At 33.1% G+C, this 57169-nt stretch carries 68 protein-coding genes, 1 tRNA gene and 2 pseudogenes; 49 read left to right on the top strand and 22 right to left on the bottom strand.

The genetic code is table 11. The annotated features are described in order from the left end of the window. Positions 1-289: 289 nt before the first annotated feature. The 4 genes and pseudogenes from B6C84_RS02370 (at position 290) to B6C84_RS02355 (ending at position 7271) form a co-directional block, all read left to right on the top strand. Positions 290-766, top strand: a complete 477-nt coding sequence (locus tag B6C84_RS02370; protein ID WP_086320226.1) for a toxin-activating lysine-acyltransferase — start codon at positions 290-292, stop codon at positions 764-766. 19 nt (positions 767-785) lie between these two features. Continuing rightward, complete coding sequence (locus B6C84_RS02365) at positions 786-3983, top strand: autotransporter outer membrane beta-barrel domain-containing protein (protein WP_086354061.1); 3198 nt, start codon at positions 786-788, stop codon at positions 3981-3983. Positions 3984-4293: 310 nt separating this feature from the next. Continuing rightward, on the top strand, positions 4294-5877 hold the full coding sequence (gene guaA, locus B6C84_RS02360; protein WP_086320228.1) for a glutamine-hydrolyzing GMP synthase: 1584 nt from the start codon (positions 4294-4296) through the stop codon (positions 5875-5877). A gap of 200 nt (positions 5878-6077) precedes the next feature. After that, positions 6078-7271: pseudogene (locus B6C84_RS02355) on the top strand (tyrosine-type recombinase/integrase). A 13-nt stretch (positions 7272-7284) separates the two neighbouring features. Here the strand turns inward: B6C84_RS02355 and B6C84_RS02350 are convergent. The 7 genes from B6C84_RS02350 to B6C84_RS02315 form a co-directional block, all read right to left on the bottom strand. After that, on the bottom strand, positions 7285-7452 hold the full coding sequence (locus B6C84_RS02350) for a helix-turn-helix transcriptional regulator (RefSeq protein WP_086320229.1): 168 nt from the start codon (positions 7450-7452) through the stop codon (positions 7285-7287). 49 nt (positions 7453-7501) lie between these two features. Beyond that, complete coding sequence (locus tag B6C84_RS02345; RefSeq protein ID WP_086320230.1) at positions 7502-7747, bottom strand: hypothetical protein; 246 nt, start codon at positions 7745-7747, stop codon at positions 7502-7504. A gap of 156 nt (positions 7748-7903) precedes the next feature. Beyond that, positions 7904-8122 (bottom strand): hypothetical protein, encoded by a 219-nt coding sequence (locus tag B6C84_RS02340; RefSeq protein ID WP_086320231.1) that lies wholly within the window; start codon positions 8120-8122, stop codon positions 7904-7906. 708 nt (positions 8123-8830) lie between these two features. Continuing rightward, positions 8831-9415 carry a hypothetical protein gene (locus B6C84_RS02330; protein ID WP_086320233.1) on the bottom strand — a complete coding sequence of 195 codons (585 nt, stop codon included), beginning with the start codon at positions 9413-9415 and terminating at the stop codon, positions 8831-8833. Continuing rightward, positions 9408-10835 (bottom strand): AAA family ATPase, encoded by a 1428-nt coding sequence (locus tag B6C84_RS02325; protein ID WP_086320234.1) that lies wholly within the window; start codon positions 10833-10835, stop codon positions 9408-9410. The genes B6C84_RS02330 and B6C84_RS02325 overlap by 8 nt, the downstream gene beginning before the upstream one ends. A gap of 203 nt (positions 10836-11038) precedes the next feature. After that, positions 11039-12490, bottom strand: coding sequence for a DUF4236 domain-containing protein (locus B6C84_RS02320; RefSeq protein ID WP_086320235.1), 1452 nt, complete (start codon positions 12488-12490; stop codon positions 11039-11041). A 5-nt stretch (positions 12491-12495) separates the two neighbouring features. Next, positions 12496-13140, bottom strand: a complete 645-nt coding sequence (locus tag B6C84_RS02315; RefSeq protein ID WP_086320236.1) for a LexA family protein — start codon at positions 13138-13140, stop codon at positions 12496-12498. Between the two features lie 112 nt (positions 13141-13252). On the opposite strand from B6C84_RS02315, the gene B6C84_RS02310 reads away from it, so the two are divergent. The 22 genes and pseudogenes from B6C84_RS02310 (at position 13253) to B6C84_RS02220 (ending at position 28548) form a co-directional block, all read left to right on the top strand. Further along, positions 13253-13456, top strand: a complete 204-nt coding sequence (locus tag B6C84_RS02310; protein ID WP_086320237.1) for a helix-turn-helix domain-containing protein — start codon at positions 13253-13255, stop codon at positions 13454-13456. A gap of 41 nt (positions 13457-13497) precedes the next feature. Then, positions 13498-13695: a helix-turn-helix domain-containing protein gene (locus B6C84_RS02305; RefSeq protein WP_086320238.1), complete on the top strand. Its 198-nt coding sequence runs from the start codon at positions 13498-13500 to the stop codon at positions 13693-13695. Then, the gene (locus B6C84_RS02300; RefSeq protein ID WP_086320239.1) at positions 13695-14051 is read left to right on the top strand and encodes a replication protein; all 357 of its coding nucleotides are present in this window, start codon (positions 13695-13697) and stop codon (positions 14049-14051) included. The genes B6C84_RS02305 and B6C84_RS02300 overlap by 1 nt, the downstream gene beginning before the upstream one ends. A 38-nt stretch (positions 14052-14089) precedes the next feature. Continuing rightward, positions 14090-14335 carry a hypothetical protein gene (locus tag B6C84_RS02295; RefSeq protein WP_133052266.1) on the top strand — a complete coding sequence of 82 codons (246 nt, stop codon included), beginning with the start codon at positions 14090-14092 and terminating at the stop codon, positions 14333-14335. Then, positions 14335-15015: a replication protein P gene (locus B6C84_RS02290; protein ID WP_086320241.1), complete on the top strand. Its 681-nt coding sequence runs from the start codon at positions 14335-14337 to the stop codon at positions 15013-15015. The genes B6C84_RS02295 and B6C84_RS02290 overlap by 1 nt, the downstream gene beginning before the upstream one ends. Positions 15016-15040: 25 nt before the next feature. Then, complete coding sequence (locus B6C84_RS11535; protein WP_165754890.1) at positions 15041-15199, top strand: hypothetical protein; 159 nt, start codon at positions 15041-15043, stop codon at positions 15197-15199. Between the two features lie 240 nt (positions 15200-15439). Next, a complete protein-coding gene (locus B6C84_RS02285; RefSeq protein WP_086320242.1) occupies positions 15440-15787 on the top strand; it encodes a helix-turn-helix domain-containing protein in 348 nt (115 codons plus the stop codon). Beyond that, a complete protein-coding gene (locus B6C84_RS02280; protein ID WP_086320243.1) occupies positions 15780-16226 on the top strand; it encodes a recombination protein NinB in 447 nt (148 codons plus the stop codon). The genes B6C84_RS02285 and B6C84_RS02280 overlap by 8 nt, the downstream gene beginning before the upstream one ends. Further along, positions 16226-16390 carry a hypothetical protein gene (locus B6C84_RS11530; RefSeq protein WP_165754892.1) on the top strand — a complete coding sequence of 55 codons (165 nt, stop codon included), beginning with the start codon at positions 16226-16228 and terminating at the stop codon, positions 16388-16390. Before B6C84_RS02280 ends, B6C84_RS11530 begins: the two co-directional genes overlap by 1 nt. A 144-nt stretch (positions 16391-16534) precedes the next feature. Further along, entirely contained in the window at positions 16535-17083 is a 549-nt protein-coding gene (locus B6C84_RS02275; RefSeq protein WP_086320244.1) for a recombination protein NinG, read from the top strand. Continuing rightward, positions 17083-17436 carry an antiterminator Q family protein gene (locus B6C84_RS02270; protein WP_086320245.1) on the top strand — a complete coding sequence of 118 codons (354 nt, stop codon included), beginning with the start codon at positions 17083-17085 and terminating at the stop codon, positions 17434-17436. The genes B6C84_RS02275 and B6C84_RS02270 overlap by 1 nt, the downstream gene beginning before the upstream one ends. A gap of 167 nt (positions 17437-17603) precedes the next feature. Next, complete coding sequence (locus B6C84_RS02265) at positions 17604-18284, top strand: hypothetical protein (RefSeq protein ID WP_086320246.1); 681 nt, start codon at positions 17604-17606, stop codon at positions 18282-18284. Positions 18285-18738: 454 nt separating this feature from the next. Next, positions 18739-21021: a hypothetical protein gene (locus B6C84_RS02260; RefSeq protein ID WP_086320138.1), complete on the top strand. Its 2283-nt coding sequence runs from the start codon at positions 18739-18741 to the stop codon at positions 21019-21021. Between the two features lie 45 nt (positions 21022-21066). Then, a complete protein-coding gene (locus B6C84_RS02255; RefSeq protein WP_086320137.1) occupies positions 21067-22083 on the top strand; it encodes a hypothetical protein in 1017 nt (338 codons plus the stop codon). Between the two features lie 53 nt (positions 22084-22136). Then, positions 22137-22415 (top strand): hypothetical protein, encoded by a 279-nt coding sequence (locus B6C84_RS02250; RefSeq protein WP_086320136.1) that lies wholly within the window; start codon positions 22137-22139, stop codon positions 22413-22415. Positions 22416-22559: 144 nt separating this feature from the next. Next, complete coding sequence (locus B6C84_RS02245) at positions 22560-23162, top strand: hypothetical protein (RefSeq protein WP_086320135.1); 603 nt, start codon at positions 22560-22562, stop codon at positions 23160-23162. A gap of 11 nt (positions 23163-23173) precedes the next feature. Continuing rightward, a complete protein-coding gene (locus B6C84_RS02240; RefSeq protein ID WP_086320134.1) occupies positions 23174-23743 on the top strand; it encodes a hypothetical protein in 570 nt (189 codons plus the stop codon). Positions 23744-24092: 349 nt separating this feature from the next. Continuing rightward, positions 24093-24914 carry a phage antirepressor N-terminal domain-containing protein gene (locus B6C84_RS02235; RefSeq protein ID WP_086320133.1) on the top strand — a complete coding sequence of 274 codons (822 nt, stop codon included), beginning with the start codon at positions 24093-24095 and terminating at the stop codon, positions 24912-24914. A gap of 681 nt (positions 24915-25595) precedes the next feature. After that, positions 25596-25676 (top strand): annotated as a pseudogene (locus B6C84_RS11790) (hypothetical protein); the annotation flags it as partial. Positions 25677-25788: 112 nt separating this feature from the next. Further along, positions 25789-27042 (top strand): AAA family ATPase, encoded by a 1254-nt coding sequence (locus B6C84_RS02230; protein ID WP_217332151.1) that lies wholly within the window; start codon positions 25789-25791, stop codon positions 27040-27042. 3 nt (positions 27043-27045) lie between these two features. Then, a complete protein-coding gene (locus B6C84_RS02225) occupies positions 27046-27771 on the top strand; it encodes an HNH endonuclease family protein (RefSeq protein ID WP_086354063.1) in 726 nt (241 codons plus the stop codon). A gap of 225 nt (positions 27772-27996) precedes the next feature. Next, entirely contained in the window at positions 27997-28548 is a 552-nt protein-coding gene (locus B6C84_RS02220; protein ID WP_065578848.1) for a hypothetical protein, read from the top strand. A 32-nt stretch (positions 28549-28580) separates the two neighbouring features. Here the strand turns inward: B6C84_RS02220 and B6C84_RS02215 are convergent, their stop codons facing one another. After that, positions 28581-28829, bottom strand: coding sequence for a helix-turn-helix domain-containing protein (locus B6C84_RS02215; RefSeq protein ID WP_086320131.1), 249 nt, complete (start codon positions 28827-28829; stop codon positions 28581-28583). Positions 28830-28964: 135 nt separating this feature from the next. Between B6C84_RS02215 and B6C84_RS02210 the strand changes: the two genes are divergently transcribed. The 5 genes from B6C84_RS02210 to B6C84_RS02190 all read left to right on the top strand — a co-directional run bounded on the left by B6C84_RS02210 (position 28965) and on the right by B6C84_RS02190 (position 30806). Further along, entirely contained in the window at positions 28965-29258 is a 294-nt protein-coding gene (locus tag B6C84_RS02210; protein WP_065578846.1) for a type II toxin-antitoxin system RelE/ParE family toxin, read from the top strand. A gap of 2 nt (positions 29259-29260) precedes the next feature. Further along, positions 29261-29563, top strand: coding sequence for an addiction module antidote protein (locus B6C84_RS02205; RefSeq protein ID WP_065561131.1), 303 nt, complete (start codon positions 29261-29263; stop codon positions 29561-29563). An 88-nt stretch (positions 29564-29651) separates the two neighbouring features. Then, positions 29652-29981: a phage tail protein gene (locus B6C84_RS02200; RefSeq protein ID WP_086320130.1), complete on the top strand. Its 330-nt coding sequence runs from the start codon at positions 29652-29654 to the stop codon at positions 29979-29981. Next, entirely contained in the window at positions 29978-30457 is a 480-nt protein-coding gene (locus tag B6C84_RS02195; RefSeq protein ID WP_086320129.1) for a phage minor tail protein L, read from the top strand. Before B6C84_RS02200 ends, B6C84_RS02195 begins: the two co-directional genes overlap by 4 nt. Next, positions 30417-30806: a hypothetical protein gene (locus B6C84_RS02190; protein ID WP_086320128.1), complete on the top strand. Its 390-nt coding sequence runs from the start codon at positions 30417-30419 to the stop codon at positions 30804-30806. Before B6C84_RS02195 ends, B6C84_RS02190 begins: the two co-directional genes overlap by 41 nt. Here B6C84_RS02190 and B6C84_RS11525 read toward each other — a convergent pair. Further along, positions 30803-30967 (bottom strand): hypothetical protein, encoded by a 165-nt coding sequence (locus B6C84_RS11525; protein WP_165754881.1) that lies wholly within the window; start codon positions 30965-30967, stop codon positions 30803-30805. The two genes, B6C84_RS02190 and B6C84_RS11525, sit on opposite strands and share 4 nt — an antisense overlap. A gap of 108 nt (positions 30968-31075) precedes the next feature. Here B6C84_RS11525 and B6C84_RS02185 point away from each other — a divergent pair, with 108 nt between their 5' ends. The 3 genes from B6C84_RS02185 to B6C84_RS02175 all read left to right on the top strand — a co-directional run bounded on the left by B6C84_RS02185 (position 31076) and on the right by B6C84_RS02175 (position 32661). Next, positions 31076-31606, top strand: a complete 531-nt coding sequence (locus B6C84_RS02185) for a tail fiber assembly protein (RefSeq protein ID WP_086320127.1) — start codon at positions 31076-31078, stop codon at positions 31604-31606. Between the two features lie 172 nt (positions 31607-31778). Then, positions 31779-32231, top strand: a complete 453-nt coding sequence (locus tag B6C84_RS02180) for a Panacea domain-containing protein (protein WP_086320126.1) — start codon at positions 31779-31781, stop codon at positions 32229-32231. 10 nt (positions 32232-32241) lie between these two features. Next, positions 32242-32661 (top strand): hypothetical protein, encoded by a 420-nt coding sequence (locus tag B6C84_RS02175; protein ID WP_086320125.1) that lies wholly within the window; start codon positions 32242-32244, stop codon positions 32659-32661. 533 nt (positions 32662-33194) lie between these two features. Here the strand turns inward: B6C84_RS02175 and B6C84_RS02170 are convergent. Further along, positions 33195-33566 carry an EthD domain-containing protein gene (locus B6C84_RS02170; protein WP_086320124.1) on the bottom strand — a complete coding sequence of 124 codons (372 nt, stop codon included), beginning with the start codon at positions 33564-33566 and terminating at the stop codon, positions 33195-33197. Positions 33567-33638: 72 nt separating this feature from the next. On the opposite strand from B6C84_RS02170, the gene B6C84_RS02165 reads away from it, so the two are divergent. After that, positions 33639-33983, top strand: a complete 345-nt coding sequence (locus tag B6C84_RS02165; protein ID WP_086320123.1) for a MerR family transcriptional regulator — start codon at positions 33639-33641, stop codon at positions 33981-33983. Between the two features lie 346 nt (positions 33984-34329). Continuing rightward, the gene (locus B6C84_RS02160; RefSeq protein ID WP_086320122.1) at positions 34330-34854 is read left to right on the top strand and encodes a low molecular weight protein arginine phosphatase; all 525 of its coding nucleotides are present in this window, start codon (positions 34330-34332) and stop codon (positions 34852-34854) included. A gap of 72 nt (positions 34855-34926) precedes the next feature. Here B6C84_RS02160 and B6C84_RS02155 read toward each other — a convergent pair whose 3' ends face one another. Beyond that, positions 34927-35676, bottom strand: coding sequence for a glycosyltransferase family 25 protein (locus tag B6C84_RS02155; RefSeq protein ID WP_086320121.1), 750 nt, complete (start codon positions 35674-35676; stop codon positions 34927-34929). 202 nt (positions 35677-35878) lie between these two features. Here B6C84_RS02155 and B6C84_RS02150 point away from each other — a divergent pair, with 202 nt between their 5' ends. After that, the gene (locus B6C84_RS02150) at positions 35879-36349 is read left to right on the top strand and encodes a NanQ anomerase/TabA/YiaL family protein (protein WP_065578916.1); all 471 of its coding nucleotides are present in this window, start codon (positions 35879-35881) and stop codon (positions 36347-36349) included. A 26-nt stretch (positions 36350-36375) separates the two neighbouring features. After that, a complete protein-coding gene (gene kdgK / locus B6C84_RS02145) occupies positions 36376-37314 on the top strand; it encodes a 2-dehydro-3-deoxygluconokinase (RefSeq protein WP_086320120.1) in 939 nt (312 codons plus the stop codon). Positions 37315-37419: 105 nt separating this feature from the next. On the opposite strand, the gene B6C84_RS02140 is transcribed toward kdgK, so the two are convergent. Then, complete coding sequence (locus tag B6C84_RS02140) at positions 37420-38157, bottom strand: cyclase family protein (protein WP_086320119.1); 738 nt, start codon at positions 38155-38157, stop codon at positions 37420-37422. Positions 38158-38481: 324 nt separating this feature from the next. On the opposite strand from B6C84_RS02140, the gene uvrA reads away from it, so the two are divergent. From uvrA to B6C84_RS02100, 8 genes are all read left to right on the top strand, one after another. Continuing rightward, positions 38482-41322: an excinuclease ABC subunit UvrA gene (gene uvrA, locus B6C84_RS02135; protein ID WP_086320140.1), complete on the top strand. Its 2841-nt coding sequence runs from the start codon at positions 38482-38484 to the stop codon at positions 41320-41322. Between the two features lie 45 nt (positions 41323-41367). Next, the gene (gene plsY, locus B6C84_RS02130; protein WP_165754882.1) at positions 41368-41967 is read left to right on the top strand and encodes a glycerol-3-phosphate 1-O-acyltransferase PlsY; all 600 of its coding nucleotides are present in this window, start codon (positions 41368-41370) and stop codon (positions 41965-41967) included. Positions 41968-42168: 201 nt separating this feature from the next. Beyond that, positions 42169-42774 carry a recombination mediator RecR gene (gene recR / locus B6C84_RS02125; protein WP_086320118.1) on the top strand — a complete coding sequence of 202 codons (606 nt, stop codon included), beginning with the start codon at positions 42169-42171 and terminating at the stop codon, positions 42772-42774. Positions 42775-42861: 87 nt separating this feature from the next. After that, positions 42862-43680 carry a pyridoxal phosphatase gene (locus B6C84_RS02120; RefSeq protein WP_065578910.1) on the top strand — a complete coding sequence of 273 codons (819 nt, stop codon included), beginning with the start codon at positions 42862-42864 and terminating at the stop codon, positions 43678-43680. Positions 43681-43698: 18 nt separating this feature from the next. Further along, the gene (truC, locus tag B6C84_RS02115; RefSeq protein ID WP_086320117.1) at positions 43699-44409 is read left to right on the top strand and encodes a tRNA pseudouridine(65) synthase TruC; all 711 of its coding nucleotides are present in this window, start codon (positions 43699-43701) and stop codon (positions 44407-44409) included. 225 nt (positions 44410-44634) lie between these two features. Next, positions 44635-45048 (top strand): DUF4878 domain-containing protein, encoded by a 414-nt coding sequence (locus B6C84_RS02110; protein ID WP_065651230.1) that lies wholly within the window; start codon positions 44635-44637, stop codon positions 45046-45048. 123 nt (positions 45049-45171) lie between these two features. Next, positions 45172-45585, top strand: coding sequence for a DUF4878 domain-containing protein (locus B6C84_RS02105; RefSeq protein ID WP_086320116.1), 414 nt, complete (start codon positions 45172-45174; stop codon positions 45583-45585). 163 nt (positions 45586-45748) lie between these two features. Continuing rightward, positions 45749-46267 carry a C40 family peptidase gene (locus tag B6C84_RS02100; RefSeq protein WP_165596300.1) on the top strand — a complete coding sequence of 173 codons (519 nt, stop codon included), beginning with the start codon at positions 45749-45751 and terminating at the stop codon, positions 46265-46267. A gap of 152 nt (positions 46268-46419) precedes the next feature. On the opposite strand, the gene B6C84_RS02095 is transcribed toward B6C84_RS02100, so the two are convergent. The 7 genes from B6C84_RS02095 to B6C84_RS02065 all read right to left on the bottom strand — a co-directional run bounded on the left by B6C84_RS02095 (position 46420) and on the right by B6C84_RS02065 (position 51659). Further along, complete coding sequence (locus B6C84_RS02095; RefSeq protein ID WP_086320115.1) at positions 46420-47484, bottom strand: tyrosine-protein phosphatase; 1065 nt, start codon at positions 47482-47484, stop codon at positions 46420-46422. A 9-nt stretch (positions 47485-47493) separates the two neighbouring features. Further along, positions 47494-48309 carry a PTS system mannose/fructose/sorbose family transporter subunit IID gene (locus B6C84_RS02090; RefSeq protein WP_065578904.1) on the bottom strand — a complete coding sequence of 272 codons (816 nt, stop codon included), beginning with the start codon at positions 48307-48309 and terminating at the stop codon, positions 47494-47496. Beyond that, positions 48306-49100, bottom strand: a complete 795-nt coding sequence (locus B6C84_RS02085) for a PTS mannose/fructose/sorbose/N-acetylgalactosamine transporter subunit IIC (protein WP_065578903.1) — start codon at positions 49098-49100, stop codon at positions 48306-48308. The genes B6C84_RS02090 and B6C84_RS02085 overlap by 4 nt, the downstream gene beginning before the upstream one ends. Positions 49101-49142: 42 nt before the next feature. Continuing rightward, positions 49143-49616 (bottom strand): PTS sugar transporter subunit IIB, encoded by a 474-nt coding sequence (locus tag B6C84_RS02080; protein WP_065578902.1) that lies wholly within the window; start codon positions 49614-49616, stop codon positions 49143-49145. 12 nt (positions 49617-49628) lie between these two features. After that, complete coding sequence (locus tag B6C84_RS02075) at positions 49629-50060, bottom strand: PTS sugar transporter subunit IIA (RefSeq protein ID WP_086320114.1); 432 nt, start codon at positions 50058-50060, stop codon at positions 49629-49631. 200 nt (positions 50061-50260) lie between these two features. Then, the gene (locus B6C84_RS02070) at positions 50261-51112 is read right to left on the bottom strand and encodes a MurR/RpiR family transcriptional regulator (protein ID WP_065651226.1); all 852 of its coding nucleotides are present in this window, start codon (positions 51110-51112) and stop codon (positions 50261-50263) included. Between the two features lie 247 nt (positions 51113-51359). Then, positions 51360-51659 (bottom strand): DUF6694 family lipoprotein, encoded by a 300-nt coding sequence (locus B6C84_RS02065; RefSeq protein WP_065578899.1) that lies wholly within the window; start codon positions 51657-51659, stop codon positions 51360-51362. A gap of 398 nt (positions 51660-52057) precedes the next feature. Between B6C84_RS02065 and B6C84_RS02060 the strand changes: the two genes are divergently transcribed. The 3 genes from B6C84_RS02060 to B6C84_RS02050 all read left to right on the top strand — a co-directional run bounded on the left by B6C84_RS02060 (position 52058) and on the right by B6C84_RS02050 (position 53107). Further along, positions 52058-52131: transfer RNA gene (locus B6C84_RS02060), tRNA-Cys, on the top strand. Positions 52132-52244: 113 nt separating this feature from the next. After that, a complete protein-coding gene (locus B6C84_RS02055; RefSeq protein ID WP_086319667.1) occupies positions 52245-52688 on the top strand; it encodes a hypothetical protein in 444 nt (147 codons plus the stop codon). 209 nt (positions 52689-52897) lie between these two features. Next, positions 52898-53107: a thermostable hemolysin delta-VPH gene (locus tag B6C84_RS02050; protein WP_086320043.1), complete on the top strand. Its 210-nt coding sequence runs from the start codon at positions 52898-52900 to the stop codon at positions 53105-53107. A 6-nt stretch (positions 53108-53113) separates the two neighbouring features. On the opposite strand, the gene B6C84_RS02045 is transcribed toward B6C84_RS02050, so the two are convergent. The 3 genes from B6C84_RS02045 to B6C84_RS02035 form a co-directional block, all read right to left on the bottom strand. Beyond that, positions 53114-54262, bottom strand: a complete 1149-nt coding sequence (locus tag B6C84_RS02045) for a sugar diacid recognition domain-containing protein (protein ID WP_086320044.1) — start codon at positions 54260-54262, stop codon at positions 53114-53116. Between the two features lie 214 nt (positions 54263-54476). Further along, complete coding sequence (locus B6C84_RS02040; protein ID WP_086320045.1) at positions 54477-55622, bottom strand: glycerate kinase family protein; 1146 nt, start codon at positions 55620-55622, stop codon at positions 54477-54479. 17 nt (positions 55623-55639) lie between these two features. Next, positions 55640-56944 (bottom strand): GntP family permease, encoded by a 1305-nt coding sequence (locus tag B6C84_RS02035; RefSeq protein ID WP_086320046.1) that lies wholly within the window; start codon positions 56942-56944, stop codon positions 55640-55642. Positions 56945-57169: the final 225 nt, after the last annotated feature.

The raw sequence follows: 57169 nt of genomic DNA, 5'->3' as shown, positions 1-57169 counted from the left end.
AATGACAAAATTAGTTAAGGATGATGTAAGTTTTACATTGTTTAATGCTGTTTTTTGATCTTATTCTCATAGTTATTGAATAGTTTTTGGTTAATATTTAAATGTTTTTTTATTTTGACCTATATTTCTGTAATTCAATCATTTAGTTACATTTGCTGTTATGCCTTACCTCTTTAATTATTTAATTAAAAAAATGACGGTTTTACGTCTCTATTTCTACGTTAAAAAATTAGGTTTTATTTTTTCAAATAGATCAATTTCTCATTAATTTTATAAAAGGTAGAACGAAATGAACTGTCTTAATCATGACTCCATCAGAGTTATTGCACCAAATATATATCATGACACTTCATGGAATGAGGCAGAAGTATTAGGTGCCATGGTTTGGTTGTGGAACAGAAACTCATATTACCGAAATACAGCCATAAACTCGGCGGTGGAAATATTACTACCTATCATTCAGTCTAAAAATTTCATTTTACTCATTAAAAATAACCGACCATTGGGTTATCTCAATTGGGCTTATTTGAACTCAGAAGAAGAATATAACTACTTAAATAAAAAAGATAATTATGTGAATTTTGTTCAATGCAATACCAAAGATGATAGCAAAAATTTATGGATTTTATCTTTTTTTTGTCCATTTGGATTGAATGAATCTCTCTTAATCAAATCAATATGTAAAAAAGTCCTAAAAAATAATCTCTGCTTTTTTGGTTATCACAAATCGAAAACAAACACTGTTGTAAAAAAAGTTCAATGTTAGAGTCTATAAGGATTAAATTATGAATCGAATATACCAAACTAAATATAATTTTATTACTGGTACTAGCATAGTTTGTTCTGAATTGACACGACGTGTTAGTAAAGTAATGATAACGGTTTCAATTTTATCTGCCTCCGCCTCATCTTTTGCTTTAGATTGTACGCCGAGGGCTGATGGATCTTATTTAGTCGGTCAAAATAGCCCTAGTTGCAATAATATAAAGTCGGCAACTGTAACACAAACAGGTAATGCAAGTTTCTATATTTTAACAAGGAGTAAATTGCATGAACAACTTAATGTTGGCGATACAACTCTTACCGCAAATGTTAACGGCAATTATACCGGTTTAGGTAACCAATATACTTATGGTGTTTATGGTAGTTCAATTAATGCTGGTAATTTGAATTTTACTATTAATAATAATGGTAATGTGGTGGGGTTGATTACCTACAACAACGTAGATATAACTGCTAAAGATGTTGCATTAAATATAACTGATAATTATACCCGTGGTCAAAACTCTAGTGGTTCGGTTCAAGCTTATGGAATATTAGCAGGCTCTTCCATCAATTCAGATGAAGGAAACGCCTATAATGGTAAATATAGCACAATTACAGTCGATAAACTGACAATCAATCAAACAACATCAGGAGGTAAAACTTCACCGTTATTAAATAATGGTATTCGCGCTATTCAAGGTGCATATACTAATAGCGGCGATGGTTCAACCGGCCGAGTTATTGTTAATGATGATTTGGATATGACGTTGACAGGTAATCGTGCTGTAGGTATTTATGTATCTGGTAATGCAACCAATTATAATGGAGCCAACGAAACAGGTTCTAATGGTCAATTGACGCCAATAGTGATTTTAAAAGGTGCTAAAAATAGTATTGTTTTGAATAAAGGTAGTGATAGTTCATCATTAGATTGGGACAGTAGTGGTATTAAATTAGGTAAGGCACGTAATATGGGAGAAGGGCCCGGTATTTTAGAATCTCACGGCGAACTCACCATTGATACGACTAATGCTTTAAATGGTTCTGGTATCAAAATGATACGAAATTCTTTATTGAAAGCTGATTATGATACTAGTTCGACAATTATTAAAACCAATGGTTATGCACTTGAAATAGGTACCCATGATGATACTAATTCAAATGGCGAGTTTGAACAAGCTGCCTCACATAATGTTAGTGCTAGTTTTAAAAATGCCATATTTACTACTAATGGTACCAGTGCTGATCCAGCTATTAGTGGTTCTGTAGGTCGTAAAGATTTAATATTTGTCGATCAAGGGCAAGTCAATACCGTTTTATCATTTAGTGGTGATAAAACAGATCTTACGGCAAATGATTCTGGTTATATTATTAATGTGAGTGGTAATTATACCGCTTCTGGATATCAATTCTTTTCTAACACTTATGATCAAGCTGGTGATGAACAGGGCCATGATGCCTATCTAGCGTCATCGGTAACCTTTAATGCTTCTGATAAGGGTAGTATGACTGGGTTAGTTTATAAAGGTTTGGTTAAAACAGAAGAGGGTGAAGTATTAGATACCGATAAAACACCATCACTTAATTTAAACTTAAAAAATGGTTTTACTTGGAATTTGAAAGCAAATGGTACTAATAAAACCGCATTATTTGATAATTTGACCTTAGCAAATGGTGCAGTACTCAATGCGGCATTTGATAATGCCGGCGGCAATGAATTTGTTTTACAAGGTAATGTTATCAATGATGGTGGCATTATCAGTATGGATAACCGTTCTCATGGAGAATATAATGATATTTTAACCATTCAAGGTAACTATTTTGCATCCAATAATGCGATAGTTAAGATGAATACATTATGGAATAATGTAAGTGATACTTATGCAAACAATTCGCAATCAGATTTACTGAAAATTACTGGTGATGTTAAAGGTTTGACCAAAATCATACCAGTTGATACCAATGGCGATGAAAATGTTATTGATGGCAATATACATCAAGTTGCTACAGTATTGAATAGTACACCGATTATTAAAATAGAAAAATCAACCACCGTAAACAATTTTATTGGCGATGCTCAAACCAAAGGTGCGACTGAAATTCAATTAGCAAAACGCCAAACAGCTAATGGTGATGAATACTATTGGACTATGGATGCTGCTAAGCAAACAACACCATCATCATCACTAGTCCCTCCGGCGCCACCAAAAAAAGTGATTTATTCACATGCAGTGGCCGGATATGTTTCAATGCCACGAGTAAATCAAGAGCAAGGTCTATTAAGTGTTGGTACTTTGCATGAACGTAGAGGTAGCTATACCAATTTTAATTTAGCAAAATGTAGTACCTGTGATAACTATCTAAGTGAAACATGGGGAAGAATATTAGGAAAACATCTAAAATTAGATGGGAAAAAACGGCTGAATTTAGATACTGATGTCTATGGATTACAACTTGGTCATGATCTGGTAAATAATTTATTTGCCGATGGTAGCCACAATTATATCGGTGCCTATTTTTCATATACTAAAGCCAATACTGATTTTTCCGATAAATATCGTGCAGTTAATGGTTTAATTGCTCATAACAAAAAAACAGGTAAAGGTAACTCGGAAGCATTTAACCTTGGATTAACTAATACTTATTTTTCAGTTGATAATAGTTACATCGATTTAGTAGGCCAATTCTCGGCATTACGAAACAAATATGATGCGCATAAAAGCACTAGTTCAATTCACCAAAATGGCTTTGGTGTAGCGGTTTCCGCAGAAGCTGGATCTGCTTTTAATTTTGGCCAAAATGATATTAAGCAAAGCGATTGGTCAATAGAACCACAAATGCAACTTGTCTATCAGTATATTAATTTGGATAACTTTAAGGATAAATATCGAAGTGTGGATCAAAATAACCAAAAATTACTTCGTGGCCGCATTGGTGTTCGATTGGCTTACAATGATCAGGTTCAATCGGAACAAAGATCTTCTCTTTATACTATAGCCAATGTTTGGCACGATTTTATTAAACCAAGTAGTATTGAAGTGGGTAGAGATCGTTTAAGTGAAAAATATAACAGTAGTTGGGGGGAAATTGGTTTAGGCGCAAAAACACCAATAGTTAAAGATACCTATTTATACGGTGATGCGCGCTTGGAACATAATTTTAGTAGTACTAAACATCAAGGTTATCAGGGTAATATTGGTGTTGAGCACAAATGGTAGTATCAATGGTAATACATAAAGTTGCTTAGTTTTATCTACTAATATATACATAGTAATTTGCTTTATAGTTACTATGTATATATTTTTTTATTCTTCATAAACTATTTTGAAAAATTTCCCACAACTATTACTTCAAGTGCCTATAGAATTATTTCCATTACGCAGTTCATTTCTCTAAGCAAGTTATCGATATATTAATACATAGACACAATATACAAAAAAAATACTGCTAGGCTATTTAAGCATAATGATTAGATGATACAATAGCCACCAACTTTTATATTAGCCCATATTTTAGGAATTAAGATTGATGAATAAAGACATCCACCAGCAGCGTATATTAATTTTGGATTTTGGCTCACAAGTAACGCAATTAATTGCTCGACGAGTTCGTGAAATCGGTGTTTATTGTGAACTTTGGCCATGGGATGTTTCGGAAGAAAAAATCAAACAATTTAATCCTAAAGGTATCATTTTATCGGGTGGTCCCGAAAGTACTACCGAGCAAAATAGCCCTCGTGCACCTGAATATGTGTTTAACGCAGGCGTGCCGGTATTAGGTATTTGCTATGGTATGCAAACAATGGCGATCCAGTTAGGTAAGGGCGGAGTCGTTACTGCATCTAATCAACGTGAATTTGGTTATGCTAAAGTAGATATTGTTGCAAAATCAAAATTAACAGACGGAATTTTAGATAGCATTAATGATCAAGGTATTAATCAACTTGATGTTTGGATGAGTCACGGTGATAAAGTAACCTCATTACCTGACAGTTTTAACTTAATCGGTCAAACAGAAACCTGTCCATTTGCAATCATGGCAAATGATGAAAAACAATTTTATGGTGTACAGTTTCATCCTGAAGTTACTCATACCGTTAAAGGATTTGAACTATTACAACGCTTTGTTATCGATATTTGTCATTGTGAAAAATTGTGGACACCTTCTTCAATTATTACTGATGCAGTGGCTCGTATTAAAGAGAAAGTTGGTCAAGATAAAGTATTATTAGGTCTATCTGGTGGTGTTGATTCTTCGGTTACTGCACTATTATTACATCAAGCCATCGGCGATCAGTTAACCTGTGTTTTTGTGGATCATGGTTTATTACGTTTAAATGAAGCACAGCAAGTGATGGACATGTTTGGTGATAAATTTGGTTTAAATATTATCGCTGTTAATGCTGAAGATCGCTTTATGGCGGCACTAAAAGGTGAAGCAGATCCTGAAGCAAAACGTAAAATCATCGGTCGTGAATTTGTTGCAGTTTTTGATGAAGAAGCAGCAAAACTTAAAGATGTAAAATGGCTTGCTCAAGGGACTATTTATCCCGATGTTATTGAATCAGCAGCTGCTGACACAGGTAAAGCACATGTCATCAAATCTCACCATAATGTCGGTGGTTTACCTGAAGATATGAAAATGGGCTTAGTTGAACCATTACGTGAATTATTCAAAGATGAAGTACGTAAAGTTGGTTTAGAACTTGGTTTACCATACGATATGCTATATCGTCATCCATTCCCTGGACCTGGTTTAGGTGTACGCGTATTAGGTGAAGTGAAAAAAGAGTACTGTGATTTATTAAGACAAGCGGATGCTATCTTTATCGAAGAACTTTACAAAGCTGAACTATACCACAAAGTTAGTCAAGCGTTTACCGTATTTCTACCAGTACGTTCAGTTGGTGTTATGGGCGATGGTCGTCGCTATGATTGGGTTGTCTCGCTACGTGCCGTAGAAACCATCGACTTTATGACCGCTCATTGGGCTCATCTTCCCTACGACTTTTTAGGAAGAGTATCAAACCGTATTATCAATGAAGTTAATGGCATATCACGCGTGGTCTATGATATCAGTGGCAAACCGCCAGCGACTATAGAGTGGGAATAATTGCATTTAATATCATGTAATCTCATATTGTCTTTTTTTGTTATTTTAAGCCTTGTTTTTCAAGGCTTTTTTATCTCACCCAGTCTTATTTTGTCTCATTTAAGCTTACTTTTTTTGACGGTAGCTTTGATGGTATCGTAATTTTAACATAGAATGTTTTACTAAAATTACCGACATGAATGACGGTATCGGAGATTACTATGTTAACAGAAACAAAGCTTAAATCAATAAAACCAAAAGATAAACAATATAAACTTCCAGACCGCGATGGGTTGTATGTTGCTGTATCTAAATCGGGAACATTATCTTTTCGTTATGATTACCGGATTAACGGGCGACGAGAAACAATTACTTTTGGTAAGCATGGTGAATTATCACTATCTGAAGCAAGAGATAAACTACTTGAAGCAAAGAAGTTAATTGCAAATGGACTTTCACCGGCTAAGGAAAAGCAAACAAGAAATAATGATGTTTTTGGGTATTGGTTGGACAAATGGTTTAATGATGTTGATTATGCAATTAGTACCAGAGATGTAGTGCAAGGGATAATCGCAAGAGATGTTGCTCCAAAATTTGGTAAATTGTTATTGTCATAAATAACACCAACAATGTTGAGGCAATATTGTGAGAAAATCAAAGAACGCGCGCCTGTAACGGCAGTAAGAACACGTGATATTGTGGGGATGGTTTTTACGTATGCGAAAGCAAGAGGGGCTAATTATGAAAACCCGGCTGATTATGTAAAAGGAGCTTCAATAGCGACTTTCGCGCCAAGAGACAGAGCGTTAACAAAGCAAGAAGTGGGTATATTTTTTAACACATTGAAAATTAGCAAAACGTCTCTTCAATTAAAGATCGCATTAAAGCTAATTATGCTAACAATGACAAGAAAAAGCGGAATAGTTGATGCGACGTGGGATGAAATAGATTTTAAAAATGCGGAATGGACAATCCCTGCCGAACGCATGAAAGCGAGCCGGCAGGGGGCAGGTAGGCCTCATGTTGTTTATTTATCTAAGCAAGCTATTGATTTATTTATGCAACTAAAGATATTATCAAGCGAATCGCCATTTGTTTTACCAAGCTTTGGGCAATCAAAGTACGGGAATATATCTAAATCATCAATAAACAGAGCATGCACACACACTATTCAATTAGCCCAAAAAAACGGTTTTAATCTCGGTGATTTTACTGTGCATGATATGAGAAGAACTGCATCAACTCACTTACACGAGGCCGGTTACAATTCGGACTGGATAGAAAAGGCTTTAGCTCATGAGCAACGAGGTGTTAGAGCTGTTTACAATAAAGCTGAATACTCAGAGCAACGGCGAAAATTATTGCAAGATTGGGCTGATATGATAGATAAGTGGACTATTGAATATACGAGTTAGCCTTTTCTTGCAATCAATTTTTTACTTGAGCTTCTTCCCAGACGACCATTTTGGCTGATATTTTTATTGGTTTTGGGAAGTTTTCTGTTTGTATTTTTTTATATATTGTTGCTCGGCTAAAGCTTGTTATAGATTTTACGCCTTGCAACGATACTGCTTTTGTTAAAATAATTTTTTCCATAATTACCTCTGATTCTCTCTCATCAACAAATAACACTCAGCAATAACAATTATCTCTCTTTGCTTTTTTGTGTAGCTAGTGCTTTTTTAACAGTGTCTTTTACTAGCTGTCTTTGACACGCTCTTTTATATTTTTTTTGGAACGTTTTAAAATTATTTCCGTCCCGATTAGCGTCTTCTACAAAAACATCATCATCAGCGCCCTCGCATTTATTAAAATACTCTCCAAACGCGGTACAGATAGAATCATATTCAGCCTGAGTTACGCTGATTGTTACCGCTCTACGTTTTTTCATTTGATTTCCTTAGAATTTTGGCGTTAATTCATTAGAGTTATCCCCCTCAGTGATGGGGATATTGTTTAATACTCTTCGATTTTTAACGTCATTTAAAAATTGTTCTAGCGTTGGTTGTGTCATAATTTTTCCTTGATTTGGATAGGTTAGGGTGGGTTAGTCGTTATCTAGCACGATTTTTGTTTTTATTTTAGGGACTCTCATTTGATAATCCATATTGATATAACAATGCCCATCTCTGAGTCTTATCGCATAGTATGAATTGTTTTTGTCAATCGCTTTGATATAGTTATCATTTTCATATATAAATGTTTCACCTGCTTGTAGGTCATAAAACATAGTACTCTCTGTATTAAGCCCTTTATCAATTTTCATATTTGTTTTCCTTGTTCAATAATTCATCAAACCCGTTTTTCAGCTCCTCATAAAAATTTGTTCCACCGTTATAAAACATGCTGACAAAATCAATAGAGCTATCGGAATTTCTAATGAATTTATTACCATAGCAGCACTCCTCTGCAACGTAATTATCAAATCTGTAGATTACATTTTTATAAAAACAATATTTAGGCAATCCATTCACTTCATCTTAGTTAACCTTTTGCCAGTGTTGCCTTTTTCCGTAAGTTACCAAAAGGTCTTCTTGGTAAGTTCGGGCAATTTTGTATGCTCGGGTCTAAACAGTAATAACAGTGACGCTAACACTATTACCAGCTAACTAAGTCCGTCTTTGCTAATTTTTAAAGAGCTATCACTTATGTGATTTTTATCCAAAACCGTTCTAACTTTCATATGACTAGAACTGTCTACTTGAATCTTGCTACCTAATTAGTAACTCGTAGTATTGCTAATTGGTTAGTAGGTTGATTTGTTTTGATGTATTAATATTACAGTTAAAACTGTTTGATATAAACAGATAAAACTGTATTTTTGGCTGTAATTAATCTAACTGATTATTTTTTAATCAGAAAGGTGTTTTAAAGTTGTGGTGGGGATTTTAGGCGTGAAAAAAGCCCCAGAAGGGGCTTTATTTTATCTCGAATGAACTAAGCAGCTTCAACTAGACTATTGTAAATACACGGACTAAAAATTATTGATGAAGTTATCTAAATTTTGAATTTTAAAGTTATCTTTATTCAATAATCTTGTAGGTAATGAAGATTTTATATTCGATTTTAATAAATCTAAGTATCTTACAAGATCAAGATTAGGTTTTTTATTATAAACTATTAAAAAATGCCATTTATCTGTATTTTCATGAAATATGGTTTTAGGTTCCAGATCGTTTTTAATTGAGAGTAATAATAATAAAGTATCTTTGTATTTTAAAGCAAAATCATTTACTTTAATATTCTGAAGTAGCTTGGGATAGTCTCCTTTAACTGGACAAGATTTTGCTTGTTCACAACAATTAATCTGTTGTTTTATTTTCTCTCTAATATTTCTATCTTCAGAATTTAAATCACTGAATTCGGTAAAATATAGATTTTCATCTTTTTCTAATAGAAAATCAACAGACTTTAAATTATCACAATTACAATGTTTTTTTAACCCATTATCATTATCAAGCAAATAACCATTAGGTAATCGTTCTAGCAATTCCTCTGTTATATCTCTAAATTCTGGATCTATTTTTTTAAAAAAATTATTTAATTCAATTTTAGCCATTTTCTTCTAAAAACATCTGTAAAAAAGATTCACCTAAATCATCTTTTATTGCTGTAATTTTGTTGGATATACTTTCTTCAGCATTGATCGAACTTCCTTCGGATGATAGTTGATTAATTGCAAAATGTTCATTGTTTACTAAATCTTGATTTTTATTAATTAACAATTCGATACACTTAATCATATCAATACTATGAGTAGCTATTACAACGTGAACGTTTAATTTTGATAATTCTAATAAACATTCAACCATTATTTTTTGCCAATTCGGGTGCAGATTAATTTCAGGTTCATCAATAAATAAATAGCTACCATCAGAAATAATACCTTTATCTAACAATAAAGATAACATTCCCAAGTTTGTCGTTCCTGTAGAAGTTAGATAAAGTGAAAAAGCTGTGTTTTTGCAATTTTCTTCTTTAAAAAAGATATCCCCACTTTCAGATATGTCAAATTTTCCACCAATTGCGCTTTTTAGGTTAGAAGATATTTTTTCAAATTTAGAAACTATAGGTGATAATGTATAATTAACCTCTAATAAATTTGATAAATCAAAGAAGTATTTGGGAATTCCTAGTAATTCTTTTTGAAAAAATTTAGAACGAATAGACCTATTAATCAATTGGTTTCTTTTAATTAAATTTAAAGCAGGCCGTATTTTCCAAAATATAGGGGATTCTATATATACAATATTGTTGAGTTGTTGAAACTCATCTATACTAGAACGATTCAGTTGAAATGCAATTTGGTCTTGTGCTTTTTCTTTATTAAATTGCACACTTATTGTGCCTAGTTTTTCAAAATCAAAAGAAAATTCTTTATTGTTATGATAATTAACTAATTGGGATAATTTAGAAAGTTGAAAATTTTCTTGCAATTCAAATCTAAGATCTTGTTCAATTGATTTTGCTATATTTTGTTCGGGATTTTTAGCTAAATTAGTTAAATTGAAAATGATATGCTCTAATACATCTAATTCTCTAACGAAAGAACTCTTTTTTTTCTTATTACCAAGCTCTTGTTTAAAATCATTGAAATTATTTATTATGTTATCTAATTTTTCTTCTATTTGTTTTTTTAGCAAGAATTGTTCTGTTAAATAATGAGCATTAATATTGCTTTGTATAAAATTAACACAATCATCAATTGATTGTTTCATTAATGTTAGGGATAAAATTTCTTTTTTATTGAGTGTTTTATTTGATAATATGTCATTTAAGAAATAGTCAGTTTCTCCAATATATTTTAATAAATCTTTTGTCAAATGATCTTTATTTATTGTATTAAAGAAACTATAAAAAGCCCTAGTTACAAAACTTTTTCCGCATCCATTTTTCCCTGCTATAACAGTAAAATTACTTAGTACTATGTTTGCGTTTTGAATTTTGCCAAAGTTTTTTATGTTAACATTAAACTTCATATGAGTTTATTTCTCTTAAGTGATAGTTGCAGTATCATTTTAAATGAATTATTAGATCAACTGATTATATCAATTATGATATACTATCTTAAATTTTTATGAAACATAAAAATTTAATTTACTCAATATTTCTATGTTTTATAACATTATTTATATAATTAAACAAAAACCGCCGAAGCGGTTTGCAATTTAAGTTCAACTAATTAGTCTGAAATACATATAGCGATAAAAACAATCATCCATATAAAGCTAATTAATCTTACTAAATTTGAATATCCTTTGTTTAAAGTAAACCATGAGAAAATATAAGGAAATAAGGTTATTCCTATAATCAACCATTTGTTAGGATGAATTAATTTTTTAACTTGATCTTGAGGTTCTAATAGTTGTGAATTTAAATTTTCATCATTATCAGAAAGTTGGAATTTATTTATTAAATCTTCTTCAATTTCATCATTATCTTTGTTTAAAGTTGCAAATGGTATTATTGGCTTGAATAAACCTGTTTTAGTCATATTACGGACTAATTCAAATTGTTCAAAGCACTCTACAACATTTATATTTTCAATGTTGTTAAAATTAATTGATTTCCATGATGATTTTTCAACGTTAACACTTACAAGATATTGATCTTCAATTTCACCTGTTTGAACGTTTGGCCTTTGTGAATATGCTGAAAGAGTAATTTTTTCAATAGTAGGAATTAAACCAAATACATCAGCAATAATTCTAAAAATTATTGAATGAATATGGGTCATATAAATTTTTCTTTTCTCTGTATCAGAAATAGTTTTAACTGAAATTCTTAAACTGCTTTCAGAAGCGGTATATTTTTTATCAGGAATATCTTCGATTTCAGGCAAATCAATATCCAGGATTAAATTATTCTGATTTAATTCAAAATTAACATTTGTCTCTTTAGGAAAATGTATATTTGATAATAAAGTAACAAGTTCTGAATTTACAGTATCTTCATCACCAGAAGCTAAGAGAATGTTTATCTTATTTGCAATGATTTCTTCATTTTTTTCAAATTCTTCTTTATTTGTATTCCAAATATTTAGTTTTTTTATATATTCTGATTCTAAACTATCATTAATTTTTAACCGTTTTTTCTCGACAAATGGTAATATTTTACTTAATAATGTTGGCTGTCTTAACTGTTTTTTAGGTGGTGGGGATGAAAACGTTTTTACATGGTAAATTCTGGTATCAGATGGAGGTAATGCTGTTAAGTGTATCTTATCAAGCTGTTCTAAGCCGTCATTAAATTTTTGACAGGCTTCTTTGAACATTGATATTAGGGTTTCCTTATTATTTTTTTTAAAACTTGCAACAATATTATTTGGTAAATAGCTGTCATCATTTGAATTTAAATATTCAATTGTTCCATCATCATTTATTCTTACTCTTATAGTAATGGATTCGTTTATTGAATTTTGAGCCAAATCTATAGCATTTTTTCGCTCGTTACTGGATAACTTTGTGCGATATGATAATCCGCTACCTGGTAAACTTAAATTGCCATAAATACCTTTTTTTCCTATATTAATTGATGCTCCACGTCCTCCAAGACTAACGCTAGCTCCTTTAGAACTTAAATTTATATTTACACCAGGTATTATTTTTATTCTTTTTCTAAATTTAACAGCCATGTTAATTACCTTTTTCTTCTAAAAATTCTGTGCTCAACCATGGTACCAATTATTCTAATCTGTTGCTTTAATGTGCTCATGGTTGTGTAATCTGGATTGAGTGGTATGAGTTCAAACTGCATTCTTTCATGCTCATCATATCCTAATTCACGGTACTTTTTAAAAGTTGCCTCTTCATCTCCATTTACAGCTACCACAAATTCACCTGGAAATGGTTTTATCGCAGGATCGATAATAACAACATCACCTTCTTTAAATTCTGGCTCCATTGAATCGCCTTTTATTTTTAGTGCAAATGCTTTATTTGATAATTCTAATGATGTCATAATATATTCAAATCCAGTTGAATCTCTAAGTTCACACGACTCTGTCCATACTCCTGCTTGCACGTAGCTTATTAATGGGACTTGATGGGCGTGAATTTCTATTTTTTCTACGTTTATTACGTCCTTTTCTTTTCCACTTAATAACCATGCCATATCACATTTTAAAGTCACTGAAATTTCGTATAAATGGCGTGGTTTTTTTACACCACCGCTTTCTATAGCTTGGTAGGATTGTTGTTTAATTCCTACTTGTTCCGCAACTTGTTCTTGAGTTAATCCCAATTCTTCACGTCTGGCTCTAATTCTTTGACCGAGATTGTTCATTTGAAAATTCTCCTTTTGTGATTAATAAAATAATACAGATAAATCTGTAATTGATAAACAGTATAAACTGTTATTTAATACAGTTATAACTGTAATCTTTGCAGAGGTTTTAATGACAATAGGTGAACGAGTTAAAAATAAACGAATCGAACTTAATATTAGCCAAGCATCACTGGCTAAATTAGTCGGAATGAAACAACAATCAATTAGCGATTTAGAAGCTGGGAACATTGAAAAGCCAAGAAATATTGTTGAGATAGCTAAAGCTTTGAATTGCTCTGTTGAATGGTTGTATTACGGAACTTCTAATCATTAGGTAATCATGAATATGCTAAAAAACAAAAAAACAAAAAAACACTGAGCCAATGCGAGCGGAGATTAATTCATTTGCAGAGTGGTAAAACAATTAATCCATTGCAGGCGTTGAATCTATACGGCTGTTTTAGATTAGGCGCGCGTATCTACGACCTGAAACAGGCTGGTTTTGATATTGATAGCCGTTTAGTCCATGAGAATGGCGTTCAGTACGCTGAATATTCAATGAGAGGTGATTAATGAGTCAGTTTATAGCTAATTCGTTTCAGGTTCCTAATGCTGTAGTTGATGAGTTAATGGCTAAAATGTCAGCCAATGCATTGCGCTGTTATCTCCTAATAACTCGTAAAACTACTGGCTGGGGTAAAAATAGCGACAAAATCAGTGCGTCACAGTTTATGAATTATTTAGGAATCAGAGATAGACGAACTATTTACACGGCGCTAACTGAATTAGCTAATTTAGGATTAATTAATGCCATTAAAAATAATGGTGGAATAACTGAATATTCACTAGTTTTTGAATCGTCCGAACCAGTAACAAAAAATGTCACTCTACAAAAGACACTATTAAAAACAATATTACAAAAAAAATAACTAGTGATTTTGACCCTATGACTGTCCAGCCAAAAAACGTGAGTATTGACGTTTGGAAAAACTGGATTGATTACAGAAATTCGTTAGGCAAAAAACTACAACCTCAATCGTGGGTGAAACAATCTCAAATGCTGGAGACGCAAGAAAACCCGGAATTGATGATTAACCAATCGATTATGAACGGTTGGCAGGGTCTGTTTCCCATCAAAAATAATATTGCTGCTCGCAACCATGCAACTGACGATACGTCATGGATAAACAACCTTGATGGAGAAATGTTCTGATGAAAAATATTGCTGCATTAGTCCCGCAAATCAACATTGTGAATACCGTTGATAATCAAAAACAACAACAGCAGAAAGAACTAGTTGCGGAGGTTGTAAATAAATTATTTAGTCAGCTGAGAGCCGCATGTCCGGCGATGTTCCACACTCTAAATCATAACGACGAGAACGCAATTAAACGGCAGTGGATAATTGGTTTTATTGAAAACGGAATTAATCCAGCAATGATTAATGCAGGTATGCGTATAGCCAGACAGCAAAATAACCCGTTTATGCCATCGGTAGGGCAGTTTATCGGATGGTGTGAAAAAGGGCTAGCTGAACAATACAGATTACCAACCGCAGAAAATTTAACTAAGGCGGTTATTGAATTCGGTAAATACAAGGGTTTTGATGATTTTTGCAATTACGATTACGGAAGCGCTGCTAATTACTGGTTAATAAACGATCTCCACCGATTAATGCTGGATGAAAATTTGGGAAAAGAAAAATTGTTAATCAGAGCGGAAAGAATGATTAGCGAAATGGCAAAAAAAATAATGACAGGATGGGTAATCCCAACACCGAATAAGGCACTGCCTAAAACAGTTCAAGGAAAACCGTTATCTCGTGAGAGACAATTATCAAAGCTTTACGAAATAAAACAAAAATTTGGTTTTGGTCATGTCATGTCGAGTTAACCACTGCCTACTAGGACAGGGTCACATGTTGGACAAAATAGCATATGACTATGTGACAGAAATCAGAAAACGTGGCGCAAATGTAGCAAAAGTTAAATATGAGTTAGCAGAACGAGCAAAGAAATTTACTGATGAAGAAAGAGAAAAATTGAGGGAGTTGATACAGAAATGGCTTACAAAATAACAGCAGAAGTAAAAAAAGGTTGGCAGGAGTGGGGGGGTAATCAAATTAATTACCAAATCAAAAATGACCGAGGCGGAGTTAATAAAAATGTACGGTGTGATTAAAGTTGGTTTCATGAAAGAAAAAGTCAACGTTCTGGTCCGCAATTTTCAGTGTGTGAAGGTTTAGTATGAGTGATAAAACAATATTTTATATAGCGCTATTAGTTTTTTGGGCATTTGTTATCTGGAGAGTAACGAAATGAGTAACGACATGGAAAATAACGACGTATTGATATCTAACGGATGGTTGTTACCTCGTATAGCGAGAAAAAAGGGAAAACTTGGCAAATATTTAGCTAAAGTTCGAGTTGAGTTAGGGCTTTCTCAAGCTGGGCTTGCTGAAATATTAGAGGTTAGTGTTGCAACGATATCATTCATTGAACGAAGACAAAAACCAATCACTCGAAATGTTGCCAATAAATTTATTGAGCAAATGGGATTAAATGAAGCTGAACGAGAGGAGTTTTTAAAACTAGCAATTATGAATAATGCGGCAATAAAGATTGAAAAAATTCAGGAAGAGCTATTAGGTAATAACAATGGATGATCTTTGTCTACACGAAAGTAATATCAAATCGATTGTAAATACGCTATTAGAGTTAGCTAAAAGCGGCAAACGATACAGACTGATTATAAAAATTTGGAAAGATAAGCGCACTATCGATCAGAACTCGCTATCTCACATGTGGTATGACGATTTAGCCAAACAGGCGAACGTTAAAACAAAAACTAATAACTACAGCATGGAAAGTGTTAAGCACGATTTAAAAGAAACATTTTTAGGTTACGAAAATGTCGAGCATAAAAATCTATTAACAGGTGAGATAACAGTTAAACAGCAATTAAGAAAAACATCAGAACTTGATACAGGGGAAATGCATTTTTACCTACAACAAATTGAAACTTGGGCTAGTCAGAACGGGTTTAGATTGAGAATACCGAGTGACAGCGAATATCAAAAATTAAAAATGCAACAGGTGGCATGATGAACAACAAACACAAAGAACAACTGAAACTATACGACGATAAAGAACAAGAGTTAGAACGAGCAATCGCAATAGTTAGAGAACAACGCAGAGAATACATTAATCAGCATAATTTAAACAAGGTTAACGACAATGCCGAAGAAACACAAATTAACCAAAACTGATTTTAAATGTCCAGAATGTGGCGGGGAGTGCTTGTATAACGTTGATTTGGATTTTTTTGTTTGCAATAGACCGCTAATCGGCGTTAACGGCGAAGTAAAAGGGTCTTGTGGTAAGTTTTATATGAATAAAACGAAGTTCAGACGATGAAGAGAGAAATAAAGCAAAAAAAATGTAAAAGCTGTGGCAGAAAATTTGCGCTATTTAACTCGCTTGCTCAAGTATGTTCGGTTGATTGTGCTATTCAGTATGCAAAAGATAACAAAGTTCAAGAGCGTACTCGAAGAGCATTACATAACATTGCAAAAGAAAGGATTAAAACACGCTCAGAGCATTTAAGAGATGCGCAAACAGCATTTAATGCATTTATTCGAGAAAGAGATAAAAACGAGCCGTGCATTAGTTGTGGACGGTATCATAGCGGGCAATATCACGCAGGGCATTATCGGAGTGTTGGGGTATGTCCAGAGTCACGTTTCTGTGAGTTAAACGTACATAAACAATGCTCGGCGTGCAATAACCATAAATCAGGCAACATAGTTGAATACAGAATTAATTTAGTGAAAAAAATAGGTGTAGAAAAAGTTGAGTGGTTAGAGGGTTATCACGAACCGAAAAAATACACTATTGAGCAAATAAAAGATATTAGAGCTAAATACCAATTAAAACTGAAAGAATTGAAACGAGGTGCATAGTGAGAGAAACTAAAGATATTCTGACAGCGTGGAAGAACACACGCATTTTAAAAAGGATGGGAACTGAGTATCCGTCGAAATCTGCTGGCATTGAAGGTGCACCTAGGGATTTTGATTATCGCCAGTATTTAACCGAAGAAGAGGCGCAGATTGTTGATAATGCAGTTCTCAAACTTAAATTAGATAATTATTCCCAGTGGATTGTATTAACTGCGTACTATTTGCGTGATGTTTCGTGTAATGCTCAAGCTAAAGCTGTAGGCAAAAGACCTCACGATATTATTAATTTATTAAACCAAGCCGAAATGTTTATAAGAGGCAATATTTACGATTTTTTCAAAAAAGCGGCATAAAATTCAAAAAAGTGTTATTAAAATGCTGGACTTTGCGCAAATGCGCATATATAATTGGTACAAAATGCGGTTTAAAGCGCATAGAATAAAAAGCCTGATTATTAATTGGGTTTTTTTTGCAATTATACTATTCTATTGTTTCCTTTTTCATGAACAAGAGAATAGCAATGAAAGATTTAATTAATATAGTCAGTGAAAACACATTAAATTATGTGTTTTATTACCTTCCAGCAGGTCCAAAAACTTTTTTCTCGATTACTTTCTGTTTACTTATTGCGTTAATCATGTTGATTTACATACTAAAGCTTATGCTGTCCCTTCCTAAATCGTTTAATACATTCAAAAAACAAGTAAATTCAGTGCAGGTTTCAAATACCAATTTATTAGAAAGTAAACAATATAACGAAATCTATTCAAAGGAAAAAGAAATTGCAGATATAATGCGTTTAACTAAATGTAAAAATAGACGTCTATCTTTGTTTTTTGCTCAGTTAACTTTTATTACAAAAAATAAAATTTCGCCATCACATTTTAAAAAATTTTATAGCCATATTCGTATTGAGAATAATGAGATTAAATTATGTAATAAAACGATTTTAATTGATAATATTTTCTATGCTTCTTTTGCAATACTGTTTTTTACTCAAGCTTTATTATTTTTATATTTATGCTTTTTTCGTAACCCTTTATCAATAATTCAAATTTCAATATTGTCTGTGTTTTTTCTTCTTTTGGTGGTTCAAGCTGTTTATTTTTGTAGTCTCATTATAAGAAAAAAAGATAAAGAAGAGTTTTTAGAAATTAAAAATAGTTATTTTAAAAAATTATTACCTTCTTTGAAAATTTAAAAATTAAGCCTCTTATGAGGCTTTTTTATTTTCAAGATAGAATTTAATTGCATCAATAATAAGTTGGGCTTGTGGTATATTTAGGTTTTTACTCGCTTGTTCAATTAATGCGATATCGTCAACGTGTAGTTTGAAACCTTTTACTTTAACTCCTCGTTTTTTTTACCGAAGCAATGATTGCAGCACAAGAAGAAACCGCCGAACTTGCTGATAATATGCGAAATACTGTACAGGACGGGATCAATCGTGTAACCAATAATCTAAAAAAATATTTCGGCGAGCTAAATAACTCAACTGGCGCAACCAAAGTTTTAGTTGATTCGCTGATTTTGATGTCTCAACATGTCGATATACTAATGACAGGAGTTGGCGCACTGGCAGCGATTTATGCCGGGAAATATATCACTTCATTAGCAAGCGCTACCAAACAAAGTGTAGAAAAAACCTTGCTGATATGCGTCAAGCTCAAGCTGAGAAAGTTTTATTACAAGCGGAAGTTGAAAGAACCAGCCAAAACGTCAAAGCACTGCAAATTCAGCGACAAAATATTATCATGGCACAAGCGCAATGTAATAATTTAAAAGCACAAACTGCATTAAATAAACAGCTTGCCGTAGTTGAGAAACAGCTTGTCACTACTACAAATGAGCATACGGCCGCGCAAGCAAGACTTAGTGTAGCAGTGAAAGCTACGTCTTTTGCCACTAAAGGATTGCAAGCTACAATGTCAATGCTAGGCGGCCCAGCAGGTATATTAATTTTAGCGGCTGGCGCATTAATGACTTGGGCGAGCAAAGCAAATGAAGCGAGAGAAGCTGCGGTTAATCTTAAAGATTACATAAAAGATTTAACCGAAGAATTCAAAAAGATGAATAAAGAGCAAAGAGAGGCTGCGCTTACAAAATTAAACATTAAATTATCGGAGCAAGTTAAAGAAATAAAAGAAGAAGAGGGTCGGATTACTGCGATTCTGACAAATTTAGAGCATTACGGTGAAAACGGGTTTGAACTCTATACTCTAGATGAATTAAACGAAAAATTAAGTATCGCACGCGGAAACTTGGCGGACATGAAACAAGGTGCAAATGAGCTAGAGAGGCAAATACAATCACTTAACGGAGTTAATGAAGAATTATCATCATCATCAGAGCAAGCGGCTACTGACGTTGACGGCTTTGCTAAAGTGTTAGAAAAACTTGGCAAAAACAAAGTTGACGATAAAGTTAAAGCGCTTTCTACGCAACTCGAAATAGTTCAAATGAAAACCAAAGGAGCGAAAAAAGCAGCGTACATATATGAAAATGCGTTAAATGAGCTAGGCGATGTTGGCGAACAGTATAAAACAACAATTCTGGGGTTAATCGATAAAACAAAAAAATGGTCAGAAGTATCTGAAGAAGTTCGAAAAGTGCTACAACCATTATTTGATACTCTTGGTAAAATTTATGACGAAAACGAAAAGCTAAATGCTAGTAAAAAAAGTGGACGAGGCACAACAAGAACTTATGCGGAAGAAGTAAAAGAACTGAAAGACAAGCTTGAGGTTGCGAAACTTGAGGCAAAAGGACTTACTGTTGAAGCTGAATTGCTATCAATCACTCAAAAAATGGGTAGCAAAGTTACGGCAGAACAAACTGAAGAGCTGAAAAAGCTAATTGAAGCATCGCAAGCATATAAAGCCTTAGGTTCTCTAAAAAGCCCAATTGACGCTGAAAATGATTCTTTCAAACAATCTAAAGAATCACTCGATAAACTTCATCAACTAGGCGAGCTAAAACAAGCTGAATATTATTCAAAACTCGAACAGCTCGAAGAACAACATCAAATCAATTTAGCAAAAATAAAATCTGATGCGGCAGTATCTAAAGTCGATGATGCAGTAGCTCAAGTTGACCCTGTGCAAGCGCTTCAAAATGAAAACGCACGAAAGTTAGCATTAATCCAAGAATTTGAAAATCAAAAATGGCTTACTGAGCAAAGAGCTATTGAACTTAGAGAGGAAGCTAATCGTCAATTCGAGCAGAATAGAATCAATGCTCAATGGGAAATTTGGCGAAATCAAAGTGATGCTAACGAGTTTTTGGCGTCATCACTGGAAGGCTTAGCAAGCAGTGCGACAAGCACAATATCAGGTTTAGCATCAGGCACCATGACAGCAACGCAAGCAATGCAGAACTTTGCTAATGTGATTTTGAATGAGGCAATAGGCTCGCTGGTTCAAATGGGCATGCAATACGTCAAGAACGCAATTGTAGCTAAAACGACAGCAGCTCAAGTACTTGAAGCTGAAGCATTAGCTTTAGCATATGAACCGGCGGCAATGAACGCATCTATTGCCACGCAGGGCGCAGCAGCAGCGATGGGCGCAGAGGCATATGCAACAGCTATTGGCTCAATGAAAGCGTTGGGTATAGCAGGTGCACGTAAAAACGGTGGTCCAGTTGACGGCAGTAAAATGTATCGAGTTGGTGAGGGTGGTAAACCAGAGATATTGATGCAAGGCGGACGACAATACTTAATTCCGGGTGAAAATGGGCGAGTTTTAAGCAACCGCCAAATCACATCAGGAAAAGGCGGCTCCAGTGTTAGCCTTACTATAAATATGCCTGTAAATGTAGGTGATAGCGGCGGAATGTCAGAGCAGGACGGACAGCAATTAGCTAAAAACATCGAGCAAGCGATACGAGCACAGATACAAAAAGAACAACGACCCGGCGGATTGTTAAATCGTCGTTGATTTAATTATCGAAATTTCATACCATTACCCAAAAAAGGAGATGGTATGAAAAAGATTTTATGTTATTTAATTTTTTTTCTGTGTTTTATTTCATTTATCTCAGAGGCTGCTGGGAAAAAAGAAAAATTTAAGCCCGATGGGAAAGAATTATTTATTATTAACGAATATGCTCCAGTAGCTCGTATACAAGTACATACAGCCCCAGAGGTTGGAACATCCAAATTTTTACCCATCGAAAAATATAAAGGCATGGTTGGGTATGTTGATAAAATAATTAAAACTAATTACGATTCTTATAAAAAGATTGTTTTGAAAAATGGAGATGTTTTTTATTTAGATAAAACTTCATTCGGAACATCTGAACCAAAGTATGAATCGGAAGAATATTTGATTAGTATGGGGGAATATGAGAAAGTAAAAAATAATGTCGAAGGAACAAAGAAAATAAAACTTCATAATATAAGTGATATTTCTGTCCAAGCAGCAACAGCAGGCAAGGATGGCATTTATAATGTTACATTATCTAATGGATTAACTTTAAGATGGAATGATTTTAAAGTATTACAAAACTTTATTAAAAATATAACTGATGAAACTGATGTAAAACTCTTAATAAACACATTAAAGGGAGGCGGCATTTATCTCTATTACGATGATATAGATGATTTTTATCAAATTTCCATGGGTGGTAACTCACCGCTAGAACTGTTTTTAAAAATTTTTGGCACAAAAAAAATAATGCCAGTTGCTAAGGTGACGTATGGTGGCTCAAACTGGGTTTTTGCAGATAGTTTTGTTGTTTTTCAAAATGGAAAAAGACTATCTCGCAATAATGTTCAATTTAAAAGAGACAGCAGATCAGTCGTTGTTGAATGGTATAACTTCGCATGTCCCAAAGAAGATTTGGATAGCATTAGATTGTTAGATGAAAATGAAGAAGCGACTGTAAGATTCTATGGCTCTAATTACAATAAAGATAAACAGGTCGATAAAGAAAGTATCAAAAAGATAAAAGAAATCATTACGCTATATGATATGTTAACTAAATATTACACCATTTAAAGCAATTCAAACCCTCTTAGAGGGTTTTTTATTATCTAAAATAAGGTATCCATATGAAAGTTTTTTCCATAGTTTTTCATGATAAAAATGGCGTAATACTCGCTACAGATCGGCATGATGATTGTTGGATAAGGTTATTTGGGAAGTATTATGGTCGCTTAACCAAAGTTAGAGACCATAATGAATTTATTAAGGCTGGAAGCATGATGAAATTAGTTGAATTACGTCAGGAGTCCGAGATAAACCCAAACCTAATAGTTTTAATACCAAATGTTTTGTGGCATCTACAGGAAGCTCTTTCAATTTGCCAAGAATCGGCTCAACAGCAATAATTGAGCGATACAGAGATCTCGGTATCACGTTCCCTGTACACGCAGGGATTAATCACAAATCCATCACAAACAGCCCTAGTGGCGGCTTTTCTTGCCAAAATCCTTTAAATAACATACCATTACCTAAAAACTAAGGAGAATGGTATGAAGAAATTAATTTTTATTGTAGCATCGTTTTTTATAAGCCCATTTGTTTTAGCAGAAACTCAATATCCAGATGCACCCCTTGGGTTGAAATGGGGTATGACAGTAGCAGAATTGGAGTCTAAAGCTGGTGCTGTGTTAGAGCCGACTCCAATTGATGAAAATGTATCTATATATTCTTTAAAATCTCCACCAATGACATTGCCGAAGTTTACTGAATATTTTGTATTAGTTCATAAAGATTTAGGAGCAATGAAAATTATTATGAATGAAAAAATAACATCAGACATATACGGCACCAAAGGTAAAAAAGAATATTTTAAATATAAAGAAGCATTAACAAATAAATTTGGCAAACCTGATAATTCTCTTGAAAGTGTAGGGTTGAAGCTTTATAAAGATAGTGATGAATTTTATCAATGTTTAAAGTATGAAGGATGTGGTTATTATGCATCAGTTTTTGGAGATCATTTATCTCTACAGCTAGAGGGGATAGAAAGAGGTAAAGGTAATTTAAGCATTGTCTATGAATCTGAGTTATTTACAAAATATAAAGCAGATAAAGAAAATGAAAATGAAAATAAAATTAAAAACGGATTATAGTAGGAGATAAAATGTTAAAACATACAATTTATATTTTTTTATTGCTTTTATTTGTAAGTGGGTGCAATAAACAATTATCAGAAGAAGACAAAGCTAAAGTGGCAGCATTGAATATTGAGTTAACTCAGACAAACGATGATATAAAAGCGACTACAGAAAATTATGAACAATATAGTGGGGGATTAATAAAATCGTTAATTGCTGCGAGACTTGAAGTTCTAAAAACAAACAAAAATTTAGTTGAGCAACGGATAAATTCCATTGAATCTGGATCAGCGGTTAAAGTCGAAACGTTGGTTACAAATCCTAACCCTGAACTTGCCGAGCATTTACAAAGCGAAATACAATCAATAAAACAAGAAATTGAGATTGATAAAAATGAAGCTTCAAAATATAGCGGTGGACTGATTCTATCTATGAAGTTAATGACTATAGCCACTAAAGAACAATCATTAGCAGCATTGCAACAAAAATATCTTACTGTCAAATATGGTTTAAGCTCTCTACCTAAAGTAGATATAGAAATACCAAAACCAATAAAAGAAAGTGATCCAAGCGTACCTTTAGAAAGTCGTTTGTAAAATCTAGACTCTAAAATTCAATGCCGAGAGGGCGAGGAATAAAATACCAGCAATGGGAATAACTCCAGCCTATCTTTGTTGGGCTTTTGAGCCTCTTGGCACCTATTAATAATAGTAGTTGACTTCTCTTATTAAATTAATATATATTCTAAATAGGTGCTCAAAACACCTTCAAAGAGCGGTAACCGCACCCGATAGAAAATGCGGCTTTTTTATATCCAGATTTTATGATCGGGAGTGCGACTAATAAAACACCCTCGGGAAATAAGTCCGCTGTCTCTTTGCAGTTTTGAGCTCCTGATCGCCCTACTCAAAATGGGGTTAATAATAAAATCAAAGAGGATATAGTATGTCAAACCAAATTCAGTTAGTTCAATTTCACAATCAACAAATATCAATTCTCAATTATAATAATAAGCCTTATGTTGCTATCAAACCAATATGCGAGAACATAGGTTTGGATTGGGAAGCTCAAAGACAAAGAATTAAAAGAAATGAAATACTTAATTCAACTGCCTTTATGATAAAGGTAGTTGCAAAAGACGGTAAAAATAGAGAAGTTTTATGTTTACCTCTTGGTTATCTCAATGGCTGGCTTGCAGGTATAGAATTAAGCAGGGTTAATCCAGAAATAAAACCTATCTTAAAACAATATCAATTAGAATGTTTCGATGTACTTTATAACCACTTCATGCCGAAAGTAGCTCAACAACACCCTAACACTATTTCAGTTGAACAACAGCAGGCAATTAAACAGGCTGTTAATGAGCGTTCATACCGCACAGGTGAACATCATCAAGCTATTTATTCTAAATTCTATTTGCAGTTCAAAGTACCGCGTTACCAAGATTTGCCAGCTAGCAAGTTTGACGAGGCTATTAAGTGGTTGGGTGGTGTAAGCATGAGAAACGGGTTGTCTGATGAAGATTGGTACGATTTAGCTTGGCTTTATAAAGTAGCAGATAGGATGCGTTCTCAAATTGAGCTTATCGAGCCAGCCCTTAGGGCAATTGATTCTAGTTTTGTCAGTGCATTTCACTCTATGTCAATCGAGTACAAACGAAATTTACATAGTGCAAAATTAATTATTGAGCGAGAAACAGCGCATATTAAAGCAAAAAATATAATAGACAAATGGAATAGGGTTTTACCTGTAATTAGACATCATTAATTAGTTAACCCTTTTTTTGCTGATTCTTATAATTCATTTAAAATCAAATGATTATAAACAGGTGTAAAAAAAGGGTTTTTAGCTACAAATTGGTTATTATTCTTTTTCTGAACAAAGTTTATTGTGTATAATGTTCTAGTTCACTACCGTGTAGGTAGTTTAGAAAATCATTGCGAAGAGCGAATGCCAACATCCATGGTTCACTACCGTGTAGGTAGTTTAGAAATATTAATATTTTTTATTACATCATAGTTTTCCGTTCACTACCGTGTAGGTAGTTTAGAAATTGATTTACACAAACCTGTCACGTTCGCAATTGTTCACTACCGTGTAGGTAGTTTAGAAATAACGGTTCACGTGTTTACGTGCAAAAATCAAGTTCACTGCCGCATAGGTAGTTTAGAAAAATTTTATTTGAAGATACGCCGAGCAGTTCGCGTTCACTACCGTGTAGGTAGCCAAAAATTCAAAATTAAAACTATCACAAACCGCCTTCTGGCGGTTTTTTATTGCTCATTATTCCGCAAATCAATAACAGATTTAACGCTCACATGAATAGCTCGACGGAGCAAAAGCATGAAGCTGCCTACCTTCAGTGGATTGTTTTCATGTGAGCTTTTATTAAAAAGGTAAAAGGAGTGATTAATGAATAATTTAAAAAAATTATAAGTCCCATTTTGCAATACAACAATCCAAGCCATTGAGCATAATGGACAGCTTTATGTTTCAATGCGCCCCATTTGTAAGAATATTGGTTTGTAGTGGGGATCTCAGTATAACCGTATCATGCGTGACGAAGTAATGAAAACCTGCGTCTTCATTATGAAGACTGAGATTCTATAACCCTCTAATTTCTTCTTGGTTTATTAATAATATGAAAAAATCCATCACCTTTAAGAGATCATTTAATGATCAACTTATCGAAATATTATGCTATTATTCTGACGATAAAAATAAACAGGATAATGCAATGAAAATTGAATCACTAAAAATAGAAAATGTTGGCGGTATATCTAGCTTGTCGTTAGATAGTTTTGACCCCAACTTAAATATTATTTGCGGTGAAAACGGAATTGGTAAAACAAATATTTTGGATTCAATTGCATCATTGTTTTCAAGTTATGAACCGATATCTATTAGTGTTAAATCAGGTTTTGAACAAGGATGCATAAAAAGCTCAGTAGATGGAAAAGTAATTTCGCGACCAATAAAGAAAAAATATACAAATCTTACCTATAAAACATGGGAATGTGTTAATGATGAAAATGCAAATTTCAATTTACTATATTTAAAAGTTAATCGCGTTTTTAAATATAGGCGAGAAAGTAGTATTAATTCAGACCCAGACGTTATCAATAGAACAACGGAAAACGCTGAAGGTTTAGATAACGATGATATAAAACAATGGTTTGTTTCTAGGTATTTGCATAGCGCGCATGTTAATAATTTAACTGATGTTCAACAAGAAAACATTAAATTAGCAATAAGCTGTTTTTCGTTACTTGATAATAAGGTTACCTTTTGTAAAACTACCACTCAAAATGAGATAATTGTAAAAACACCTACAGGAGAAATATATTTTGAACTTTTATCTTCTGGATTTAGGTCAATTTTATTTATTTTATTGGGAATAATTAAAGAAATTGAATATCGATTCCAAGACAACAATGTTTTAGCATCAGACTTTAATGGAATTATTCTAATTGATGAGATAGAGTTACACCTTCATCCTGAATGGCAAGGTAAAGTTTGCAGCGTTCTTACAAAAACATTTCCGAAAGCCCAATTTATCATCAGTACGCATAGCCCTCACGTTATTCAAACCGCCGAGGCGAACGAAGTTATAGCTTTATCTGGAGAAAATGGTCATTTAGAAAAAAGAACCTTAGATATCGCCCCACATGGCTTTAAAGGATGGACAGTTGAGGAAATTCTTACTGATGTAATGGGTATGAGAGATGTTCGAACAGAAAAATATAGGGAAGTTTACACAAAATTTAGTAGGGCGCTAGATGATAATGATATAAAAGCTGCTACTGAAGCTCATAACGAATTGGATAAATTACTTCATCCTACATACCCTTTAAGAGCACTTTTTAAAATGCAATTGGATGGGCTTAAGGGTTAATCCATGATTAAGTTAGAAAAAGGGAAAAAACCCGATTACTTAAGCGATGATAAAGTTCAAGAACTAATAGAAAGGTATAAGTCTAATTCTGATACTGTATGGAATCACGAAAAAATAAAGGAGCGATTATTAGAAAGCAGCAACTCTAAATGCGCTTATTGTGAATGTCAATTACAGATTGAAGATTCATACGTTGAAGTTGAGCATTTTAAATGTAAAAAACGATATCCTGATGAAGTCGTAAATTGGGATAATTTGTTACCTTCATGTAAAAGGTGTAATCTCAGAAAAGGGAGTTTGGATGTTGTTATAACACCTATTATAAATCCTTATGAGGATGATCCTAAATTACATTTATCTATTCAAGCTTGTCGTTTGTATCCAAAAGGAAATGTAGGTTCAAAAGGTGACAATACTATTAAAAAATTGGCTTTAAATGACTATGAACGATTGTTGCAATCAAGATTCGAGGCTTCAAATCGTATAAATAAATATATAGACGATTTAGTTAATAATAAAAGTAATATTGATTATGTTAGAAATAATATGATCACAACACTGGAACTGTGCCAACCAGATAAAGCTTTTTCTGCTTTTCTCGCTTTTACTTTGCTTAATAACAAAGATACAAAAATAATCAAACAAGTTTTAATCGATAATGACTTATGGGATGATGATCTTAATGAAATGTATGAAACCTGCAAAAAAATAGCCCTAGACTCTAGATAATTTATCGTTAACCAACCAAATTCAATTAAACCACTTTCGGGTGGTTTTTATTATCAGTCATCTTCATAATGAAGATGACCTGTGAATGTCTATATAACTCTTTTTGTTTTTTTTGGATAAAAAATAATCCAGCGGACGTTATTTAATCTATTTACATTTGATTTTTGTATTATTAATAAACAAACTATTAACTCTTTTATTAATTAATAGAGGTAGTTTGGTTATATGTTTATTCCAATTTGGATGATTATTCTGATAGCGGTTTTAGTTATAACTTTAGTTTTCGTTCTCATTTTCATAACTTTTTCTAAAATAAATAAGACCTATGAATTAATGAAGAAGCTTGGTAATAGATTGGAGAAGATGTCTTCGAACTTGAAACTTTATGCTGAAAAAGTTAGCTCAGAACCTAAAAGTGTTGATAAATCAGAATTTAATGAAGACTCATTTACCACTTTATTATTTATCTGGTTTAGAGATATAAATACTTGCATGGCTTTTTTTACATTAATGCTCCCTGCAGTTTCCTTTTTTTTGTCCAAAGTATTTAATTTAGATATAAATAAGTCTGATATGATAATAGTATTTGTTGTAATAGGTATTCTCCTGATGGGAATTTTAATATGGAAAATGATGGTCGATAGAAAAAAAATAATTAAAAATAGGCGTATGGAAATTCTTGCGATTTCCGTTTTAGTTTTTTTAGCTGCATTTATTGGTTTCTCCTTGGCAAATTTGGCAGTTAAGTTAATTTTTGATTCCTTGATTTTAATGTAATTAGATTCTACCCCGCTTCGGCGGGTTTTTTATTAAAAATCTAACAGTTCAGGCTTGATTTGTAGCGCTTCGGCAATTTTAATCCGTGTTGCTTTTCTTAACTTTTGGCTTTTTTCATATTGAGAATAAGCTGATTGGCTAATATCTATTTTATTCGCAACTTCAACTTGAGATAATTTTAAATACTCACGCCACGCTTGTGCAGGAGAATAGTTATTATCAAAAACCATATTAACAACTTCGTTTGGTACACCTGTTTCAACATCGATTGTTTTATTCATTATTATTTTTATGATTAACCTCAATATAAGCATTATATAAGTTTAGTAAAAATATAAATAATTATAATTGATAACCATAGTTGACATTCTAACGGTGTAAGATATAATAGTTTTAAATTAAAACAGGAATAAAGCATGATTACTGTAAGTTATACACAGCAAATGGAAAAATGGTTGAAGTCGCTTAAAGATAAAACTGCAGCTGCTAAAATTAAAGTTCGAATTCGTCGCATGCAAGAAGGTAATTTTGGTGATGTTAAGCCTGTAGGCAGCGGTGTATCAGAAATGCGTATTCACTGTGGAAAAGGGTATAGGGTTTATTTTGTTAACCGCAATAATGAAATTGTTATTTTATTGTGTGGCGGTGACAAGGATACACAACAAACAGATATTAAAATTGCTAAAGAATTAGCAAATAAATGGGGTTAATTATGACTACAAAACTAAAAACTTTTGATGTGGTTGATTTTTTAAATACTGATGAAGAAATGCAAGAATATTTAAATGCCGCAATAGAAGAAGGAGACCCTAAATTTTTATTTATTGCACTTGGTGATATAGCTAGAGCTAAAAACATCAGTCAGCTTTCACGTGATACAGGTATAAGTCGTGAGGGTATTTATAAAGCGTTATCAGGTGAGGGGAACCCCACTTTTAATACAATCTTTAAAATTGTTCAAGCATTAGGTTTGCAAATGCAGTTTTCCTCACAAAAACATGCTGATTGTTGTTAACTGAGTATGGAAAATCTAATGTAGATATACAAAATAAAATCAAACCTAAAGCTCGCTATTGCGGGCTTTTTTTATGTCTGGAGAAAATATGGAAACATTCCACTGGAGACCTCAAAACAGCTCTACCACATCAGTATCACCAAAAGTGAAAGTCATTAAATTTGGTGACGGTTATGAGCAACGAATTCGGGACGGTATTAACAACGATTTGCGCTCATACAATGTGACATTTGTTGGGTTATCAGAAGACATCAGTTTGATTGATGATTTTCTTAGCAGACACAATGCTGTTAAAGCCTTTTTGTGGCGAGAGCCTAACACTAATAAAACAATAAAAGTTGTTTGTCGTTCTTGGACATCAACGCCCAACAGCGCAGCTAAAACAATTTCTGCAACATTCGAAGAGGTAGTCGCATGATCCCCAAAAAAATGTTACTTGATATAACCAAAATAGCACAAGATGCGATTATTGATTTGTATGAAGTCGATTTAACGAAGATCGTGGGTAATAAAACGATATTTCGATTTCATAACGGATTAAATGAGCTGAGGCGTCCGATTACATGGCAGGGTAATATTTATGAGCCATACCCTATTAAAGTTGAGGGTTTTCAAAAAAACGGACAGGGCACTAGTAACCGCCCAACAATGAGCGTTAGCAATGCCATGGGCTTTATCACTGGCTTAATCTCCGATTTTGATGGATTGCTTGGCGCAGTTGTTACACGTCACGAAGTGCCTATTAAATATCTGGATGCGGTGAATTTTGAGAACGGCAACCAATATGCAGATCCGATTTGTGAAATCATCTCAAATTATGTGATTGAGCAGGTAAAACAACAAAACTCAATATTTGATAACAATCAAAACAATAGATGGTCAGCAATATATTAATGTACCGTCCGCATTTGCACCTGATGGTAGAGGGTATTTTGAACGTGCGGTTAATGGAACTACTCGACAGGTAGGTAGCACCGAAGGTGATGCTATTCGTAATATTAAAGGCGGTTTGCCTTCAGGTAATTCTAAAGCTCTGCTTGGACACGAAAAAATCGAGTCTGGTGATAAAAATGGTGCAATATCAATACAATCGGCTGGAGATGATTATCTCGCAAGCTCGTCGTCAAGCCGCAAATTGAGATGGATGTTTTTTGATTTTGATGCTTCGAGAGTCGTTCCAACATCTAATGAAAATAGACCATTAAATATTGGCATGACTCCAGTAATGTATTTAGGTGTTTAGACTCCAAGATAAATAACAGGTGTTAACCCGATGTTAAGCGGTCTATTTTCATGTGCGGTAGGTACAACTCGTGATGCATCAAAACAATTCATAGACATACCATGACAATCACCAGTTGCTATTTGCGCCCCAGCTCCCCACACCGACTGCTTATAAAACAATTTTGCATCTAATGCAGAAAACGATAAAAACAGACCAGTTATATTGCGGATTGCGTCATCTTCAGCGCTACCTACCTGTCGAGTAGGTAAAATTAAAAAGGAAAAATTATGATAAATTATTATTTTGACAATACAAATGAACTAAAACCATTCACACATCAACTTGATGCAAATAATGACACATTACCGCCAGATAATGCGTTACGGATAGCGCCTGAATTCAGGGACGGCTATTGGCCATGCGAGCAAAATGGCGCTTGGATTTTAATCGAAGATAACAGAAACAAAACGGTATATAACATTGAAACGAAAGAAGCGGAAAAAATCGATTATCTCGGTAAAATTCGTGATGGTTTTACACTGCTTAAACCATTCGAATTCTGTACGTGGAATGGTGAAAAATGGATCTTAGATGAAGATGCAAAAAATGAACATCTCATCAAAAATAATCAAAATTTAAAAAACTCATTAATCAACGAAGCTAGCGAAAAAATAGCGTTACTTCAAGATATCATTGATCTAGATATGCAAGAGACAGATGAAGAACAGCAACTTAAACAGCGGAAAAAATATCGCATTTTATTAACCCGCGTTGATGCGTCTGATATTAATGCTGTATTTCCCGCAAAACCTGAATAATCAAAACACACTATCAATCTTCAACTTAGACTTTTTAGTACTTGAATTTAGTATTAATACAATCCCAATAATTTGTTGAATAAATCTTTCCTATTTAGATAACTTAAATTATAATCGCTCAAAGTTAACAACGTGAGTTGTGGATAATTTTCTAACAAAAAGGTTGCATATTATGACAAATTTAACGTGCTTTGATGTAGCAAACTACATTCTTTCATTAAATGATAACGATGCCGGTGACCTTATTTCAAATTTGAAGCTACAAAAACTAGTTTATTACACTCAAGGCTTTTCTTTAGCTATCTTGGGTAAACCTTTATTTAATGAAAAAATAGAAGCATGGATGCACGGACCTGTTATTCCCGACCTATACCATAAGTACAAGAGTTTTGGTTCTGGAGCAATAGATACAGATAACCTCGACATTGATTTTAGTAAGTTTTCTGAAGATGAAAAAGATTTAATTCAAGATGTATTTAATATGTACGGACAATACTCAGCATGGAAATTACGAAATTTAACGCATGAAGAACCAACATGGATTGGTGCATATGGTCGAGGTGATTCTACAGAAATTTCCTTAGATAGCATGAAAAAATACTTTTTAACGCAAATAGAAAATTAACTTTTTGTTCATGGCCAAAATAAAGCCCCCAAACAAACAAGATAATTCAATAATAAAACCAAGAGAAAATAAAAAGGTTTCTACAAACACATTTACACCCATATTTTCATTTGAGCACATGATAGACAAGTGTCATTGTGTAGATTGTTGTGAAAATGATGATTTAGTTGCATTGGTCAAGAGAATAAGATTATTGAGCAAAATGACATGGAATCAAATACTTTCATCTTCCAGATATAAATTGGGGTGTGAAAAAATTGCTAGGGACTCCATTAACGAAAAAATTCCAACAAAATTACATGGTCAGGAAGACATTAATTTTTTATCTTTAAGGTTTAATGGAATGAAGCCGATGATTGGATTTAGAGAAGATCGTATATTTCACATAATTTGGATTGATTTTGATTTTAAAGTTTATAAGCATGAATAAATCATTATAGTTAACTCATCAAATAGACCAAACACCATTCTCAATCTTCAACTTACAATATTCAACAGCGTCATGTAGCATTACAAAATCGGCGATATCGTATAGTGTTTTCCGTGTTTGATAGAACACGTAATTGTGCTCGTCGTCGCTGTTGATAATGTAGCACTCGCCCGATAAAATCTTCGGGCGTATGTAAATTGGTAGCGTGTAGTTTATTGTTATCATGATGAGTAAGGTTAGAATTTTTTGGGTATTTTATATTGATTGTGTTTTGATGTGAAATTGTGAAGTGAGATTTAAATAAATACTGATGACGGTATTTTTGACGGTAGGTGCAAATTGGCATTGTTATAATTAATTGAATTTAAAAGAATTGATATTAATTTCAATAATTGAGTGGGAGTAAAGATTTTATAGTTATTAATTTCTGTTAATCTATATAAAAGCCATTCATTTCAGAATGGCTTTTTTAATCAGAATAAAATTATTAGAATTTAAAATGATAACAACGAATTATAGTAAAACATGTGCATTTAAATAATCGTTCGCTCTGTTGCATACCAGATTAGCGATTGTGAGTGATCGACAAACTGATTTTCATCATCTAATAATAATTGGATGGCTCTTTTGGCTTCAGGTGAAGTTCTGATACTTAACATTTTTTCTTTACTTTGCCAGTAAATTTCTGCCATTCCATCAAAATCAAAAATGGGCGCACCTCTGCTATTGCGCATGGCATTTCCCGGTTTTTTATCTTGTAATGGTACGCTTTGGACATAATGAAGAATTCCCAGTGCTTCTTTTTGTGAATTAACTAAAGTCGCATGATGGTTACGCCAATAATCATCAAATTCCTGATAACTTAATGTCTTTTTGCGTTTAACTAACGTAATTAATTTGATCATTTAATATCTCCTTTAATAAATAAAACCATATGGTAAAGTATGACAGCGCTGTTAGAGTCAATAGGAGGTGTTATGAAAATTGGTGAATTATCCAAACTTAGTCAAATTAGTATAAGGATGCTTAGATACTATGAAGAAGCAGGATTGCTTGCTCCAAAACGTTCTGTTTCAGGTTATCGCCAGTTTGAAATAGCGGACATTGAGCGAGTTAAGTTAATTCATAAGTTAAATAGTGCCGGATTAACATTAAAAGTGATTCGTAAGATCCTCCCTTGTTGGCAACATCAAAATAAAAAGTTTTCGCCTTGTAAAGAATTCAAAAATGGATTGAGTGACACTTTATTAAAAATAGATGAGCAAATTCAACTTTTACAGCAAAGCCGTAATCATTTATTAGCCTTGTTAGAAGAAAATTAAAATTCATTTTTCACCGTCAGAATAGGTTTTTAATAGCCAAATATTAAAATAGAGTGGGTTGTTACCTAAATTTACAAAACAATGGATAAGTTAATCCTGTATGGATTAGGGTTATCATTTTAATTACACGATATTGATAAAAATTGTGGGTAGTTTTCTTTTAATAATCCCATTATATCGCTAGGCAGTGGTTATCCTTGTTTATTTTTGTAGATTAAAGATGTTCGAAATAATGAAGTAAATAGAATGATATAAGCCAATAAGCATTGAAGTAAAATTAATTAGGATTTAACATTATTTTTGTTATTATAAAATCTATTATTTGGTTAATTATTAAGGTAAAAATATGTTTAATTTAAAAAAATATTTAGTTGGTTTATTAGCATTGTTTAGTGCTTCTTGTTTTGCTCTCGATCACGTTGTTACTTTTGTTTGTACTGGTAACACCGGCCGTAGCCCTATGGCCGAAGCATTAGCTAAGGATTATGTCAACAAACATAATCTCAATATTGAAGTTCAATCACGAGGTGTCAATGTTGATCCGAATGAATTAATCCCAGAAGAAAATACAGTTAAAGTATTAAAAGATAGAAATATTGATATATCGTCACATAAAGCAACGCAATTAGTTAAAGAAGATATCGATAAATCAGAATATTTACTGACAATGACGCAAAAACATAAAGATAAAATTTTGGATCAATTCCCAGAATCGAAAGATAAAGTATTTACATTATCTGAATTTGCCACAGGTAAAAATGAAGATCTTTCTGACCCATACAAATTACCATTATCTGCTTATATCAAAGTAGAAAAACAATTAGATGAATTTTTACCATTGGCATTGGATAAAATTGCTAAAGAGAAATAATTTGATCTATTTTTTTATTAATTATTAATCTAAAAATCTTAACCCGCCTAGCGGGTTTTTCATTGAAGAAATTTAATCAACATAATATTTAGTTTTTTCGAATTTCTTTAATATTATTTTCCAAAGCAAGTAAGATATTAGTCTTTTTTTGACATCTTTTTTAAAGATAGTTTTTCTGTATTTTGAACGTTGTTTAATTAATAAAGCTCTATCAGCATCAATCGAAGAGTTTAAATTATAATCTTTAGTTACCTCGATCAAATGGGGTATTAAACCGTATATCTTTATGCCGGCACATAATCTAAATACTTTAAAAATATCTGCTTCATATCGAATAGGATATAAAAAGTTGATTAATTTTCTTGCTGCGTCATTTGTGATTATATATCCATTTGCTCTCACCGCTTTAGTGACTTCATACAGTTCAAATTCACCCATCTTGGTTTTTTTATTCATGAGATAATGAAAATCGGCAGTAAGTAGATAAATTCCATGTTTAAAATTTTTCTCTTCAAAACTGTTTAAAAATTTTGGTACTTCTGTTTTTAATACAGAATCATCTTCAAGAATTAAGGCATATGGTAGGTTATTATCAATAATTTCTTTATAAACACTAATATGGCTTAGAGCACAGCCAATTTCACCTTTAGTTAGATAATTGTTAGGATAATCGTTGGAAATACTTCGAATGTAATCATCAGATAATTGATAACCATCAATAGCTTTAATAAATTGGTAGTTTAGCTCTAAACGTTGACATATTTTTTCAATATTGGCTTTTTTTAATGATTGTCTTTCTAAGTTAATTATAAATGTTTTCATTTTTTCTTTTTCCTTATTCTTCTAAATTATAACATGGCAAAAAAATCATAAAAAGTAACAATACTTATTAACAAATGATCTATAAAAAATTATTGCTTGAGTATATACTCTTGCCTAAAGATTTTATTCTTCCATATAGTTGTATGTAGAAGAGTATAGTGAATAGTTATTGCATCAATTTATAAGTGAAGGAGCATTAAGTATGATTTTAGGTAATGTTAATCATTTGGATTTAGTTCCATATTTGCCGACCAAAATTAAACAATCGATTGAATACGTAAAGGACAACGTTAATAGCAATACACCAGCTGGTCGTTATGATATTGATGGTGATAATATGTTTTTTATGGTCTCTGATAATTCATTAAGATATATTCATGACGCTAATCCTGAATATCATAAAAAGTATATTGATGTGCAAATTGTTTTAGAAGGTCAGGAAGGTATGGCTATTTGTACTTTGCCTCCACACACTCAAGTTTTAGATGATAAAATAGCAGAAAATGATATTGCTTTTATCAAAACGCCTAACGAAGAAACTATGTTAGTATTACAGCCTAACGATTTTATTGTTTTTTTACCCAATGAAGTTCATAAACCGCTTTGTGCTGTCGATAATAAGATTGCTACGGTTCGTAAGGTTGTGGTAAAAATTGCATTGAATTATTTATAGATAGAGTAAGGATTTTAGGTAACACTATGACTACAAATATCGCTGTTATTGGCGAATGTATGATTGAACTTTCAATAAAACAAGATTCTACAACCCGTAATTTTGGTGGCGACACTCTCAATACATCGGTTTATTTATCGCGTTTGTTAACCAATAAAGATTTTTCGATTCACTATGTGACAGGCTTAGGAACCGATCCTTTTAGCCAAGAAATGCTTGATAGTTGGCAAAAAGAGCGTATTTCAACTGATCTAGTTCAAAGAATGGCTGATAAAATGCCAGGACTTTACTCAATTGTGACTGACGAGCAAGGTGAACGTTCTTTTTATTATTGGCGTAATGATGCAGCGGCTAAATTTTGGTTAAAAACAGCTGAAACAGCCAAAGTTAGTGAGCAAATAGCTAAATGTGATTATGTTTATTTAAGTGGTATTAGTATCGCAATTTTAGATGCAGAAAGTATCGTTAAATTATTAGCGCTATTAAAGCAAGTTAAGGCGAATGGCGGTAAAGTTATTTTTGATAATAATTTCCGTCCGCGTTTGTGGAGTAGCTTTGACTTAGCTCGTAGCGTTTATTCGGATATTTTGTCATACACTGATATTGCTTTTTTAACTTTAGATGATGAAGATCTATTATGGGGTAAATTACCTTATGAACAAGTTATCGAGCGTACTAAAAACTTTGGTGTTTCAGAAATTGTGATAAAACGCGGAAGTGATAGTTGTATCATTGATTCATTAGAAGGCCGTTTTGAAGTTCCTGCTAACAAAATTGCCAAAGAAGATGTTATTGACACTACAGCTGCCGGTGATTCATTTAGTGCCGGATATTTAGCTGCTCGTTTAAGTGGTAAAACTCCTTCACAATCAGCCAGTCAAGGTCATTTAGTTGCCGGAACTGTGATTCAGTATCGTGGTGCTATAATCCCTTTGGACGCTACACCGAAATTAATTGAGAATTAATAAATAAAACGGTCATCATGACCGTTTTTTATTGCAAATCAATATTTGCCGAAAAATTAGCCCTTAATATCCAACCAATATAAACAGTTGGGTATGATGAATAGATTAAGGTAATATTGCAAAAGAACGAACCGGAAAACCAGATGCATTATTAGGCTTGGCTACAATATTAAAGATAACCGCTCCTTTAGCAGGCAGTTGATCTAAATTGGTCATTAACTCAACTTGATAAGTATCTTGCTCTAAAACATAGTATTCGCCTTTTAAAGCATTATTTTCCCTAAATGCTTTGGCTGAATCAGTATCAAAAGTTTCATGACCGATAGCCTTAATTTTTCGTTCCTCAAATAAAAATTTCAGTGCATCAAGTCCCCATCCCGGAATTTGGTTATTTCCATCAGCATCTTTGTTTTCCATTGCCGTTTGTGATGGCCATTTTTTACTCCAATCTGTTCGTAATGCAACAAAGCTACCAGCTTCAATTTGTCCATGTTGCTTTTCAAAGCTTAATACGTCTGCTACAGAAAAAGAGAAATTAGGATCTTGTTGTGCTCGTTGCGATTGGTCGATAACAATTAACGGTAATACCAATTCTTGTAATTGTAATTCATGCAAATAGCGGGTATTAGGCACAAAATGAATAGGTGCATCTAAGTGAGTACCATATTGCCCAGCAAAACTAAAGTTTTGTGCCAAAAAGCCATCATTATGATCAAACAGCGTTTTGATTTCGGCTGGATTAAACATAAAAAAATGTGGTGAATTGTGATCAAATGTATGGGTTAAATCAATCCATTTTTTTGATTTTAATAAATTTAAAGCTTGTAATACATCATTATTCAAAACTAATCCTCACACTTTAAAACACGATTATTTTTTTATTGTAAAATAGCTATATTTTGTAAACAAATAATTTTAAGTTATAGGAATATATTTTTTAGTTCTAAGATCTATTTAGAAAAATTTTGAGGAACGGGGTTTTTGAATGAGTAAAAAATGCTTTATTTTTGTTATTTAATGTACAAATTTGGTTTATATTATTGAAATTCTAATAACCGACCCTATTGAGCTATATAGTTGTATATTTAATCAATCCATACTGGTATAATATACAGTTTATCTTTTGTCTATTTATCTAAACACTCATATAAGAAGAGATCTATGTCAATTAAAGATATCGATATTCGTGGTGCAAGAACACATAACTTAAAAAATATTAATGTAGTTATCCCTAGAGATAAATTGGTGGTAATTACAGGTCTGTCTGGTTCTGGTAAATCATCACTAGCGTTTGATACCTTATATGCTGAAGGTCAAAGACGATATGTTGAGTCGTTATCAGCTTATGCTCGTCAATTTTTATCACTAATGGAAAAACCTGATGTTGATCATATTGAAGGCTTATCGCCAGCTATTTCAATTGAGCAAAAATCAACATCACATAATCCGCGATCAACAGTCGGCACAATCACCGAAATTTATGACTATTTACGTCTGTTATTTGCTCGAATTGGTGAACCACGTTGCCCAAATCATAATCTACCATTAGCTGCGCAAACGGTTTCGCAAATGGTTGACAGTATTATGGCATTACCTTCAGAAAATCGTTATATGTTACTTGCGCCGGTGGTTACTGAGCGTAAGGGTGAGTTTGTGAAATTATTCGAACAACTTGCTGCTAGCGGTTATATTCGCGTTCGGGTTGATGGTGATGTTTATGATCTTTCCGATCCTCCGACACTTGAACTACAGAAAAAACATACTATTGAAGTGGTGGTGGATCGTTTTCGTATTCGTGATGATTTGAAACTACGCTTAGCTGAATCAATTGAAACAGTACTTTCAATTACCAATGGTATTGTTAAAGTCGCAAATTTGGATGATCCCAAAGCTGAAGAACATCTGTTCTCTGCCAATTTTGCTTGTCCAATATGTGGCTATAGTATTTCTGAACTTGAACCAAGATTGTTTTCATTTAACAATCCTGCTGGTGCTTGTCCTGAATGTGACGGTTTAGGGGTACAACAATATTTTGATCCAAAACGTGTTGTACAAATGCCAGAAGTTTCTTTAGCTGCAGGCGCGATTAAAGGTTGGGATAGACGTAATTTCTATTACTTTCAGATGTTAAAATCGTTAGCTGAACACTATAAATTTGATATCGATCAACCATATCAAAAATTACCTGAAAAAGTGAAAGATATTTTACTAAATGGTTCAGGTGGTGACGAAATACAATTTGTTTACACTAATGATCGTGGTGACGTTGTGAAGCGTAAACATGCTTTTGAAGGTATTATCAATAATCTTTCTCGTCGCTATAAAGAAACCGATTCGCAAACTATTCGTGAAGAGTTAGCTAAATATATTAGCCATCGACCTTGCCCATGTTGTGAAGGCTCAAGGTTATGTAAAACAGCCCGACATGTTTTTATTAATGATACTAATTTACCAACTATTAGTAATTTAAGTACCCAACAAGCGAAGGACTTTTTTGATAAGTTATCATTGACCGGACAACGGGCACAAATAGCTGAAAAGATTTTAAAAGAAATTAATGATCGGCTGCAATTTTTGATTAATGTCGGTTTAAATTATTTAACCTTATCACGTTCTGCTGAAACCTTATCTGGTGGTGAAGCGCAACGTATCCGACTGGCTAGCCAAATTGGCGCCGGATTAGTTGGTGTGATGTATGTTCTTGATGAACCGTCGATTGGTTTACATCAACGTGATAATAGTCGCTTAATTGATACATTGACCCACTTACGCGATTTAGGTAATACCGTTATTGTCGTTGAACATGATGAAGAAGCGATTATGGCTGCTGATTATGTTATTGATATCGGTCCTGGCGCAGGTGTTCATGGTGGTGAAGTTGTTGCACAAGGTACGCCAAAACAGATAATGGGATGTAAAAATTCATTAACGGGTAAATACCTTTCTGGCGAGGAAAAAATTGAAATTCCTGCTGAGCGAACCAAAATCGATAAGAAAAAAATGTTATCACTCATTGGTGCGACGGGAAATAATCTTAAAAATGTTACCTTGAATATCCCAGTTGGCTTATTTACCTGTATTACTGGTGTATCTGGTTCAGGTAAATCAACTTTGATTAATGACACTTTGTATCCTTTAGCCCAAAATGAACTTAATGGTGCGGAAAAAAGTGACATTGCACCTTATGAAGCAATCAAAGGATTAAATTATTTTGATAAAGTTATCGCAATTGATCAGAGCCCTATAGGTCGAACACCACGTTCAAACCCTGCTACATACACAGGCTTTTTTACTTCGATTCGTGAACTTTATGCTGGTGTGCCAGAAGCTAGAGCACGAGGTTATAATCCAGGAAGGTTTAGTTTTAATGTCAAAGGTGGACGCTGTGAAGCTTGTCAAGGTGATGGTTTAATAAAAGTCGAAATGCACTTTTTACCTGATATCTATGTACCTTGTGATCAGTGCCATGGTGCAAGATATAATCGTGAAACATTAGAGATTAAGTATAAAGGTAAATCGATTAATGAAATCCTAAACATGACGGTTGAAGAAGGGCGAGAGTTCTTTGATGCAGTACCTATGATTTCACGTAAATTACAGACTTTAATTGATGTTGGTCTTGCTTATATTACCATTGGTCAGTCAGCAACTACTTTATCTGGTGGTGAAGCACAACGGGTGAAACTTGCAAAAGAGTTATCTAAGCGAGATACTGGTAGTACTCTTTACATACTTGATGAGCCAACTACCGGTTTACATTTTGCCGATGTAAAACAATTACTTGCTCAATTACACTCTTTAAGAGATAAGGGCAATACTATCGTAGTGATTGAACACAATTTAGATGTTGTTAAAACTGCTGATTGGATTGTCGATCTAGGTCCTGAAGGTGGTAGTGGTGGTGGTGAGATCATTGCTGAAGGTACCCCTGAAGATGTTGCTAAATTGAAAAAATCCTATACTGGTCAATATTTAAAACCATTATTGCAACGACAAAAAGATAAATAATCTAGACTTATATTTCTAAATTACGGTAACCATAGGAGAAGTATTTTGACATTACAAATTATATTAATGATCATCATTGCTTATCTCTGTGGTTCACTATCTGGTGCAATGATTATTTGCCATGTGATGAAGCTACATGATCCCTGTTTGTATGGTTCTCATAATCCGGGCGCAACTAATGTATTAAGAGTTAATGGCCGTTTACCTGCCGTTATCGTATTAATTTTTGATATGTTAAAAGGTGCGATTCCTGTTTATATCGCTTATCGACTTGGGATATCACCTTTCTTTTTAGGGATAATCGGTATTTCTGCTTGTCTTGGTCATATTTTCCCTTGCTTCTTTCATTTTCGTGGTGGTAAAGGCGTTGCGACTGCTTTAGGTATGATGGCGCCTATTGGACTTGATTTTACTGGTTGTTTTCTCTTAACGTGGTTGTTAGCGTTAATTATTACTGGCTATTCATCTGTGGCTGCAATTGTCGGTTTCCTTTTTGCACCTTTATATGTCTGGTTTTTCAAGCCCGAATTAACGTTACCAGTGACAATGCTCTCTTGCTTAATTATTATTCGTCATAGTAGTAATATTATGCGATTATTTAAAGGTGAAGAGCCAAAAAGTTATACTAGGCGTAGCAGAAAATAGTTTCATGAGATGTTTATACTTTAATTGCCAATCCTAACAATGATTAAAATATTAAAAGTATAAAGCAAGTAATTTCATCTTACATTCTTTAGCATTTAATTAATTTGGAATTGAAATAATAGAATATTTCTTGTTTTATAGATAATTGAAACAAGGTATTATTGATTAATTATATATAACTATATGGTAACAAAATAATTCATGCAAATCAGTCCGTTACTCGAATCACTTATTAGTGCACTTCGTTGTTTACCTGGTGTTGGTCCAAAATCAGCACAACGAATGGCTTATCATCTACTACAACGTAACCGTCAAGCAGGACTTCATTTGGCTGATCAGCTAAATGAGGCAATGAATAACATTGGTCATTGTAAAGCATGTAGAACTTTTACTGAGCAAGAGATCTGCACCATTTGTGCTAATGTTCGTCGTCAAAGCAGTGATCAACTCTGTGTGGTTGAATCTCCAGCAGATATTTTTGCCATTGAACAAACCGGACAGTATAGTGGTCGTTACTTTGTTTTACTTGGTCATTTATCGCCACTAGATGGTATTGGACCAACAGATATTGGTCTTGATTTACTAAAAAACCGATTAGCGTCAGAATCAATTCATGAAGTCATTTTAGCGACCAATCCAACGGTTGAAGGTGATGCAACAGCTAATTACATTGCTCAGATGTGTAATGAGTTTAATATCGTTGCGACTCGGATTGCTCATGGCGTACCTGTGGGTGGTGAACTTGAAATGGTTGACGGTACTACCTTATCGCATTCATTTGTTGGTCGACAAAAGATAGAATTTTAGTGTTATTTAATGGTTTATCGTAATAGATAAAACAGATTATTTAGTAAATATTCGTAGATTTTAGCAAAAATTAGAAAGAGAGATGTTATGAAATATAAAGCAGTTGCTTTTGATATGGATGGTACTTTACTGGCGAGTAATCGTTTAATTCTGCCTGAAACAGTAGATATGATCCAAAAAATTAGCGAGAAAGGCATTAAAGTTATTTTAGTCTCCGGTCGTCATCATACTGTAATACATCCTTATTATTATCAACTCAAATTATCAACACCGGCAATTTGTTGTAATGGTTCTTATTTATATGATTTCAAAAAACAACAAAATTTTGCTGCTAAACCGATGACTAAACAGCAAGCAAAAAAACTATTAAATTTAGTTAACCAATTTGGTATTCATACCATGATTTATACTGATCAAGTTATGAATTATGAAGTTCTTGATGATCATCTTGAAGGATTCTTTGAATGGTTGAATTCATTACCAGAATTCTTACAACCAGAAGTCAAAAAAGTTGATAATTTTGAACAAGTCATTGAACAAGCAAATATGATTTTCAAATTTGCTACCAGTAGCCATAATTTACCTGCCTTAAAACAATTTTCCGATGCAGTTGATGCACTTGATGAGTTCTCATGTGAGTGGTCATGGTCTAATCGTGCCGATATTGCGGTTAAAGGTAACACAAAAGGTAATGGTTTAAAGCATTGGGCTGAACATGAAAATATTAAATTAAGTGAAATAGTTGCTTTTGGTGATAGTTATAATGATATCAGTATGTTTGCTATTGCTGGACTAGGTATTGCTATGGGCAATGCTGATGATGAAGTTAAAGCCAAAGCCAGTTATACAATTGGTGATAATAATAGCTCTAGTATCGCTAATGAGCTTAAAAAATTATTTTTATAGCCAAATGGATTAATTAAAATGGTTTTTGAGGTTCTTTATCAGGACAATGATTTAATAGCAATTAACAAGCCAGAAGGGTGGTTGGTACATCGTAGCTGGCTTGATAAAAATGAAACAGTGGTTGTGATGCAAACGTTGCGTGATCAAATTGGACAACATGTTTATCCTATCCACCGTTTAGATCGACCAACCTCTGGGGTATTAGTTTTTGCCTTATCTAGCGATATTGCTCGTTTATTGTCACAACAGTTTGCGGAAAAACAGATCGAAAAAACTTATCATGCTATTGTGCGAGGTTATATTGATGGTGAAGCTACCATTGACTATCCATTAGTTGAAGAGTTAGATAAAATTGCTGATAAATTTGCCAACAAAGATAAACCTGCCCAAGAAGCAATAACCTTTTACAAAGGTCTTAGTAAAATAGAATTACCTATAGCGGTAGGCAAATACCAAACGGCAAGATATAGTTTTGTTGAGTTAAAACCGCAGACCGGTCGAAAACATCAATTACGTCGCCATTTAAAACATATTTTCCATCCAATTATTGGTGATAGTAAACATGGTGATCTCCATCAAAATCGTGCTTTTAATCATTATTTCGATATTAAACGTCTTATGTTACATGCTAGCACTATTAAAATGATGCACCCAGTCACCCATGAACCATTAACTATCCATGCAAATTTAAGCGAAGAGTGGTTAACAGTATTAAAAAATTTTAGATAAAGTTAATGACTTTATTGATAATTAATTTAAATTTATTAGTGGTATTTGATTTTTTATTTGCAAAACAAATTTTATTGCATTATTGATTTAGTTACTATAACCTTAAGCCGCATATCTAAATATTAAACAATATCTGCAGAGTACTTATCACCATACTTTCAAAATATTGTTAACATTTTCAAGTATTAATAATAGTTAAATTTAGTAAATTATTTAGGAAAAACAATGAAACGATTAACTCAGTATGTAAGTATCTTCTTTTTAACTTTATTCGCTATCGCGTGTTCATCAGGTGAAAGTTCACCAGAAAAAGTCGCAGAAAAGTATGTATCAGCCATGTATAGTGGTGATGCTGATGCAATAATAAAAATGATTTATATGCCAGATGAAGGGAAATCTTCGGATGCGAGCACGATGATTAAGGGTAAATTGCAAGATGCAACAATAAGAGCCAAAGCTTATGCTGAGCAACACGGTGGTATTGCTAAAGTTGAATATCAACCAACTAAATATCTAAATGATGATAAAAGTCGTGCTATTATTGATATAGATGTAATCTTCAAAGATAATACCAATAAAAATGAAGATCTTAAATTAACCAAAGTTGATGGAAATTGGTTTATTGAAGTAGGTTTTTAATTTTAAACATAATATATTACTACTCGTTTAAATATAAAAAAGAGTAAATTAGCTTTTACTCTTTTTTGTTGTTCAATGAGAATACCAATTTATTGGATAAAAAATCAAAAAAGGAAATAAAATATGAAATTGTTAGTTAAATTTTTAAGTGTGTTTTTATTAGCATTAGTCGTTACTGCTTGTTCTTCAGATGATAATACACCTGAAGTGGCTGCAGAGAAATTTATTAAAGATTCTTACAGTGGTAATGTTGATGGTATTCTCGATGCTTTATATATTCCTGATGAATTAAAAACTAATGGTGTAGATATTAAAGTATTAATGAAAAGTAAAATGAAAGTAGCTATTGATCAAGCTGTTGCCACTGCAAAACAAAATGGTGGATTTGATCAAGTCAAAATATCTTCAACTGAATATAATAATGATAAAACTCAAGCTACTATCAAGACAATCATTATTTTTAAAGATGGAACTGAGAATAATTCAGCATTATCATTAATCAAAGTTGATGGTAAATGGTTAATTAATATAAAATAATTCTTATAATTATTTGATAACCTAAAGAGGTGATTCTATCCTTTTTAGGTTATAGATAACCAATCTAAATTTTATGAAATTTTCATATTATATTTTTATTTTTTTCCTCTTTATCATAAATCCAGTTTATGCTCAAGAATTAGCAAATTCCGATAATTCCTATATGGAAAAGACTTCATTAATTAATGTTGGTGATTGGATTTTTCGTAGTGGTGTTCAGACAGATAGTTTTATCGTTAAAAAACTTGATGGTGGTATATTTTCTCATATAGGCATGGTTGTCGCGATTGAACCGGAAATAAAAGTTATTCATGCCACGACAACTGATGATGAGAATATTCCAAATCAAGTTATTATTTCAAGTTTGGCTGATTTTACTGCTCCAGAATTAGCTGAGAAATATGCCATAGCGCGACCAAACTTTTTAACAGATGAGCAAAAGTTACAAATTATTGCCGAGTTGTTAACTAAACAAGGAGAAGAGTTTAAACTTGCTTCTCGTGAGGAAGATCATCTATATTGCACAACGTTATTGTATGACGTTATTATCAAATATAAATCTGATTTTAACCCAGAATGGAAATATGCTAATTTCCCTTTATTGCGTGGTCATTATCTATTTCCGAGCGCTTTTGCCAATTATTCAGATGTTACTTGGATATATAGTTATCCGGAAAACTAACTAAGTAATTGCTGGAAGGTTTATAACAAAATCAAGATTAATTAATCACGATTAAGTGCATTTATGATTAAAAATTTGCCTTTGGCTAAAGACTAAAGTGGTTCTAAAAAAAGCGTAATGGGTCATTACGCTTTTTGATTAAGGGTATTAAGTTAGGATTCTAAATAAATAGCCTGCATTTTTTCAAAATCTTGATCGGTGAAACCAAGTTCTTGTTTAATGTAATTGCTTGGTGTTCCAGCAACTTTTTTCATCGTATTGAGTATTTCTAATACGAAACTTTCACGAGTATCAATTAGACTTAGCAGATATCCTAAAACATCCTCATTATCGGTTATTTTTCGATAAGCTTCCATTTTGATTTTATTGCGCTCTAAACGGTTATCATGAGTTAGCATATAATCATAAATAATATCTGACTCAGATACACCTAACATTATCTGAATAAGTAATACGCCATAGCCAGTCCTATCTTTACCACCACGACAGTGTTGAATACTTGGACTATTGTGGCCATCTAATACCACTCTCAACATTTGTCGATAAGCATTTTTTGACTTTTCACTCAATACAAAGTTACGATATTGTTCAAGAACTTGGGTGCCTTCACCATTGACTAATTCTTTCGGAATATCTCTTAACACACTCTCAATTAAAGCTCGATCTTCATTGCTGGGATCGGCTGCAAATTGGGCTGCAAGTTCTGCTGTTTGTGCTGAAGCATCAAAATTAAAGGTTTGTTTTTCACCAATTGAAGAATTCGGACTAGTTTTAATCTCATTTTCACAACGATAATCTATAATTGTTTGGATGTTTAATGTTTTAATATATTGTTGTGCATCAGGTTTTAAGCCATGAAGATGATTAGAACGGTATAATAATCCCCATTTTACCCGTTTTCCATTTGCACCAATATAACCACCAAAATCACGGAAATTATTTAGACCTGTAATTGGTAAAGTCCTTTCGGCAACTAGATATGAAGAATCATTACCAATTTGTAAAATCAAATAAATACGACGTTTTGCTTGTAAAGGATCTTCAAAACTAAATGGTGATTTAATATCTTGACTGATTAATGTTTTATTTGTTGCATTAACATTTGCTTCTTCAGTCCAATATAAATCTACACGTTGATCTGAATTGTTTTCAAATGAGACAGTTAATTGACCTTGCTTATTTCGATTTAATGAAGCTGTTTTAATTTTAACTACCATATTTATTCCTTACTTTAAAATACCAAACATTGAAAATATTACGCCAATCACCATTACTGCCAGTATTAAGCTAACTGTGTATTTCCCTTGAAACTTCCTAACGATGAAGAATGTGGCTAATGCAAAAAGTAAGGTTAAAAAATTTGGCATGACTTTATCGAACATTTCTTGAACTTTAATCGATTGTTCGCCAACATTTATTGTTAGTGGTGTAGCAACTTTGACCGTTGATGCAATGAGCGAACCCAAGACCATGACACCAACAACATTAGCCAAGTTACTTATTCTTTGAATAATGTTTGAATTTTTTGATTGCTCAATTAAATCTACACCCTTGTTATAACCATAATGAATAAAGAAATATTTGCTTAATACATTAACAAGGTTATAAATTAAAAACATTAATATAGGGCCAATGATATTGCCTTGCAACGCAAATGCTGCGCCAATACTGCCGCAAATCGGCATCCAAGTGAATTTAAGTAAACTATCACCTAAACCTGCAAAAGGTCCCATTAAGCCAGCTTTAACAGAGACTACCGCATCTTTTTCTTCTTCACTGGTTTTCTCTTCCATTGCGGCGGTGACGCCCAAAATTAAAGCGCCAGCATTAATTTGTGTATTGAAAAACTCTAAATGGCGTTTCATTGCTCGGATACGAGTTTCTTTATCTGCATCTTTATAAAGTCGATCTAGTACAGGTATCATACAATGAGCAAATCCTATCATTTGCATTTTTTCATAGTTATATGAAAATGACATTGTTTGTAAGTTCCAAAAGATACGATTCAGATCTTTTTTGGTAATTTTATGTAGAGTACTCATAGATCATATTCCTCTTCAGTGTTGCTATTCATTGATGTTTGGTTATCGGATTCATTATTATTACTGTTTCTGCTATTAGTTGACGCCATGTCATATAGGACTGCGAAAGCAAGGGCGATAAAGGTCACAGGAATAATTGGTAATTTTAAATAGGTAGTTAGCATGAAACCTAATAGGAAAAAGAACCACATTCTGCCCTTGAGTAACATCAGTAATAAAATACAAATACCTACTGCTGGAATTAATTTGGAAGCAACGCCCATACCATCAATGATGCTTTTTGGAATCGCATCTAAAATAGTTTTAACTAAATCACTACCAAAATAAATTGCAATAAAACAAGGAACTGCACGAATTAAAAACCAAACCGGTGTTGAGAAAAAGTGAACTTTAGCTAGTGCTTTATAATTACCATTTAAAACAGAACGTTCTGCCCAAGGATTTAAAAAACATGCGAATGAACGCCATATAATGAGTAATTGTTGACATAACAATGACACAGGTACGCCTAATGCAATACCAGTAGCAATACCTCCGCCAGTGGTGATACCTAGTGAAACGCCGATAATGGCACCGGCAACAATGTCTGGTGCTGAATATGCCCCTACATTACCAATACCCATCCACATTAATTCAAGTGTTGCACTAATTGCTAACCCTTGAACCATATCGCCCATAATAATACCTGCAATGGTACCTGTTAATAATGGGCGACGTAACATCTGCGGACCAACATCATCCAAAGAACAAATTCCCGCCCAAATGGCGACAAGAATAGCTTGTGTTAACATATGTTAACCTCCAAATTAAAAATAAATATTTCGAAAGATTATTTAGTTAAGTAGTGATTTCAGATCGACTATTGGATCTTTAGGAACCATCTGCACCTCAACTGGAATATTCTTAGCAATAAGATTTTTGAATGCTTGTTCCTCTTCTGGTGTTACCGAAACCGCTCTTGATAATTGATGTCGGCCATCTTGCATTCTCATGCCGCCTACATTCACTTTTTCTAGCGATAGTCCTCCTTCAACTAAAGCATTAACATCAATACTATTCGTGAAAAGTAACATGGTTCTTTTTTTGATAGGGGTCTTTTTTAGAATTTCGATAAATTGTTGTACCCCAAATACTAAAACTTTTAGACCAGGAGGTGCCGACATAGTGAGTACCGATTGCTGAACTTTATCTTCAGCGACTTTATCATTAATAACTAATACTTGTTCAATGTCATAGTTTTTTACCCAAGTAGTAATAACTTGTCCATGAATCAAGCGATCATCAATTCTTGCTACATTTATTGGCATTTTGTCTTCTCCTTACAACTCATTAGATTGTTCTTGTTGAACATTTAGAATCTGCCGAACATCTTTACAGCTTTCGGGAAAAGTTTCCTCAATAGCAAATTTGGCGTCATTTAATGTCCCTTCACGATTATTTAAAACTTCAAGTAATACTGGAATATTAAAACCACAAAATAACAATACATCGTCATGTGATATGAGTAGTTCGGTGGCTAGATTGCAGGGTGTTCCCCCCATGATATCCACCAATATAATTACGCCATTACCTTGATTTAGTTTTTTGTAACTACTTTGCATTTCTTGACGTAGATTATCGATATTACTATCAATTAAAACTGATATAACATGAACATTGTCTTGTTCTCCCATAAGCATTTGTGCACACTCTAAAGCGCCTTGAGCAAATGGGCCATGACTAGCTAGAATGATGGGTAAAGGTTGTGGCATAGAAATTTCCTTGTTTTGTAATTTTATTACTAAATATTTTTATTTATTTAGTAACAAAGTTACATCTACGGAGGCAAATAGTCATCTATTTTTTAAGAAATTTTTATGATTTTGTGAACGAGATCAAATTTATGCAAAGAAAGATGATGGTTATAACTAACAAGTTAGAGCTAAAGTACTTGTGTTTTTCTTTTTTGTGATTATTTTGTTGTTTTGGCTGGATATTTACGTTTTTCTCTATTTTGAGTTTGTAAGAGTAATCGTTCATCATATTGGCGAATAAATAAGTTAGTTAAGAGCATATTTACTACAGATATTTGAGAGATTTTAGATCGTATTGGTATTAATCTTGAAGCATGCTCCATCGATGTAGTATGTAACACTATGGTGGCTAAGGATGAAATCTGACTTTGTCCCATTTTAGTGATAGCAAGAGAAGGAACCGAAGATTGACCAGCTAGTTTTAATAACTCAACACAATCAGGCGTTTCTCCTGAGTGTGAAATAATAATAACAAGATCATTTTTATCTAATGTACTGATGAGACTTCGAGTAATGTGAGCATCGAAGTGACAATTGACATCTTTCTTTATTTTGATAAGTTGATATTCCAGTTCTTTACCAACTAAGCCACTACTGCCAACACCAAATATAACTATTTTTTGACAATTAATAATTAAATCAATGGCATTATTTAATGCATGAATATTAACGATAGAGTGGGTTTCATCAATTGAGGATTTTTCCATTGCTTGGACTTTACTATTCACATCAGCAAGAGAATCGTTCAAATTGATATCATCTTGTAATATCTCATTATTAAGTTTTTTAGGGATTGAGCCAATCAGATCGACCTTGAAATCACTGAATCCTTTATATCCTAATTTATTACATAAACGTAAAATAGTGGTGGTACTTACGTGATTGAGTTTTGCTAAAGTTTGGATGCTCATATTCTTGAGTGCTTGGATATTATCAATAATATAGTAAGCAACTTTAAGCTCTTTAGTTGATAAGTCTTTTTTTACTTCTCTAAGCTTTAACTCAATCACTAGATACCTCAAATTTACTGTTCTATTGCTATAAGTATATAAAAATTGTTCAGGAAATTAAAAAAAAATTAACTTCAATAGACTAAATTATATACAAATCAAGTTGTCATAATCAAAAGTAATTCAACTAAAATAATGGTAATTGGGTATATCACGATATGTATTATTAAAAATAAATTACGTAATGAGGTGAAATTTATTTATAAAAAAACCCGCTTATGCGGGCTTTAGCGCTAATCAGTTAAAATTATTTATCAAATTCGCTGATAATTTCTTTAGCTGTTTTACCATTAAGTTTGCTTTTAAGATCTGCAGTTACTTTAGCTTCATCGCCAGCATTAGCTGGATTAGTTGCCGCAGCAGTTGTTGCTTTAACAATGGCACGAGCAAAAGCAATTTTATCGTTATCACTTAATTTTTCACTAGCTGTTTTTACAGAACTAGTAAAAGTTTCTTGTGTTGTAAAATCAATTTTAGGTGCATCACCACCACCACAACCAATTAACGCAAAACTTAATAATGATACAGCTAATAGTTTTTTAAACATTTCCATTCCTTAAAAATAAATATTATAAAAGCAGAGCTATTTTTATACTAAAAGAGTTAATTTTCAAGCAATAAATGTCTTTTAATTGAAAATAATTTATAACATTGTCAGTTTGAATTTTAAGATTGTGAATTTAGTGCAGCATATGTTTTTTTATGATAAATAAAAGCGTTACTGGAAATTATGTCTCATTTTACCCTAAAAAAAGCCCGCTCCTCAAAATTTTTATGATTTTAGTTGTAAATAAGCTATATAAATTTAACTCATCCTTTTTATTGATGTCCTATATTTAGGACATTTAAAATATTCTATGCGACTGCTGTATTTATAACCTATTAAAACTTGACGATAAGGTAAGCCAATGCTAATATTTGCCACCTATTCAGATAGACCTCTTCGGCGCGTTGGCAGAGTGGCCATGCTGCGGATTGCAAATCCGTCTACCTCGGTTCGACTCCGGGACGCGCCTCCATTAAAATCGATAAGTTACCTACAGTATTTGCTCGAATAAACTATCAAGTTAATAGAGATATTTATTCTTTATATGATATAGTTAATGATAATTATAGCGAATTGAGTATTATTATGACGGTAGAAAAACTTAGATATTGGTTATCATTTATTATTGCTTCAGTAGCAGTTTTCTTTTTTATTAATCAATTTGACCTATTTGATAAAAAAAATATTGAAAAGCAGTTAGTTACCATGTCAAAAGAAATAAATAAAAATACTCCATATCAGTTAGATCAGTTTACCATTTTAGATTCAACTATGGCATATAAAAATACAATAGTTTACAAAATGACAATTTTTAATATTAATTTTGAAGATTTAGAAATGGGTTTTGTTGAAAATAAACTTTTTTTGACTGTAAGAAACCTTCTTTGTACTGAAGAAAGTACAAAAAAAGCAATAAATAAAGGGGCGATTTTTAAATACATGTATAATGAAGAAAATAATAAATATTTATTTTCTTTTACTATAGATAGTAAAGACTGTTTGGAAATGTTAAAAGATGAATCAAAATAACCATTCTTTAGTAATCTTAAAGCTGAATATCATCATTAAAGTCCATTTGTAGTTCAGGTATTTTTGTAATTGTAAAAATATTTTCGATTTTTAATGTTATTTATTAAATTATTAGTCAATTAAACAATCAAAAAAGTACCCATCATTTATTGTAAACCATTGATTCAGTTATGCCCACATATAACGTTTATCAAGAAACAGGATAAAACATGGCATATTTTAATTATCATGCTAAAGCCAAAAAACTGATCTCACAAGGGTATTTGATTCACTATGAGTTTGTCGATAATTGGAATGGTATCAAGCCAGCGTTAGTTTTATATTTTAAAAATGCTAATCCAATGCCAATAAGAGAATATCGCTGGCAAGAATATTTACCGCTTATTGGGGGGAGGGTGAAAAGGATTAATATCCAATAGATAAAGCTATTTATCGAGTTGTAATGCAATATAAAGCAGTGCACGATCATCGAATTTTGATAAATCTAATCCTGTTACTTTGGCAATATTGTTTAATCGATATTCAAGTGTATTGCGATGTATGAATAGGGCTTTTGCAGTATTATTGTTATGAAGATTATGAATAAACCAAGTTTGGAGAGTATTTTGCAGTAAGCCATTTTTATCAGATGCTTTTAATTTATTTAACGGTGAAAGTAACTCTTCCGCTTGCCAATCTTGGTTTAAACCATCCAATAAAACCGGTAAAATTAGGTCTTGATAATAATAATTACGGCAATGTGGAAATCTTTTTTTGCCGATTTCTAAGGCGGTTTTGGCGGTTTGATAAGATCTTGCTATGGTATCGTTACCTTGATGAAAATAATTTCCTAAAGATATTTTTATTTTAAATTGACTGAGCAGTTTTGTCTGACTAACTAACTTTTCTAATTTTGTTTTATGTTCTGCTAAATCCCATCGATTAAATTTATTTAAAGCTGGAAGTAATATCACAATTTCGGTTAGCGATTTTATGGCAACTAATTTGGTTATTGTTTCGAGTTCATTTTGAATTTGTTGTAATTCACTCATAGCTGTTTGAATTCCTAACTGGCCACTTTCGATTTCAATAATCACAGTTACATACGGTAAAGATAAATCAATATTTAATTTTCGACTCCACTCAGTTATGTTTGCCATTGTGTTATCTGATTGAATTATTGATAATATAAATTCTTCTTTTAAACGATTATCTTGAGAGAGCTGATTAAGTAATAGCGCTTGTTCCATCATCATCTCAGCTGTCATACTTACTAGTTCTGCAAATTGGATGATTTTATTTGGTTCGCCCGTGACACCAATAACGCCAACAATTTCATCTTTAAGTTTCAACGGAAAATTAACACCCGGTTTAACACCTTTAAGTTTTTTGGCAGTTGGATTGTCAATGGTAACCACTCTGCCTTGTGATATGGCTAATACTGCACCTTCATGTAATTCGCCAATTCGTTCTAAATCACCGCTACCGATAATTTCTCCATGGTTATTCATTATATTTACGTTACAATTGATGATTTGCATGGTTTTATCAACAATATACTGAGCAAGTTTTGGAGAGATGCTTTGAACTTTCATAGTGATAAACTCTTTTATTTTTAATGACCTATACTTTATAGCTTATTGGTTTTTATTGCTAGGACCCTTATCGATATCGTCTGAAGCATTTCAATTAAAGCTAATTTGAATAGGTTATTTTAATGATAAAAATTATTGGTGTTTATAATAATTGGGGAAATAAAAATAGCCTCTTTATTTCCCCATTCTCTTACTTGTTAGTTGTCTGAAAATGTTAAAGTTGAGTAATATTAATTAGACGACCAATATTCTCACTGGTGCGTTCAATATTTTTAAAGCCATCTGCTAATAAATCTTCAATCTTAGCTAAAGAAGGAATAATGCCAAAAATGGTGTTAATACCTTCAGGATAAAGTTCCTCGATATTTTCACCAATCATTCCCGCTAATGCAATAACCGGAACATTGTGCTTTTTAGCCGTTTGTGCAACACCATAAGGCGTTTTTCCAAATTTAGTTTGAAAGTCAATTCCACCTTCGCCGGTAAAACAGAAATCAGCACCAATTAATTGATTTTCTAAATTACTGTACTTGATAACTATATCAATGCCTTTTTCCATTTTACTATTGGTAAAAGCCATTAATCCGGCACCCAATCCACCAGCAGCGCCTGCGCCAGGAATCGTTGCGACATCTTTATTTAGCTGAGTCTTTATGATTGATGCATAATGCTGTAAGTTCGCATCTAGTTGTTCAACCATTTCAGGGGTTGCTCCTTTTTGCGGACCAAAGACTCTTGAAGCACCTTTTTCGCCACATAATGGATTGGTAACATCACTAGCAACAATAAATTCAACGGTATCTAATTGAGGATTGATTTCCGAGGTATCAATTTTAGCTAAATCTCCTAATGCACCACCGCCTTTAGGAAGTAATTGATTATTTTTATCATAAAGTTTTACACCCAAAGCTTGTGCCATGCCAGCTCCGCCATCATTAGTGGCACTACCACCAATACCTAAGATGATTTTTTTAATTCCCCGTTTTAAGCAATCGAGAATTAGCTCCCCAGTTCCAAAGGTTGTAGTTATTAGTGGATTACGTTGTTCTTTAGGAACAAGGTGAATACCGCTTGCAGATGCCATTTCAATAACTGCGGTTGCGTTATCACCCAAAATTCCATAATAGGCCGTTACCTTGTTACCCAGCGGGCCTGTAACTTCACAAGCATATAATGTACCGTTAGTGGCATCTACTAATGACTGTGTTGTACCTTCACCGCCATCAGCCATCGGGACATGAATATATTTTGCATCAGGAAAAACTTTTTTTAACCCTGATTCCATTGCCTGACAGACTTGTTTTGCCGTTAAACTTTCTTTAAACGAGTCAGGTGCAAGTACAAATGTTTTTTGTTTCATAAAAATTACTCTTAATATTACATAATAAATTGATAGAAAATAGTGGCAACGAGTGTCATTGTTCCACCAACCATAGCTTCATATGGGATCAGTTTCATACGTTGCTTAATTGTCATATTCATACTTCCACCAGTGACATGGAAGTAATTTCCTTGAGGTAATGAATCAATAACCGTTGCACCGGTATGCATCATAACTGCTGCACTAATAGCAGGTATACCCATGTCAGTAATGGTTGAACCAAAAGTTCCTGTTGCTAAAATAACACCAGTAGAGGTTGAAGCTGTGGCTGCTGCCATTAATACGCCGGAAATTGGTGATAAGTAATAGCCTGAGATACCCATGGAATCAATAATATAGATAACTTGAGCTGCCAGGTTTGATGCACCAATTAAACCAGCAATAGCACCAGCACCGACCAAAATGAGTACAGTTGGTGTCATTTTTTCAATTCCCGATTTGGTATACATAGCAATGTTACGATGTTGTCCCATGGCTAGCATTCCGATGATCCCCGCAACAGGCAGTACATATAAAGCATCAAGTTTTAAATTAGCTAATGCTTCAATATGGAAAATATTACCGATAGGATTGATCATTAATAGTAAAATTGCGGTTACAGGTGCAACAACAGCTTTACCTAGAGAAGGGTTGTTATTTTTTTGTTCAGTATCATTTTTTTGCAAAGCAATCACTTCTTGATCAGTTACTTTATCACCTTTCTTTTTGATTAATGAAGCAATTAAAACTGTTGCAATTAAACCAAATAGTGCAGGAATAAAACCAGCTATCATCACGTCACTCAAGCTTAAATTGAATCCATTGGCAACCGCAATAGTATTTGGGTTAGGGGAGATAATATTTCCCGCTTTACCACCACCTGAAAGTGCTAGTAATAAAGCTAATCGGGAAATGCCCATTTTATTACCTACAGAAAGCGCAATTGGGGCAACAATTAATACCGCAACAGGAATAAATACCCCTGATGCAGTGATAATGCCCGTAGCTAATGCTAAAGCGAGTAATGCTTTTTTTTCACCTAATTTTTTTACCACAGCTTGCGCGATGGTTTCCGCAGCACCAGATTCCATCATTACACCAGCTAGAATACCTGCCGCTAATACTCTTATTACGGTACCCATAATACTTTGTGTACCGCTAGTTAAAACGGAAACAGTTTGTACTAGATTTGCACCGCCAATAAAAGCACCAATTATCGCGCCAAAAAATAACGAATAAACAGGATTTATTCCGCGTAGAATTAAAAAAATAGCAAGAAAAAGCCCTATAATTGCTCCATACCAACTAATGAGTTCAGTCATTTAAATTTTCCTCATGTTTTTATAACTATTAAAAAAAAGTTGCACTAATTTTATTATTGAATTTGTTGGTTATGCTATGTGGTTTTGCACAAATGTAAGCAATAAAAACTAAAAAAATATTGGGCGTTATAATAGTTTTATGTGATCTTCGTCACAAATTTAGGGGCTTTTATAGGTATTTTATTATTTTTATTCGATTTAAAAAAATATTTCACTATTTTTATT

This window comes from Gilliamella apis, from assembly GCF_002142155.1.
Taxonomy (GTDB): Bacteria; Pseudomonadota; Gammaproteobacteria; order Enterobacterales; family Orbaceae; genus Gilliamella; species Gilliamella apis.
This window is presented reverse-complemented; position numbering and strand designations above follow the sequence as displayed.

What these genes read in the sequence shown, in the direction of transcription:
- B6C84_RS02245 (WP_086320135.1), top strand. Translation starts at nt 22,560, where the DNA reads ATGAAGAAATTAATTTTTATTGTAGCATCGTTTTTTATAAGCCCATTT.
- kdgK (WP_086320120.1), top strand. Translation starts at nt 36,376, where the DNA reads ATGACTACAAATATCGCTGTTATTGGCGAATGTATGATTGAACTTTCA.
- B6C84_RS02250 (WP_086320136.1), top strand. Translation starts at nt 22,137, where the DNA reads ATGAAAGTTTTTTCCATAGTTTTTCATGATAAAAATGGCGTAATACTC.
- B6C84_RS02105 (WP_086320116.1), top strand. Translation starts at nt 45,172, where the DNA reads ATGAAATTGTTAGTTAAATTTTTAAGTGTGTTTTTATTAGCATTAGTC.
- B6C84_RS02230 (WP_217332151.1), top strand. Translation starts at nt 25,789, where the DNA reads ATGAAAAAATCCATCACCTTTAAGAGATCATTTAATGATCAACTTATC.
- B6C84_RS02200 (WP_086320130.1), top strand. Translation starts at nt 29,652, where the DNA reads ATGGAAACATTCCACTGGAGACCTCAAAACAGCTCTACCACATCAGTA.
- B6C84_RS02255 (WP_086320137.1), top strand. Translation starts at nt 21,067, where the DNA reads ATGAAAAAGATTTTATGTTATTTAATTTTTTTTCTGTGTTTTATTTCA.
- B6C84_RS02170 (WP_086320124.1), bottom strand. Translation starts at nt 33,566, where the DNA reads ATGATCAAATTAATTACGTTAGTTAAACGCAAAAAGACATTAAGTTAT.
- guaA (WP_086320228.1), top strand. Translation starts at nt 4,294, where the DNA reads ATGAATAAAGACATCCACCAGCAGCGTATATTAATTTTGGATTTTGGC.
- B6C84_RS02110 (WP_065651230.1), top strand. Translation starts at nt 44,635, where the DNA reads ATGAAACGATTAACTCAGTATGTAAGTATCTTCTTTTTAACTTTATTC.
- B6C84_RS02325 (WP_086320234.1), bottom strand. Translation starts at nt 10,835, where the DNA reads ATGAAGTTTAATGTTAACATAAAAAACTTTGGCAAAATTCAAAACGCA.
- B6C84_RS02345 (WP_086320230.1), bottom strand. Translation starts at nt 7,747, where the DNA reads ATGAAAAAACGTAGAGCGGTAACAATCAGCGTAACTCAGGCTGAATAT.
- B6C84_RS02235 (WP_086320133.1), top strand. Translation starts at nt 24,093, where the DNA reads ATGTCAAACCAAATTCAGTTAGTTCAATTTCACAATCAACAAATATCA.
- B6C84_RS02215 (WP_086320131.1), bottom strand. Translation starts at nt 28,829, where the DNA reads ATGAATAAAACAATCGATGTTGAAACAGGTGTACCAAACGAAGTTGTT.
- B6C84_RS02180 (WP_086320126.1), top strand. Translation starts at nt 31,779, where the DNA reads ATGACAAATTTAACGTGCTTTGATGTAGCAAACTACATTCTTTCATTA.
- B6C84_RS02080 (WP_065578902.1), bottom strand. Translation starts at nt 49,616, where the DNA reads ATGCCAATAAATGTAGCAAGAATTGATGATCGCTTGATTCATGGACAA.
- B6C84_RS02220 (WP_065578848.1), top strand. Translation starts at nt 27,997, where the DNA reads ATGTTTATTCCAATTTGGATGATTATTCTGATAGCGGTTTTAGTTATA.
- B6C84_RS02155 (WP_086320121.1), bottom strand. Translation starts at nt 35,676, where the DNA reads ATGAAAACATTTATAATTAACTTAGAAAGACAATCATTAAAAAAAGCC.
- truC (WP_086320117.1), top strand. Translation starts at nt 43,699, where the DNA reads ATGGTTTTTGAGGTTCTTTATCAGGACAATGATTTAATAGCAATTAAC.
- B6C84_RS02265 (WP_086320246.1), top strand. Translation starts at nt 17,604, where the DNA reads ATGAAAGATTTAATTAATATAGTCAGTGAAAACACATTAAATTATGTG.
- B6C84_RS02065 (WP_065578899.1), bottom strand. Translation starts at nt 51,659, where the DNA reads ATGTTTAAAAAACTATTAGCTGTATCATTATTAAGTTTTGCGTTAATT.
- B6C84_RS02035 (WP_086320046.1), bottom strand. Translation starts at nt 56,944, where the DNA reads ATGACTGAACTCATTAGTTGGTATGGAGCAATTATAGGGCTTTTTCTT.
- B6C84_RS02050 (WP_086320043.1), top strand. Translation starts at nt 52,898, where the DNA reads ATGGCATATTTTAATTATCATGCTAAAGCCAAAAAACTGATCTCACAA.
- B6C84_RS02085 (WP_065578903.1), bottom strand. Translation starts at nt 49,100, where the DNA reads ATGTTAACACAAGCTATTCTTGTCGCCATTTGGGCGGGAATTTGTTCT.
- B6C84_RS02300 (WP_086320239.1), top strand. Translation starts at nt 13,695, where the DNA reads ATGAGTCAGTTTATAGCTAATTCGTTTCAGGTTCCTAATGCTGTAGTT.
- B6C84_RS02240 (WP_086320134.1), top strand. Translation starts at nt 23,174, where the DNA reads ATGTTAAAACATACAATTTATATTTTTTTATTGCTTTTATTTGTAAGT.
- B6C84_RS02280 (WP_086320243.1), top strand. Translation starts at nt 15,780, where the DNA reads ATGGATGATCTTTGTCTACACGAAAGTAATATCAAATCGATTGTAAAT.
- B6C84_RS02120 (WP_065578910.1), top strand. Translation starts at nt 42,862, where the DNA reads ATGAAATATAAAGCAGTTGCTTTTGATATGGATGGTACTTTACTGGCG.
- B6C84_RS02310 (WP_086320237.1), top strand. Translation starts at nt 13,253, where the DNA reads ATGACAATAGGTGAACGAGTTAAAAATAAACGAATCGAACTTAATATT.
- B6C84_RS02340 (WP_086320231.1), bottom strand. Translation starts at nt 8,122, where the DNA reads ATGAAAATTGATAAAGGGCTTAATACAGAGAGTACTATGTTTTATGAC.
- B6C84_RS02275 (WP_086320244.1), top strand. Translation starts at nt 16,535, where the DNA reads ATGAAGAGAGAAATAAAGCAAAAAAAATGTAAAAGCTGTGGCAGAAAA.
- B6C84_RS02195 (WP_086320129.1), top strand. Translation starts at nt 29,978, where the DNA reads ATGATCCCCAAAAAAATGTTACTTGATATAACCAAAATAGCACAAGAT.
- B6C84_RS02160 (WP_086320122.1), top strand. Translation starts at nt 34,330, where the DNA reads ATGTTTAATTTAAAAAAATATTTAGTTGGTTTATTAGCATTGTTTAGT.
- B6C84_RS02150 (WP_065578916.1), top strand. Translation starts at nt 35,879, where the DNA reads ATGATTTTAGGTAATGTTAATCATTTGGATTTAGTTCCATATTTGCCG.
- B6C84_RS02040 (WP_086320045.1), bottom strand. Translation starts at nt 55,622, where the DNA reads ATGAAACAAAAAACATTTGTACTTGCACCTGACTCGTTTAAAGAAAGT.
- B6C84_RS02225 (WP_086354063.1), top strand. Translation starts at nt 27,046, where the DNA reads ATGATTAAGTTAGAAAAAGGGAAAAAACCCGATTACTTAAGCGATGAT.
- B6C84_RS02075 (WP_086320114.1), bottom strand. Translation starts at nt 50,060, where the DNA reads ATGCCACAACCTTTACCCATCATTCTAGCTAGTCATGGCCCATTTGCT.
- B6C84_RS02205 (WP_065561131.1), top strand. Translation starts at nt 29,261, where the DNA reads ATGACTACAAAACTAAAAACTTTTGATGTGGTTGATTTTTTAAATACT.
- B6C84_RS02320 (WP_086320235.1), bottom strand. Translation starts at nt 12,490, where the DNA reads ATGGCTGTTAAATTTAGAAAAAGAATAAAAATAATACCTGGTGTAAAT.
- B6C84_RS02290 (WP_086320241.1), top strand. Translation starts at nt 14,335, where the DNA reads ATGAAAAATATTGCTGCATTAGTCCCGCAAATCAACATTGTGAATACC.
- B6C84_RS02185 (WP_086320127.1), top strand. Translation starts at nt 31,076, where the DNA reads ATGATAAATTATTATTTTGACAATACAAATGAACTAAAACCATTCACA.
- B6C84_RS11530 (WP_165754892.1), top strand. Translation starts at nt 16,226, where the DNA reads ATGAACAACAAACACAAAGAACAACTGAAACTATACGACGATAAAGAA.
- B6C84_RS02370 (WP_086320226.1), top strand. Translation starts at nt 290, where the DNA reads ATGAACTGTCTTAATCATGACTCCATCAGAGTTATTGCACCAAATATA.
- B6C84_RS02330 (WP_086320233.1), bottom strand. Translation starts at nt 9,415, where the DNA reads ATGGCTAAAATTGAATTAAATAATTTTTTTAAAAAAATAGATCCAGAA.
- B6C84_RS02045 (WP_086320044.1), bottom strand. Translation starts at nt 54,262, where the DNA reads ATGAAAGTTCAAAGCATCTCTCCAAAACTTGCTCAGTATATTGTTGAT.
- B6C84_RS02350 (WP_086320229.1), bottom strand. Translation starts at nt 7,452, where the DNA reads ATGGAAAAAATTATTTTAACAAAAGCAGTATCGTTGCAAGGCGTAAAA.
- B6C84_RS02055 (WP_086319667.1), top strand. Translation starts at nt 52,245, where the DNA reads ATGACGGTAGAAAAACTTAGATATTGGTTATCATTTATTATTGCTTCA.
- B6C84_RS02260 (WP_086320138.1), top strand. Translation starts at nt 18,739, where the DNA reads ATGCGTCAAGCTCAAGCTGAGAAAGTTTTATTACAAGCGGAAGTTGAA.
- B6C84_RS02175 (WP_086320125.1), top strand. Translation starts at nt 32,242, where the DNA reads ATGGCCAAAATAAAGCCCCCAAACAAACAAGATAATTCAATAATAAAA.
- B6C84_RS02210 (WP_065578846.1), top strand. Translation starts at nt 28,965, where the DNA reads ATGATTACTGTAAGTTATACACAGCAAATGGAAAAATGGTTGAAGTCG.
- B6C84_RS02285 (WP_086320242.1), top strand. Translation starts at nt 15,440, where the DNA reads ATGAGTAACGACATGGAAAATAACGACGTATTGATATCTAACGGATGG.
- B6C84_RS02100 (WP_165596300.1), top strand. Translation starts at nt 45,749, where the DNA reads ATGGAAAAGACTTCATTAATTAATGTTGGTGATTGGATTTTTCGTAGT.
- B6C84_RS02315 (WP_086320236.1), bottom strand. Translation starts at nt 13,140, where the DNA reads ATGAACAATCTCGGTCAAAGAATTAGAGCCAGACGTGAAGAATTGGGA.
- B6C84_RS02365 (WP_086354061.1), top strand. Translation starts at nt 786, where the DNA reads ATGAATCGAATATACCAAACTAAATATAATTTTATTACTGGTACTAGC.
- B6C84_RS02090 (WP_065578904.1), bottom strand. Translation starts at nt 48,309, where the DNA reads ATGAGTACTCTACATAAAATTACCAAAAAAGATCTGAATCGTATCTTT.
- B6C84_RS11535 (WP_165754890.1), top strand. Translation starts at nt 15,041, where the DNA reads ATGTTGGACAAAATAGCATATGACTATGTGACAGAAATCAGAAAACGT.
- B6C84_RS02095 (WP_086320115.1), bottom strand. Translation starts at nt 47,484, where the DNA reads ATGGTAGTTAAAATTAAAACAGCTTCATTAAATCGAAATAAGCAAGGT.
- B6C84_RS02165 (WP_086320123.1), top strand. Translation starts at nt 33,639, where the DNA reads ATGAAAATTGGTGAATTATCCAAACTTAGTCAAATTAGTATAAGGATG.
- recR (WP_086320118.1), top strand. Translation starts at nt 42,169, where the DNA reads ATGCAAATCAGTCCGTTACTCGAATCACTTATTAGTGCACTTCGTTGT.